At 68.9% G+C, this 54,795-nt stretch carries 54 protein-coding genes and 2 pseudogenes (1 of these 56 only partly in view); 26 read left to right on the forward strand and 30 right to left on the reverse strand.

Features of this window, described 5'->3' with window-relative positions; all coding sequences use genetic code 11:
• The first annotated feature begins 38 nt into the window (after window positions 1-38).
• Window positions 39-1,652 (forward strand): transaldolase, encoded by a 1,614-nt coding sequence (gene tal, locus ACWC09_RS31885; RefSeq protein WP_450854464.1) that lies wholly within the window; start codon window positions 39-41, stop codon window positions 1,650-1,652.
• A gap of 377 nt (window positions 1,653-2,029) precedes the next feature.
• Window positions 2,030-2,290, forward strand: a pseudogene (locus ACWC09_RS31890) (DUF2637 domain-containing protein); the annotation flags it as partial.
• A 145-nt stretch (window positions 2,291-2,435) separates the two neighbouring features.
• Here the strand turns inward: ACWC09_RS31890 and ACWC09_RS31895 are convergent.
• The 5 genes from ACWC09_RS31895 to ACWC09_RS31915 form a co-directional block, all read right to left on the reverse strand.
• Window positions 2,436-3,026, reverse strand: a complete 591-nt coding sequence (locus ACWC09_RS31895) for a TetR/AcrR family transcriptional regulator (RefSeq protein ID WP_450854386.1) — start codon at window positions 3,024-3,026, stop codon at window positions 2,436-2,438.
• A 595-nt stretch (window positions 3,027-3,621) separates the two neighbouring features.
• Window positions 3,622-4,023 carry a hypothetical protein gene (locus ACWC09_RS31900; RefSeq protein ID WP_450854387.1) on the reverse strand — a complete coding sequence of 134 codons (402 nt, stop codon included), beginning with the start codon at window positions 4,021-4,023 and terminating at the stop codon, window positions 3,622-3,624.
• Window positions 4,024-4,192: 169 nt separating this feature from the next.
• Window positions 4,193-6,211, reverse strand: coding sequence for a propionyl-CoA synthetase (locus ACWC09_RS31905; protein WP_450854388.1), 2,019 nt, complete (start codon window positions 6,209-6,211; stop codon window positions 4,193-4,195).
• A gap of 43 nt (window positions 6,212-6,254) precedes the next feature.
• Window positions 6,255-7,166, reverse strand: coding sequence for an alpha/beta hydrolase (locus ACWC09_RS31910; RefSeq protein ID WP_450854389.1), 912 nt, complete (start codon window positions 7,164-7,166; stop codon window positions 6,255-6,257).
• Window positions 7,167-7,760: 594 nt separating this feature from the next.
• Window positions 7,761-8,600 (reverse strand): alpha/beta fold hydrolase, encoded by an 840-nt coding sequence (locus tag ACWC09_RS31915; RefSeq protein ID WP_450854390.1) that lies wholly within the window; start codon window positions 8,598-8,600, stop codon window positions 7,761-7,763.
• Window positions 8,601-8,668: 68 nt separating this feature from the next.
• On the opposite strand from ACWC09_RS31915, the gene ACWC09_RS31920 reads away from it, so the two are divergent.
• Complete coding sequence (locus ACWC09_RS31920) at window positions 8,669-9,340, forward strand: TetR/AcrR family transcriptional regulator (RefSeq protein WP_450854391.1); 672 nt, start codon at window positions 8,669-8,671, stop codon at window positions 9,338-9,340.
• A gap of 147 nt (window positions 9,341-9,487) precedes the next feature.
• On the opposite strand, the gene ACWC09_RS31925 is transcribed toward ACWC09_RS31920, so the two are convergent.
• Complete coding sequence (locus tag ACWC09_RS31925; protein WP_450854392.1) at window positions 9,488-10,111, reverse strand: TetR/AcrR family transcriptional regulator; 624 nt, start codon at window positions 10,109-10,111, stop codon at window positions 9,488-9,490.
• A 149-nt stretch (window positions 10,112-10,260) separates the two neighbouring features.
• Here ACWC09_RS31925 and ACWC09_RS31930 point away from each other — a divergent pair, with 149 nt between their 5' ends.
• The 5 genes from ACWC09_RS31930 to ACWC09_RS31950 all read left to right on the forward strand — a co-directional run bounded on the left by ACWC09_RS31930 (window position 10,261) and on the right by ACWC09_RS31950 (window position 14,511).
• Window positions 10,261-11,256, forward strand: coding sequence for an NADP-dependent oxidoreductase (locus ACWC09_RS31930; RefSeq protein ID WP_450854393.1), 996 nt, complete (start codon window positions 10,261-10,263; stop codon window positions 11,254-11,256).
• A gap of 66 nt (window positions 11,257-11,322) precedes the next feature.
• Entirely contained in the window at window positions 11,323-12,189 is an 867-nt protein-coding gene (locus tag ACWC09_RS31935; RefSeq protein WP_450854394.1) for an alpha/beta fold hydrolase, read from the forward strand.
• 34 nt (window positions 12,190-12,223) lie between these two features.
• On the forward strand, window positions 12,224-13,030 hold the full coding sequence (locus ACWC09_RS31940) for a strictosidine synthase (protein WP_450854395.1): 807 nt from the start codon (window positions 12,224-12,226) through the stop codon (window positions 13,028-13,030).
• Between the two features lie 112 nt (window positions 13,031-13,142).
• Window positions 13,143-13,973, forward strand: a complete 831-nt coding sequence (locus ACWC09_RS31945) for an enoyl-CoA hydratase/isomerase family protein (protein WP_450854396.1) — start codon at window positions 13,143-13,145, stop codon at window positions 13,971-13,973.
• A 172-nt stretch (window positions 13,974-14,145) separates the two neighbouring features.
• Window positions 14,146-14,511 (forward strand): hypothetical protein, encoded by a 366-nt coding sequence (locus ACWC09_RS31950; protein WP_450854397.1) that lies wholly within the window; start codon window positions 14,146-14,148, stop codon window positions 14,509-14,511.
• Here ACWC09_RS31950 and ACWC09_RS31955 read toward each other — a convergent pair.
• Window positions 14,481-15,194 (reverse strand): SDR family oxidoreductase, encoded by a 714-nt coding sequence (locus ACWC09_RS31955; protein WP_450854398.1) that lies wholly within the window; start codon window positions 15,192-15,194, stop codon window positions 14,481-14,483. The genes ACWC09_RS31950 and ACWC09_RS31955 overlap by 31 nt on opposite strands.
• A 168-nt stretch (window positions 15,195-15,362) precedes the next feature.
• Here ACWC09_RS31955 and ACWC09_RS31960 point away from each other — a divergent pair, with 168 nt between their 5' ends.
• Window positions 15,363-15,965: a TetR/AcrR family transcriptional regulator gene (locus ACWC09_RS31960; protein WP_450854399.1), complete on the forward strand. Its 603-nt coding sequence runs from the start codon at window positions 15,363-15,365 to the stop codon at window positions 15,963-15,965.
• 197 nt (window positions 15,966-16,162) lie between these two features.
• Here the strand turns inward: ACWC09_RS31960 and ACWC09_RS31965 are convergent, their stop codons facing one another.
• The 6 genes and pseudogenes from ACWC09_RS31965 to ACWC09_RS31990 form a co-directional block, all read right to left on the reverse strand.
• Window positions 16,163-16,291: a hypothetical protein gene (locus ACWC09_RS31965; protein WP_450854400.1), complete on the reverse strand. Its 129-nt coding sequence runs from the start codon at window positions 16,289-16,291 to the stop codon at window positions 16,163-16,165.
• 188 nt (window positions 16,292-16,479) lie between these two features.
• Window positions 16,480-16,830: a DoxX family protein gene (locus tag ACWC09_RS31970; RefSeq protein ID WP_450854401.1), complete on the reverse strand. Its 351-nt coding sequence runs from the start codon at window positions 16,828-16,830 to the stop codon at window positions 16,480-16,482.
• 292 nt (window positions 16,831-17,122) lie between these two features.
• On the reverse strand, window positions 17,123-17,326 hold the full coding sequence (locus tag ACWC09_RS31975; protein WP_450854402.1) for a hypothetical protein: 204 nt from the start codon (window positions 17,324-17,326) through the stop codon (window positions 17,123-17,125).
• Window positions 17,327-17,572: 246 nt separating this feature from the next.
• A pseudogene (locus ACWC09_RS31980) lies at window positions 17,573-18,154 on the reverse strand (TetR/AcrR family transcriptional regulator); the annotation flags it as partial.
• A gap of 50 nt (window positions 18,155-18,204) precedes the next feature.
• Window positions 18,205-19,287, reverse strand: a complete 1,083-nt coding sequence (locus tag ACWC09_RS31985; protein ID WP_450854403.1) for an SMP-30/gluconolactonase/LRE family protein — start codon at window positions 19,285-19,287, stop codon at window positions 18,205-18,207.
• Between the two features lie 156 nt (window positions 19,288-19,443).
• Complete coding sequence (locus ACWC09_RS31990; RefSeq protein ID WP_450854404.1) at window positions 19,444-20,259, reverse strand: oxidoreductase; 816 nt, start codon at window positions 20,257-20,259, stop codon at window positions 19,444-19,446.
• Window positions 20,260-20,588: 329 nt separating this feature from the next.
• Here ACWC09_RS31990 and ACWC09_RS31995 point away from each other — a divergent pair, with 329 nt between their 5' ends.
• Entirely contained in the window at window positions 20,589-21,098 is a 510-nt protein-coding gene (locus tag ACWC09_RS31995) for a winged helix-turn-helix transcriptional regulator (RefSeq protein WP_450854405.1), read from the forward strand.
• 16 nt (window positions 21,099-21,114) lie between these two features.
• Here the strand turns inward: ACWC09_RS31995 and ACWC09_RS32000 are convergent, their stop codons facing one another.
• On the reverse strand, window positions 21,115-21,753 hold the full coding sequence (locus ACWC09_RS32000) for a CGNR zinc finger domain-containing protein (RefSeq protein ID WP_450854406.1): 639 nt from the start codon (window positions 21,751-21,753) through the stop codon (window positions 21,115-21,117).
• A 252-nt stretch (window positions 21,754-22,005) separates the two neighbouring features.
• Between ACWC09_RS32000 and ACWC09_RS32005 the strand changes: the two genes are divergently transcribed.
• Entirely contained in the window at window positions 22,006-22,182 is a 177-nt protein-coding gene (locus ACWC09_RS32005; RefSeq protein WP_450854407.1) for a hypothetical protein, read from the forward strand.
• Window positions 22,183-22,240: 58 nt separating this feature from the next.
• Here ACWC09_RS32005 and ACWC09_RS32010 read toward each other — a convergent pair whose 3' ends face one another.
• The 3 genes from ACWC09_RS32010 to ACWC09_RS32020 are packed head-to-tail and all read right to left on the reverse strand — an operon-like array spanning window position 22,241 to window position 25,660.
• Window positions 22,241-23,719, reverse strand: coding sequence for a class I adenylate-forming enzyme family protein (locus ACWC09_RS32010; protein ID WP_450854408.1), 1,479 nt, complete (start codon window positions 23,717-23,719; stop codon window positions 22,241-22,243).
• 35 nt (window positions 23,720-23,754) lie between these two features.
• The gene (locus tag ACWC09_RS32015) at window positions 23,755-24,678 is read right to left on the reverse strand and encodes an alpha/beta hydrolase (protein WP_450854409.1); all 924 of its coding nucleotides are present in this window, start codon (window positions 24,676-24,678) and stop codon (window positions 23,755-23,757) included.
• A 7-nt stretch (window positions 24,679-24,685) separates the two neighbouring features.
• Window positions 24,686-25,660, reverse strand: coding sequence for an enoyl-CoA hydratase/isomerase family protein (locus ACWC09_RS32020; RefSeq protein ID WP_450854410.1), 975 nt, complete (start codon window positions 25,658-25,660; stop codon window positions 24,686-24,688).
• Between the two features lie 263 nt (window positions 25,661-25,923).
• Here ACWC09_RS32020 and ACWC09_RS32025 point away from each other — a divergent pair, with 263 nt between their 5' ends.
• Complete coding sequence (locus tag ACWC09_RS32025; protein ID WP_450854411.1) at window positions 25,924-26,604, forward strand: TetR/AcrR family transcriptional regulator; 681 nt, start codon at window positions 25,924-25,926, stop codon at window positions 26,602-26,604.
• Between the two features lie 34 nt (window positions 26,605-26,638).
• Here the strand turns inward: ACWC09_RS32025 and ACWC09_RS32030 are convergent, their stop codons facing one another.
• On the reverse strand, window positions 26,639-27,535 hold the full coding sequence (locus tag ACWC09_RS32030; RefSeq protein ID WP_450854412.1) for a short-chain dehydrogenase/reductase: 897 nt from the start codon (window positions 27,533-27,535) through the stop codon (window positions 26,639-26,641).
• A gap of 105 nt (window positions 27,536-27,640) precedes the next feature.
• On the opposite strand from ACWC09_RS32030, the gene ACWC09_RS32035 reads away from it, so the two are divergent.
• From ACWC09_RS32035 to ACWC09_RS32045, 3 genes are all read left to right on the forward strand, one after another.
• A complete protein-coding gene (locus tag ACWC09_RS32035) occupies window positions 27,641-28,138 on the forward strand; it encodes a winged helix-turn-helix transcriptional regulator (RefSeq protein ID WP_450854413.1) in 498 nt (165 codons plus the stop codon).
• 129 nt (window positions 28,139-28,267) lie between these two features.
• Complete coding sequence (locus ACWC09_RS32040; RefSeq protein WP_450854414.1) at window positions 28,268-28,801, forward strand: SRPBCC family protein; 534 nt, start codon at window positions 28,268-28,270, stop codon at window positions 28,799-28,801.
• On the forward strand, window positions 28,801-29,862 hold the full coding sequence (locus ACWC09_RS32045; RefSeq protein ID WP_450854415.1) for an LLM class flavin-dependent oxidoreductase: 1,062 nt from the start codon (window positions 28,801-28,803) through the stop codon (window positions 29,860-29,862). Before ACWC09_RS32040 ends, ACWC09_RS32045 begins: the two co-directional genes overlap by 1 nt.
• 61 nt (window positions 29,863-29,923) lie before the next feature.
• On the opposite strand, the gene ACWC09_RS32050 is transcribed toward ACWC09_RS32045, so the two are convergent.
• On the reverse strand, window positions 29,924-30,556 hold the full coding sequence (locus ACWC09_RS32050; protein ID WP_450854416.1) for a TetR/AcrR family transcriptional regulator: 633 nt from the start codon (window positions 30,554-30,556) through the stop codon (window positions 29,924-29,926).
• 212 nt (window positions 30,557-30,768) lie between these two features.
• Between ACWC09_RS32050 and ACWC09_RS32055 the strand changes: the two genes are divergently transcribed.
• Window positions 30,769-31,443 (forward strand): hypothetical protein, encoded by a 675-nt coding sequence (locus ACWC09_RS32055; protein ID WP_450854417.1) that lies wholly within the window; start codon window positions 30,769-30,771, stop codon window positions 31,441-31,443.
• A gap of 200 nt (window positions 31,444-31,643) precedes the next feature.
• Complete coding sequence (lpdA, locus tag ACWC09_RS32060; RefSeq protein ID WP_450854418.1) at window positions 31,644-33,056, forward strand: dihydrolipoyl dehydrogenase; 1,413 nt, start codon at window positions 31,644-31,646, stop codon at window positions 33,054-33,056.
• Window positions 33,057-33,288: 232 nt separating this feature from the next.
• Here the strand turns inward: lpdA and ACWC09_RS32065 are convergent, their stop codons facing one another.
• From ACWC09_RS32065 to ACWC09_RS32075, 3 genes are all read right to left on the reverse strand, one after another.
• Entirely contained in the window at window positions 33,289-35,664 is a 2,376-nt protein-coding gene (locus ACWC09_RS32065) for an MFS transporter (protein WP_450854419.1), read from the reverse strand.
• A 183-nt stretch (window positions 35,665-35,847) separates the two neighbouring features.
• The gene (locus ACWC09_RS32070) at window positions 35,848-36,330 is read right to left on the reverse strand and encodes a MarR family winged helix-turn-helix transcriptional regulator (protein WP_450854420.1); all 483 of its coding nucleotides are present in this window, start codon (window positions 36,328-36,330) and stop codon (window positions 35,848-35,850) included.
• 389 nt (window positions 36,331-36,719) lie between these two features.
• On the reverse strand, window positions 36,720-37,466 hold the full coding sequence (locus ACWC09_RS32075) for an SDR family NAD(P)-dependent oxidoreductase (protein WP_450854421.1): 747 nt from the start codon (window positions 37,464-37,466) through the stop codon (window positions 36,720-36,722).
• A gap of 341 nt (window positions 37,467-37,807) precedes the next feature.
• Between ACWC09_RS32075 and ACWC09_RS32080 the strand changes: the two genes are divergently transcribed.
• On the forward strand, window positions 37,808-39,517 hold the full coding sequence (locus ACWC09_RS32080) for an MFS transporter (RefSeq protein WP_450854422.1): 1,710 nt from the start codon (window positions 37,808-37,810) through the stop codon (window positions 39,515-39,517).
• Window positions 39,518-39,677: 160 nt separating this feature from the next.
• Window positions 39,678-40,097 (forward strand): nuclear transport factor 2 family protein, encoded by a 420-nt coding sequence (locus ACWC09_RS32085; RefSeq protein ID WP_450854423.1) that lies wholly within the window; start codon window positions 39,678-39,680, stop codon window positions 40,095-40,097.
• Window positions 40,098-40,125: 28 nt separating this feature from the next.
• Here the strand turns inward: ACWC09_RS32085 and ACWC09_RS32090 are convergent, their stop codons facing one another.
• Entirely contained in the window at window positions 40,126-40,905 is a 780-nt protein-coding gene (locus ACWC09_RS32090; protein WP_450854424.1) for an IclR family transcriptional regulator, read from the reverse strand.
• Between the two features lie 149 nt (window positions 40,906-41,054).
• Here ACWC09_RS32090 and ACWC09_RS32095 point away from each other — a divergent pair, with 149 nt between their 5' ends.
• The 5 genes from ACWC09_RS32095 (at window position 41,055) to ACWC09_RS32115 (ending at window position 46,467) form a co-directional block, all read left to right on the forward strand.
• Window positions 41,055-42,254 carry an FAD-dependent monooxygenase gene (locus tag ACWC09_RS32095; protein ID WP_450854425.1) on the forward strand — a complete coding sequence of 400 codons (1,200 nt, stop codon included), beginning with the start codon at window positions 41,055-41,057 and terminating at the stop codon, window positions 42,252-42,254.
• Window positions 42,255-42,461: 207 nt separating this feature from the next.
• On the forward strand, window positions 42,462-44,159 hold the full coding sequence (locus ACWC09_RS32100; RefSeq protein ID WP_450854426.1) for a thiamine pyrophosphate-binding protein: 1,698 nt from the start codon (window positions 42,462-42,464) through the stop codon (window positions 44,157-44,159).
• Window positions 44,160-44,406: 247 nt separating this feature from the next.
• A complete protein-coding gene (locus tag ACWC09_RS32105) occupies window positions 44,407-45,225 on the forward strand; it encodes an SDR family NAD(P)-dependent oxidoreductase (RefSeq protein WP_450854427.1) in 819 nt (272 codons plus the stop codon).
• A gap of 59 nt (window positions 45,226-45,284) precedes the next feature.
• Window positions 45,285-45,833, forward strand: a complete 549-nt coding sequence (locus ACWC09_RS32110; protein WP_450854428.1) for a VOC family protein — start codon at window positions 45,285-45,287, stop codon at window positions 45,831-45,833.
• A gap of 454 nt (window positions 45,834-46,287) precedes the next feature.
• Window positions 46,288-46,467: a hypothetical protein gene (locus ACWC09_RS32115; RefSeq protein WP_450854429.1), complete on the forward strand. Its 180-nt coding sequence runs from the start codon at window positions 46,288-46,290 to the stop codon at window positions 46,465-46,467.
• A 5-nt stretch (window positions 46,468-46,472) separates the two neighbouring features.
• Here ACWC09_RS32115 and ACWC09_RS32120 read toward each other — a convergent pair whose 3' ends face one another.
• The 7 genes from ACWC09_RS32120 to ACWC09_RS32150 all read right to left on the reverse strand — a co-directional run bounded on the left by ACWC09_RS32120 (window position 46,473) and on the right by ACWC09_RS32150 (window position 53,615).
• Window positions 46,473-47,405 (reverse strand): dioxygenase family protein, encoded by a 933-nt coding sequence (locus ACWC09_RS32120; RefSeq protein ID WP_450854430.1) that lies wholly within the window; start codon window positions 47,403-47,405, stop codon window positions 46,473-46,475.
• A gap of 11 nt (window positions 47,406-47,416) precedes the next feature.
• Window positions 47,417-48,484: a maleylacetate reductase gene (locus tag ACWC09_RS32125; protein WP_450854431.1), complete on the reverse strand. Its 1,068-nt coding sequence runs from the start codon at window positions 48,482-48,484 to the stop codon at window positions 47,417-47,419.
• The gene (locus ACWC09_RS32130; RefSeq protein ID WP_450854432.1) at window positions 48,484-49,080 is read right to left on the reverse strand and encodes a nuclear transport factor 2 family protein; all 597 of its coding nucleotides are present in this window, start codon (window positions 49,078-49,080) and stop codon (window positions 48,484-48,486) included. The genes ACWC09_RS32125 and ACWC09_RS32130 overlap by 1 nt, the downstream gene beginning before the upstream one ends.
• 236 nt (window positions 49,081-49,316) lie before the next feature.
• Entirely contained in the window at window positions 49,317-50,807 is a 1,491-nt protein-coding gene (locus tag ACWC09_RS32135) for an aldehyde dehydrogenase (protein ID WP_450854433.1), read from the reverse strand.
• A 142-nt stretch (window positions 50,808-50,949) separates the two neighbouring features.
• The gene (locus ACWC09_RS32140; RefSeq protein WP_450854434.1) at window positions 50,950-51,357 is read right to left on the reverse strand and encodes a nuclear transport factor 2 family protein; all 408 of its coding nucleotides are present in this window, start codon (window positions 51,355-51,357) and stop codon (window positions 50,950-50,952) included.
• Complete coding sequence (locus tag ACWC09_RS32145; protein ID WP_450854435.1) at window positions 51,354-52,316, reverse strand: PDR/VanB family oxidoreductase; 963 nt, start codon at window positions 52,314-52,316, stop codon at window positions 51,354-51,356. The genes ACWC09_RS32140 and ACWC09_RS32145 overlap by 4 nt, the downstream gene beginning before the upstream one ends.
• Before the next feature lie 9 nt (window positions 52,317-52,325).
• The gene (locus ACWC09_RS32150) at window positions 52,326-53,615 is read right to left on the reverse strand and encodes a Rieske 2Fe-2S domain-containing protein (protein ID WP_450854436.1); all 1,290 of its coding nucleotides are present in this window, start codon (window positions 53,613-53,615) and stop codon (window positions 52,326-52,328) included.
• A 105-nt stretch (window positions 53,616-53,720) separates the two neighbouring features.
• On the opposite strand from ACWC09_RS32150, the gene ACWC09_RS32155 reads away from it, so the two are divergent.
• Both ACWC09_RS32155 and ACWC09_RS32160 read left to right on the forward strand, forming a co-directional pair.
• Window positions 53,721-54,476 (forward strand): TetR/AcrR family transcriptional regulator, encoded by a 756-nt coding sequence (locus tag ACWC09_RS32155; RefSeq protein WP_450854437.1) that lies wholly within the window; start codon window positions 53,721-53,723, stop codon window positions 54,474-54,476.
• A gap of 127 nt (window positions 54,477-54,603) precedes the next feature.
• Window positions 54,604-54,795 carry the start of a GlcG/HbpS family heme-binding protein gene (locus ACWC09_RS32160; protein WP_055635237.1) on the forward strand. The gene runs 231 nt beyond the window's last position, so only the first 192 of its 423 coding nucleotides appear in the window; the start codon lies at window positions 54,604-54,606; its stop codon lies beyond the right edge, outside the window.

The raw sequence follows: 54,795 nt of genomic DNA on the forward strand, positions 1-54,795 counted from the left end.
AGGGCGCCCCGCACGGCCTCGCGCTGACCCGTCAGGGCGTGCCGACGTACGAGCCCAACGAGGATGCCGCCAAGGGTGGTTACGTCCTGTTCGAGTCCTCCACCGAGACGCCGGAGGCGATCCTGATCGCGACCGGTTCCGAGGTGCATGTCTGCGTCGAGGCGCGCGAGCGGCTGGAAGCGGAGGGGGTCGGTACACGTGTGGTGTCGATGCCGTGCGCGGAGTGGTTCGAGGAGCAGTCCGCGCCGTACCGCGAGAGTGTCCTTCCCCCCTCGGTGAAGGCCAGGGTCGCGGTCGAGGCCGGAGTGGGCCTGACCTGGCACCGGTACGTCGGCGACGCCGGGCGCATCGTCTCCCTGGAGCACTTCGGCGCCTCCGCCGACGCCCAGGTCCTCTTCCGCGAGTTCGGCTTCACAGCCGAGAACGTCGCAGCCGCGGCACGTGACTCCCTCGCCGCCCTGGATGGCAGCCATGACGCAGGCACCAGTGGAGAAGTGACTTCCGTGACCGACGACGTACTCAAGCGCCTCTCCGAAGAAGGCGTCGCGATCTGGCTGGACGACCTGTCGCGCAAGCGGATCACCTCCGGCAATCTCGCCGAACTCATCGAGCGCAGGCACGTGGTCGGCGTGACCACCAACCCCACCATCTTCGAGCAGGCGGTCGGCAGGGGTGAGGACTACGCGGACCAGATCCGCGAACTGTGGCTGCGCGGTGTGACGGTCTCCGAGGCGGTCCGCATGATCACCACCGCGGATGTCCGGGGCGCGGCGGACGTCCTGCGCCCGGTGTTCGACGCCACCGGCGGCCGTGACGGCTGGGTCTCCATCGAGGTCGACCCGCGTCTCAGACACGGTACGGCCGCGACCGTGGCCGAAGCCAAGCAGCTGGCCTGGCTGGTCGACCGTCCCAACACGCTCATCAAGATCCCGGCCACCAAGGCGGGTCTCCCGGCGATCACCGAGGTCATCGGCCTCGGTATCAGCGTCAACGTCACGCTGATCTTCTCGCTGGAGCGCTACCGCGAGGTCACGGACGCCTACCTCGCCGGCCTGGAGAAGGCCGGGGAGCGCGGCCTGGACCTTTCCGGGATTCACTCCGTCGCCTCCTTCTTCGTGTCGCGCGTCGACACCGAGATCGACAAGCGCCTCGACGCGATCGGCACCCCCGAGGCCAAGGAAGCCCGCGGCAAGGCCGCCCTGGCCAACGCCCGTCTCGCCTATGAGGCTTATGAGGAGGTGTTCGGCTCCGCCGACGGATCGACACGCTCCTCCGGCCGCTGGGCCGCCCTCTACCGGGCCGGGGCGAACAAACAGCGCCCGCTATGGGCCTCGACAGGTGTCAAGGACCCCTCCTATCCAGACACCCTCTACATCACCGAGCTGGTTGCACCGGGCACCGTCAACACCATGCCGGAGGCCACCCTCGACGCCGCTGCCGACCACGGCGAGATCACCGGCAACACCATCGCCGGAACCTACGAGCAGGCCCGCTCCGACCTCGATGCCCTCGCCGGGCTGGGGATTTCCTTCCGCAATGTCACTCAAGCCCTGGAGACCGAAGGGATCCAGAAGTTTCAGCAGTCCTGGGACAGCCTCCTGAATGCCGTACGGCACGCGCGGCCGAACAAGGCGCCCACAGTGGCCGACTGAGGCGGCCGGGTGGCCTCGAGAGGTGACCGAAATAAGCAGCGGGTAACCGCGAGAAGTGTGCATCGCACTGGACGATTCGATACGTCCGCGCAGGGCAGAGCAATTTTTTTACCAGACAGGGCTGTACCCGGCGTTCAGCCTGGCTCGTCTGTCGTTAGGGCTCTGACCTGGTCTTATAGGCCGGGCGGAGCCCTTTCCTGCGTGTGGGACCTTCCTCCTTCTACCTGGGAGTTCCCGAGGAAGTGTGCACGCGTTGTGCACTGGGGCGGGGTGCCGGATGGCGGGCTTGATGAGTGCTGATATCGAGCCTCAGGAGAGGGTTGCCGGGAGCCGGGGCTTCGACCTGGACGTGTATCCGGCCTCTGTGTGCTCTCGTCGTGCCCGGAGTCGCGGCCCATGCCTCGTACATTCATCAGCGGGAGTTCGCGCTGCAGGGCGGTGCCGATACGGTCAGTGCTTCGTTGTGGCCGCCGTCCGTTGACGGGCTCCTGCTCCTGGCCACGGCCGGCCTGCTGAAGGCCACGGCACTCCACACACGCCGGGCACGGGGCGCGGTGTGGGCGGCTTTCTTGTTGGGGATCGCGGTCTCGCCGGCGGCGAACATCGCGGCGGCACCGGCTCTGGAATGGCAGCCGGTCCTTGTCGCCGGACGGCCTCCCGCCGCGTTGCTGCTGTCGGTGGAACTCCTGGTGCATCGCCCCGTTGACCGGCTGGATATGACGGCAGGGCTATTGGGAGAGGGAGACAGCCAGGGTCGAAACCCGGGTCCAGGAATACCGTTCGTCAGGCGCACTGCCCGGCGTCCAGCAGGGCGAGAGCGTTGTCTATCCCCTGATCGAGGAGTTCATGGGCGAGTTGACTGTCGGTCAAGGCGCGCGAGAGCTGCAGTGTCCCGGCCATCAGGCCGAGGAGGCTGAGCGCCTTCACGCGCGCTGAGGACGGGGCGTCGGGCGCCATGCGGGCGGCAATGCCGTCGATGAGGACCAGCACGCCGTCGGTGTACGCCTGCCTGGTGGTGTCGGTGCAGCGCCCGATCTCGTCGAGCAGAGCGGCGTTGGGGCAGCCGTCGCCAAGGCTGTCGCGGTGCTGGGGCGACAGGTATCCCCGCACAATCTGCTCGAGTCCGGCACGGCCGGGCGCGGCCAGCGCGACGACGTTCTCGGCCTGCGCCTTCAGCTGATCGGCGATTGCCGTGGTGACGAGGTCATCCTTGGATTCGAAATGAGCATAGAAGGCCCCATTGGTCAGCCCTGCGTCCTTCATGAGAGTCGAAACCCCCGAGCCGTCGATACCGTCTTGCTTGAACCGGCGGCCCGCCGTCTCGATGATCCGCCGCCTCGTCTCCGACTTGTGCTCTTTTCCGTAGCGGACCACAGCACGCCCTCCATCGCCGACCGGAAGGGCCGGTTGACCTTCACAGACGTCGTCATTCTATGGTATTGCGAATGTAATTCGAAGAGTCGGCAGCGGCGGCGGCCGGCCACCTCGTCGCCAGTGCCCTCTGCGGCAAGGGTGACGGGCGAGCGTCGGGCCTTCACCGTGCGGGCAGGCGTGGGCCCACCGCCTGAACTCGCCATCGTCGGCGAGGCTCATGGTGTCGCCCATCGCCAAGAGCCTCGCCGACTACCCCACAGCGCACCGGCCTCCATCCTCCAGGACGCCACCGACCTGCCTCTCTTGGCCGAGAACGGACGTGTACGCGTCTGCCGAGCGGTCCATGCGCCCTGCGCCCCTGGGTCGCTCTCTCGCTAACAATCGCCGCTGATGCCCCACGTCCCGCCGTGGCAATCGCACCAAGGTCGCCTTACCGGGCCGCGCAAAGGAATCGCGTCTGTTGGTTCCTTCTGGAGGGCGGAGGAAAGGAGGTCGACGGCGACGAGGCGGTCGGCACCGACGTCCGCCGGTTCCTGCGCGGTACGGGTGGTGTCCAGGGCGGTCCCGATCCGGGGCCCGGCCTCGTTGATCACGATCAGTCTCCGCTGCAGTCGGCGGTCGTGTTCCCTCTGGTAGGCCCGACAGCCCGTTCCGCCGTACGATCGGCTAACTCGGAGGCCATCGTGCTCAGGGTGAGAGCCGTCGCGTTGCTGAGCTCCTGGGACCAGGCGACACGGGCCGTTTCCTTGTAGAGCTGATCAAGCAGACCTGTGTGGACGAGCCTGTAGTCGCGAATTGGCTTCGCTGATGGCTCAGCGAGTCGGCAGGCGAACTCGATGGCGGCGGGTCGCGTCCTGACCTCGGTCATATCAAGGCCACGCTCAAGGCGTTCAAGAACGGCGGCGACGTCTTCCGACAACGCCACTGGCGCCACGGAGGCGGTGTCTTCGTACTTCCACACCTCGGGAAGCCCGCTGCGCAGGTTCTGCAGCACCACGTCGCCCAATTGATCCGCTCGGGGTGCGAGGCCCCGAGCGGGATCGCTGAGGAAGACATGGGAGTCGGTTCACATCATCTCAGGGCATCCCCACCCTGGCCGACAGGCCGTGCCGCGCGGAGTCCGGCGGCCGCGCTCGGCCACCGTCCGCCAGGGCGCTGTCAGCCCTTCACAGGGTGTGACCGGGGCGGCGGAGGACCGGGCGGAGTCTCTCGATGACGCCGGGGTCGTCCACCGTGGAGGGGATGGGTTCGTCGCGGCCGTCGGCGATGCCGCGCATGGTCTTGCGGAGGATCTTTCCCGAGCGGGTCTTGGGCAGGGCGGCCACGACCGTGACCTCCTTGAGGGAGGCGACGGCGCCGATGCGCTCGCGTACGAGCTGGACGAGTTCGGCCTCGACCTCGCCCGATTCGCGGTCGCTGCCGGCTTTCAGGACGACGAAGCCGCGCGGGATCTGTCCCTTGAGTTCGTCGGCGACGCCGATGACGGCGCATTCGGCGACGTCGGGGTGGGCGGCCAGGGCCTCTTCCATGCTGCCGGTGGACAGCCGGTGTCCGGCGACGTTGATGACGTCGTCGGTGCGGCCCATGACGAAGACGTAGCCGTCGTCGTCAATGTGGCCGCTGTCGCCGGTGAGGTAGTAGCCGTCGTAGGCGGAGAGGTAGGAGGCGACGTAGCGGTCGTCGTCCTTCCAGAGAGTGGGGAGCGCGCCGGGCGGCAGGGGAAGCCTTACGACGATCGCGCCGTCGACGCTCGCGGGCACCGGCTTGCCCGAGGCGTCGAGGACGCGGACGTCCCAGCCCGGCAGCGGGCGCGTCGGGGAGCCGGGCTTGAGGGGAGCGGCCTCGATGCCCACGGGGTTGGCGACGATGGGCCAGCCGGTCTCGGTCTGCCACCAGTGGTCGATCACCGGGACGCCCAGCAGGTCGCTCGCCCAGTGATACGTCTCGGGGTCGAGGCGCTCACCGGCCAGGAAGAGATAGCGCAGGTGGGAGAGGTCGTAGCCGGTGGTGAGCGTCCCCTTCGGGTCCTCCTTCCTGATCGCTCGGAAGGCGGTGGGCGCCGTGAACATGGTCTTGACCCGGTACTCGGCGGCCACCCGCCAGAACTGGCCCGCGTCCGGGGTGCCCACCGGCTTGCCCTCGTACAGCACCGTCGTCGCGCCGACCAGCAATGGCGCGTAGACGATGTACGAGTGCCCGACGACCCAGCCGACGTCGGAGCCGGTGAACATCGTCTCGCCCGGGCCCACGTCGTACACGGCGCCCATGGACCAGTGCAGGGCGACCGCGTAGCCGCCGCTGTCGCGGACGACTCCCTTGGGCTTTCCGGTCGTACCGGACGTGTAGAGGATGTACAGGGGATCGGTGGCGGCGACGGAAACGCAGTCGGCCGGCGGCGCGGCGGCGACCAGATCGCCCCAGTCGAGATCGTCGGGCCCCAACTCGGCGCGTTCCTGCGGGCGTTGCAGGATCACACACTTCTCCGGCTTGTGGACCGCGAGTTCGATGGCCTGGTCGAGCAGGGGCTTGTATGCGATGACCCGCTTGCCCTCGATGCCGCAGGAGGCGGACACGACCACCTTGGGGGCGGCGTCGTCGATGCGAAGGGCGAGTTCGCGCGGGGCGAACCCGCCGAAGACGACCGAGTGGACCGCGCCGATGCGTGCGCAGGCCAGCATCGCGACAGCGGCCTCGGGGACCATCGGCATGTAGATGACCACGCGGTCGCCGTGTCCCACGCCGAGCTGTGCGAGGGCTCCGGCGAAGGCCGCCACCTCGTTCCTCAGCTGTTCGTAGGTGTAGGTGCGGCGGGTGTCGGCCACGGGGGAGTCGTAGACGAGCGCGGGTTGTTCGCCCCGGCCGGCTTCGATGTGCCGGTCGAGCGCATTGAAACAGACGTTGAGCCGCCCGTCGGGAAACCAGCGGTAGAAGGGGGCGCCCGAGGAGTCCAGGGCGCGTTGCGGAGCGACATCCCAGTCGATGCCCTCCGCCGCCTTCAGCCAGAAGCTCTCCGGGTCCTCGGTACTCGAGCGGAAGACGTCCTCGTACGTTCCCATCGCGCACTCCTTTGTGGCATCGAGGGACGGTGGTGGGGCTGCTTGCGGAACGGTGTCTGACACAAGTACCGCACACCGGCCGGCATGGTCGAGCAGGATGCCGGAGACCGGCGGACCGGTCGCCGGCATGGCGGTGGTGCGGCGCCCGGCCGTCGACAGGTACGGCTTCTGCTCACGTGCCGAGGTGCTTGCGCAGCCACTGACCCATCTGCTGGATCGCCTGGTCCACCTCGGGTACGCGCCCGGCGCCCAGGACGAACGAGTGCTGCCCTTCGGGCATCGGGTGGACCTCGGAGGTGACCTTGAAGTCCGCGAGGCGGCGGCCGAGTTCGGCGCCGTCGTCGGCGAGGGTCTCGTACTCGCCGTAGTGGACGGTCGTGGGCGGCAGGCCGGTCAGATCGGCGTTCGCGATGCTGATCGCGGGGTCGGTGAAGTCCACGGCGGGATCCTGCAGCCAGGCTCCTCGGAAGAGCTCGAGGGTGTTCCTGCTGAGCATCTTGTCGTTGTCCTCGTTCTCGTCCACCGACGCGTTCTGGATGGTGAGGTCGGTCCACGGTGAGACGCTGACGATCGCGCCCGGGGTGGCCTCCCCCTTCGCGAGCAGGCGCAGCGGGAGCATGACCGCGAGCGTCCCGCCGATCGAGTGGCCCGTGCTGCCGATGTTCCGCGGCTCGTAGCCCTGCGAGAGCAGCCAGCGGTAGGCCGTCTCGGCGTCGTCGAGCTGCGCGGGGTAGGGGTGTTCGGGCGCCAGGCGGAAGTCCACGACGAGGGAGCGGGCTCCGGCGGCCTTGGCGATGTGGCCGGCGGCCTTGCGGTCCGAGTGCATGGAGGCGGTGACGGATCCGCCGAAGTGGAAGTGGAGCAGTGCCCTGTCGGGGTCGGCGCCCTCGGGGATGGCCCACAGGGCGGGGACGCCGCCCGCGTCCACCTCGGCATACGTGACGCCTTCCGGCTCGGTCGACGCCTTGTGGTTCGAGTCGACGATGTCGCGGATGACGGCCAGGTCGAGACCGGGTGTCGACGACTTCGCGCTCACGCTCGCGAGGAACTCCGCGAACTCGTGTGCCTCTGGGCTTACTCCCATGGTGGTGCTCCTTCTCGGGCGGGCGCCGTGCCGGGTTCCCCCGCGGCGGCCGGTCGATGTGCTGGTCATGACGCTACTTGCTGAGTATAAGAAAGTGAACTCAGGAGTGCCTGGAATCACCTCATGGATGCGCGGAGGCCCATGACGGGGCATCGGGCATCGATCCTGCGGGGCGCCTGCAGGCGGGTCGCGACCTGTGGAGCGGACCGCCCGGGGGCCCGTGGGGCGAGTGCGTGCGACGCGCCTGTGGGCGGCGTCCGCGCCGGCGGTCCGGGGATTCTGCCGCCGCGTCCAGGCTTGGCTTCGGTGCGGTCGCGTGGCGGTGGGTGCGGGCGCGACAGCCGGGCGCCACTGCGCCCTGCCTGCATCGCGCGGGCTTGCCTGCCTCGGCCGGCCGTACCGGTAGGCCTGTCGGATTGCCGAGCGACTGGTCAAGCCGACGGGATCGGCGGCGATCCGGCCGCCGGACTGTCCTGTGTCTGCGACCGTGGAGGCGTACAGGACTTCGCGGACGAGAAGGCGCGCTTGTCGCAGTCCTGGGGCCCGTTGGTCTGGGCCGTCATTGCATACCAGGCATCAGCGACTGCACGGGTGCTACTCGTCGAGGAACTGAAGGGCGTGCTTCAGGAACCGCTCGGGATACTGGAACTGCGCTCCATGCCCGGCGTCGGGGTAGATCAACAGTTGAGCGTTGGGGATGTTCTGGGCGAGGTGCCAGGAATTGATCGAGGCGATCATCACGTCGTTCACGCCGTTGAGGACCAGGGTCGGCTGGGTGATCGCGTTCAGGTGGGCATAGGGATTCTCGCCCGGCAGCGGCTCCGCATAGGCGATGGTCGCTTCGAACTGCGCCTGCGCGACTTCGGGCGAGCTCGGTGCGTCCTGGTCGGCCCGCTGGTGACGTCGCTCCCAGAAAGCCCGGCCCGCTTCAACCGCGGCCTCCGAGCGGCCGAAGAACAGGAAGAGGAAGTCCTCCAGGGTGGGGACCGGATTCAGCGCGTATTGAGGCACCCGGGGGTCACTCGTCGGGTCCCCGCCGCGGAGGCCGGTGCCGAGCAGGAGGAGCCTGCGCACCAGCTGGGGGTGGCGCAGCGTGACCTCCTGTGCCTGGTAACCGCCGATCGAGAAGCCGAGCAGATCGACCTGCCACAGTCCCAACGCCCGGATGACGGCGGCGATGTCGTCGGCCATGTCCTCCATCCGGTTGCGCGGCGTGCCGGATGACGAGGCGATGCCGCGCCCGTTGAACAGGATGACCTCACGGCCTTCGGCCAGGCCGTCGGTGAGCAGCGGATCCCAGTTGTCCATTCCCCCACGGAAGTGCTGGAGCAGGAAGATCGGGACGCCGGAGGGCTTGCCCCAGCGTCGGTAGGCGAAGCGGTCGCCGTCGACCTCGATGTACTGAGTCGGGGCGGTCACATGCCTGTCACTCATGGTCTGAGCCTTTCTGGAGGGGGTAAGCAATGAGATGACGGTCGTAATTTAAAAAGTCAAGACCTTTGATGTCGATCGACATCTATGTACGCTTGACGGTCGAGCGTCAATTGAGGAAAGGGCGGCCGATCGTGCGGGTCACCAAGGCGCAGGCAGAGCGCAACCGTGCCCACATCGTCGCGACAGCCGCCAGGCTGTTCCGTGAGCGCGGCTACGACGGTGTCGGTGTGGCGGAACTGATGGCAGCCGCCGGGTTCACGCATGGCGGGTTCTACAAGCACTTCCGCTCCAAGGCCGACCTGATGGCCGAAGCGTCCGCAAGCGGGCTCTCGCACACCGCGGCACGGGCGGAAGGCCTGGACCCCGCCGAGTTCATCGAGCGCTACGTCTCGCGGGAGCATCGCGACGGGCGCGGTGACGGCTGTACCGTCGCGGCTCTCAGCGGCGATGCGGCCCGTCAGTCGGTGGACATCAAGACAGAGTTCGCGGCAGGGATCGAGAAGCTGCTCACGGTCCTCCAGGCCCACAGCGGTACGCGGGGGGATACTGACCAGGGTGCGGCCCGAGCCCTGGTGATCGACACGCTCGCCCATTCGGTCGGCGCGGTCGTGTTGTCGCGGGCATGCCCCGACGGTTCTCCGCTGGCGGACGAAATCCTCGATGTCTGCCGCGCGGGGATTCTCGCGTCACTGACACACGGCAACGGCGACCGGTCGGAGGCGGGGGGCCCGGGAGCCTGACCGCAGCCGAGTGGTCTTGCCGGGTTGTGCGGCGCGGATCGCGGTGACGTACCCGCTGTTCCGGCGCCGAGGGCGACGACGCCCTTGTGCGTGCTCATGAGGTGTCCCCTGTCTGGGGGGTTGTTGGTTGGCGCGTGGAGCGAGCGGTCATGCGGCGCGGTGGTGGGGCGCCAGGGTGGCGTGGATCTGGTCGCGGATGTCGGCGAGCACGGCTTCGTCGCTGCGGTGCAGGTAAGCGGTCGCGGTGGTGCTGAGGTGGATGATCGCGGTGATCACCCGCGCCAGCGTCGCCGCGTGGGCGGCGCCGATGTGCTCGTCGCGGGTGAGCAGGCCGGTGACGCCGTCCTCGAGACGGCCGGCAAGGGCCAGGCCCGCTTGCCGGAAGGGCTCGGCCGGGTCGCCGAAGACGAGTTCGTGCAGGTATGTGCGGCCGTTCTCGATGTGCTCCCTCATGCACTCCACCACGGGACGGATGAGAGCGATGACCGGCTCCAGCGCGCCCTGTCCGACGGCGGCGTTCGCGGCGGCGAGGCCGTCCTCGATGGCGGCGGCGAACTTCTCGTTCTGCACCATGATCAGCAACTCGGCCTTCGTGGACGCGTACAGGTAGAGCGTCCCGATCGCGACATCGGCCCGGCGGGCGACCTGCTGCGTCGTGACCCCGCTGACGCCGTGTTCGACGAACAGCTCGCGGGCTGCGGTCATGATGCGCTCGCGCTTGTCCTGTTTGGCCCTCTCGCGGCGCCCGATCGGCATGTGACCGCTTCCCATGGGGATCTCCCTTGACAATATTTCTGAGTGAACTCATAGTTGAGTGTACTCGGATTAGTCGGGTGGGGCGAGGCCCTGGATGCCGCACCGAGTTTGCCGATCCAATCTCAAAATTGGATAAAAAGGACAAGAGCTAGGAGTGGCGCCCCATGAGAGCGTTCGTCGTCGCCAAGTACAAGGAGCCGCTGCAGGAGGCGGACGTCCCCGAGCCCACCGTGGGGGAGCACGACGTGCTGGTCCGGGTGGAGGCCGCCGGGCTGAACCCGCTGGATGAGAAGATCCGCGCCGGTGAGTTCAAGCAGATCCTGCCCTACAAGCTGCCGCTGATCCTGGGCAACGACGTCGCGGGCACCGTCATCGGTGTCGGGACGGCGGTTCGCGGCTTCAAGCCCGGAGACGAGGTCTACGCCCGGCCCGCCCAGGACCGCATCGGCACGTTCGCCGAGCGCATCGCCGTCGCGGAGGACGACGTGGCACTCAAGCCCGCCTCGATCAGCATGGATGAGGCCGGCTCGCTGCCGCTGGTGGCGCTCACGGCGTGGCAGGCGCTGGTGGAGCGCGGGAGGGTGCGGCCCGGGCAGAAGGTTCTCATCCACGCCGGCGCCGGCGGGGTCGGTTCGATCGCGATCCAGCTCGCCGCGCACCTCGGTGCGCGCGTCGCCACGACCGCCAGCGCTTCCAACGCGCACTTCGTGCGCGCGCTCGGCGCGGACACGGTGATCGATTACCGCACCCAGGACTTCGAGCAGCTCCTGACCGGCTACGACCTGGTGCTGGACAGCCTCGGTGGGGAGACGCTCGAGAAGTCCCTGCGGGTGCTCAAGCCCGGCGGCAAAGCCATCGGGATCGCCGGTCCCCCGGACCCCGCGTTCGCCCGCGAGGCAGGTCTGAACCCGCTGCTACGCCTGGCGGTCGCAGCCCTGAGCGGCAAGATCCGCAGGCAGGCCAAGAAGCTCGGCGTGACGTACGAGTTCCTGCTCATGCGCGCCAGCGGCGACCAGCTCCGCCAGATCACCACCCTCATCGACCAGGGCGTGGTGCGCCCGGTCGTCGGGAAGGTGGTCGGCTTCGACCAGATCCCCCAAGCGCTGCAGTCCCTGTCCCAGGGCGGCATCCGCGGCAAGGCCGTCATCGGCAACAGCTGACCCGCCGCAACCGCGACGGGCGACACAAAACACACAGCGACACAAAACGCACAAGGAGAATCCGTCATGAGCAGCCCCGGCACCCCGAACGAAGCCGTCATCACCTCCTACGCGAAGGCCCCGGCCCGCACCGTCAGCGCCGGCGGCGTCACCTACGCCTACCGCGAGCTGGGACCGAAGGGCGGCATCCCCGTCGTCTTCTTCGTCCACCTCGCCGCGACCCTGGACAACTGGGACCCCCGCATCATCGATCCCATCGCGAAGGGCCGTCACGTCATCGCCTTCGACAACCGCGGTGTCGGGGCGTCCACCGGCCAGGTGCCGGACAGTGTCGAGGCGATGGCCGACGACGCCTACACCTTCATCAAGGCGCTCGGGTACGACAAGATCGACGTCTTCTCCTTCTCCCTCGGCGGCATGGTCGCCCAGGCCCTGGTGGTGAAGCACCCCGAACTCGTCCGCAAGCTCGTCCTCACCGGCACCGGGCCCAAGGGCGGCAAGGACATGGACAAGGTCGCCGGAACCACCTACTGGGACATCCTGCGCGCCACCTTGACCCGCTCGGACCCGAAGGAGTTCCTGTTCTTCAACCGCAACGCCACCGGCAAGGCCGCCGGGCGCGCGTTCGTCAACCGGCTCAAGGAGCGCACCGTCGACCGCGACGCGGAGATCAAGGTCAAGGCGTTCCAGACACAGTTGAAGGCGATCAAGAAGTGGGGGCGCTCCGCCCCCGACGACCTGTCGTCGATCACGCAGCCCACCCTGATCGCCAACGGCGACAACGACCGCATGGTGCCGTCGGTCCTGTCGGAGGACCTGCACCGGCGCATCAAGGGCAGTGAGCTGATCATCTACCCCGACTCCGGGCACGGCGGCATCTTCCAGTACCACGACCGGTTCGCCCCCGTGGCGGTCAAGTTCCTCGCGCCATGACAACGCGTCAGACCAGGAAGAGAAGGGCAACACCATGAGCACGTCACCGGCCGCCGCACCCCTGGAAGTGAAGAAGCACCTCACCTCCTCGATCCTGCTGTGGGTGCGGACCGACCAGCCCCGCCAGACCGGCATGGACCACTGGAAGGGCCCGCACTCAGGGATCATCTCCGCCACCCCGGGCCTGGAGGAGTACCGGCAGATCCACCTCGCCGAGCACAACCCGGGCCGGTGGCCGGCCACCGACGGGGTCCAGACCGCGATCCCCGCAGACCGGAAGATCGACGGCGTCGCGGAAGTCACCTTCCCATCGGCGCTTGCACCCCTGAAAGGGCGCAAGCAGACGAAGCTGGCCTACGCCGACGAGATCAACGTGTTCCGCCGCACCCTGCTCTACGCCGGCCCGCCGAACTCCTCCCGCTGGTACGACGTCGCAGGCCCCGGACAGACGGTCGGTGCCCGCGCTCTCGTCTACCTGCGCCGCAGAGACGGCGTCGGCGCCGGCGCCTTCCGGAAGTTCGTCAACGAGCAGCTCGCTCCCGCGCTCGCCGGCACCGGAGTGCTGAAGGAACTGCGCACGCAGACGTTCCTGCCCTGGAGCGAAAGGCTCTGGGACACCCCGGACGTCGCCCACGACAACCCCCACGACCAGCGCTTCCACGCCTCGGTCAGCCTCGGGTTCACCGACACCGCGGCACGGGACGCCTTCTTCACCGGCAACGCGATCGAGGACCTGTCCGACCGGCTGGCACCGCAGGTCTCCGCGATCCACGCCTACGACGTCACCACCGCCCTCACCTACGTCAAGAACGGCGACATCCTCCCGCACTACGAGGAGTGAGCGGCGCGGGCTCCGCTCGGCAATGCATCCGCGCCACGCTTCCCGGCCCTCCTCGCGCCCCGCCGCCGTCTGACACCCATCGCCCATCACGTATTCGTATCCGGAGCCAGCCATGAGCGAGCCCAGCACCATCCACTACGAGCGCACCTCACCGCAGATCGCGAAGATCACCTTCGCTAACCCGCCCGTCAACCTCATCGTCGGCGAGACCGTCCTGCGCCTCATCGAAATCGTCGAGGAACTGGCCACCGACCCGGACATCCAGGTCGTGCTGTTCGACAGCGCCACCCCCGACTTCTTCTACAACCACTTCGACCTGGCCGCCGCCGCCGACTTCCCCGCCCCCGAGGACCCGGACGCGGTGCCGGCATGGACGAATCTGGTCCTGGAACTCTCCAGGGCGCCGTACATCACCATCGCGGTCATCCGGGGACGCACCCGCGGCGGCGGGAACGAGCTCGCCCTCGCCCTCGATCTGCGCTACGCCAGTCGTGAGAAGGCGATCTTCGGACAGCCCGAGGTCGGCGGCGGACTGCTGCCCGGTGGGGGCGGTACCGAACGCCTCCCTCGCGCCATCGGACGCGACCGCGCCCTGGAAGCCATCCTCACCAGCGACGACTACGACGCCGACACCGCCGAGCGTTGGGGCTGGGTCACCCGCGCCCTCCCCGACAGCGAACTCGACGCCTTCGTCGGTACCGTCGCCGCCCGGCTCGCCTCCTTCGACCGCACCTCACTCGCCTCGGCCAAAGCCCAGATCAACCGGGCATCCCTGCCCCCGGACGCGGACCTGGTCGCCGCGTACCACGAGTTCACCCACTCCCTCACCCTCCCCGGTTTCCTCACCCGCGCCGCCGGCATGCAGGCCGTCGCCGAACAGGCCGGCATTGACTTCGAATACCGTCTCGGGCACCACATCGGCGTCGCCAACCAGCGACGCTGACACCCGGCAGTAAGCGAGCACGTACGCAGCGGATGCCGCGGCCGTGCTCGTTCTGTCGCGAGTCCCACCTTGTTCGTCTTCGTACGCGTGCCCGGCGGGGGGGAACCATGGCGCGAAGCCCGGTCACCACCGAGGACCACCGACGGATCGGCGCCGCCGCGGACGCGGTGCGGTGTTCGACGTCGTCCGTACCCTGGTCGACCGGCGCCCCGGCATCGCCGGCGCATTCGAGCGCGTCGGCGCCCGCGTCGGGGCACGGGCCGACTGGCCAGGGCTCACCACCCAGTGGCGCGGCCCGTGCGCCGAGAGGGTTGCGGGTGGTGTCGGGGAAGTACCCTGGCGGTCGCTGGGCGAACTGCACCGGATGATGCTCGATGAAGCGCTCGCCGGGCATGGCCTGTCCGAGTCCGCGACGGTGCGCGCCTCCGCGATGCCGGCAAACCGTTCGAACCCCATGGATCACGCGCTCCCGACGTCAGGAGATCACATCGGGACCGAAGGACAAGTTCAGGCGTTCGTGCCGCGCAGGTCCGGGTAGAGCGCCTCGACCGGGCCGCTCAGAGCCGCCTTGACCCCCTGGGTCAACTCGTCGGCCAGGACCTCGTACTCGCCGGCCTCGACCGCGTCGTAGACCGTCGTCACCAGCTGCGTCGGCAGCATCTTGGGTCCGTCGGCGTGCGCGGCCATCCGGGTGTCGACGTAGCCCATGTGTACACCCGTCACGTGGACGCCCTTGGGTGCGAGCTCGATGCGCAGCGAGTTGGTGGCCGACCACAGTGCGGCCTTGGACGCGCTGTAGACGCCGCCGAAGGCGTACCAGCTGGCAACGGAGTGCACGTCGACGAGGATCGACCCTTGCTTGGCGGCGAGGATCGGTGCGAAGGCGCGGGCAAGGAGGACCGGTCCGAAGAAGTTTGTCTCCATGTTCGCCCGGATGTCCGCCTCGGAGACGTCCAGCAGACTCGCGCTCGGCGGTGTGGCGCCCGCGTTGTTGACGAGCACGGTGACGTCCGCCGCGGCGGAGACGGCCCCGTCGATCGACGCGCGGTCGGTGACGTCAAGCGCCAGGGGGACGATGCGCTCGTCGTCCCAGACGCGGGGGGAACGGGCGGTGGCGTAGACCTTGGCGGCGCCGCGAGCCAGGGCCTCGTGGACGAAGTGGGTGCCGATACCGCCATTGGCGCCGGTGACGAGGACGACTGCTTCGTCGAGGGAGGGCATGGGTGTTCCTTCGTTCTGAGGGGATGTGAAGTGCGTGGCTCTGCACGGATGCAGCAATGACTCCTCACCCTGTCGTGGGAGAATGAGCACAGCCGTATTCGAGCCCACGCGGTAGCGAGCGTAATCATAACTGACTGCAGTCAGAATCTATTCCCGGAGGACACCGCCATGTCTGTCGCCCCCCGGCCGGTCGGACGGCGCGAGCGGAACAAGCAGGAGAAATTCGACCGCATCGTCGCTGCCGCCACCGAGCTGTTCGCCGAACACGGCATCGATGAGGTCACGACCCAGCAGATCGCCGACAAGGCCGACATCGGCACCGGGACCCTGTTCCTTTACGCCAAGACCAAGGGCGAACTCCTCCTGCTCGTGCAGAACGCCAAGTACGCCGAAGCGCTCGAGCAGGGCCGGGCGGACGCCGAGACCGTCCCGGGCGTGCTGGACGCGGTGATGGCGATCGTCCGGCCGATCGTGGAGTGCAACCGCACCCAGATCGACAACGGACGTACCTACCTGCGAGAGATGGTCTTCGGCGACCCCGAGGAGCCCCGGCACGGCGCGGCACTCGCCATCGTCGCGCAGGCCGAGGAGGCCATCGCGGCCGCGCTGCGCCGAGACGAGCGGGTCACGGAGGGCGACGCCGCGACGCTGGCACACATCGTGTCCGCCGTGATGTTCCTCAGCACGGCGGCGAGCGTGAACATCGGCTTGAGCGTCGAGCAGATCGTGCAGGACATCCGGAGGCAGGTCGACGTCCTGCTGCCTCGCTGAAGCGCGGTCGGCCTCCGGCCCAGGCGAGCGCGAGCATCAGGGTGGTCTTCGGCTGCGGCATGGCTCTGATCCCGACCGCCGCGACCGGGCGGCGGCTGCGGTTCGAGCGGCGGGAGTCCACCGCACCTGAATCTCGTCGGCGTTCACTCCGGAAGCAGTTCGTCGGCCCGTTCGGCGACCTCTTGCCGAAGAGCGGCTCACAGGGCGCGTACGGCGGCGTGTGTCACCGCCTCGCGGCGGACGGCCAGGGTGATGGGGAGCCGGATGTCGATCTCGTCGGGGAGCAGTCGGCGCAGTTGCGTCCGCTGGGTCAGGAAGGCCGGCAAGGACCGCGCGCCGTGGTCGCCCGCAAGTCCGAGGCTGTCCGGGGCGGCCGGCGTGGGCCGTCCCGGACATGGCCGGCGCCAGCCGCACCGGGGGCGACTCGCCTCCGGCCCGGGCGCTGGAGGCAAGTGTCTGGCAGTGGCTGCGCGGTGTGATCACGGGCCGGTCCGATCGCGATCGTGGAGCACGGTCAGAGCGTCGCGAACCCCAGCACGAGCGGCGCCACGGCAACGAGCATGATGACGGTCGGGGTGCCGACTCCCTTCATGTCGCCTGCACGGAGGTGCGTGATCACGGCGCCCAGGAAATACAGGACGACCCCGATCGCCGCCGCGATGCCCAACGGCCGGTAGGCGATGCCGGCGAGCAGCCCCAGAGCGCCCGCGATCTTGACCAGGCCGAGCGGCAGGAACCAGCTGTCGGGCACCCCGACCGCCTTGAGCTGCTCTGTGACCTTCGGGTCGCGGGTGATGTCGGAACGGGCACTGGAGACCAGCAGCAGGGACAGCGCGACGGCGAGGACGACATAGGCGATGAACATGGAGAACTCCGGAGAGAGAGGGGGACAGTCGATCGGTCGAGGAATTCAGGGCGGCAGGCGATGAGCCGCGGTCATGTGAGTGCCTCGTGTCCCGGGCATCGCTGTGGGCGTGGGCGAGGTGACCAGGTGATGCCGGGTGGGAGCGGCCCAGTCGTTCCCACCGGTTCGGGATCGGGCGTTGTGGCGGTGGCGGTGTCACCGGTAAGCCGAAAGGCCCCGCACCGGGACCTCGGCGCAGCGCTGCCGACGGAAGGGCGGAGTCGGCCAGGCCTCGCTTCTGCGCCGGTGGCACTCAGGACGGGCGTAGCGGGAGGGAGTTGAAGGCGTGGTCCGTCCAGATGCGGAGGGTGGTTTCGGCCGGGTAGGGGGTACCGCCGGGATCGGTGTCGATGCGCTGGGTGAGACGCTGCTCGGTGTCGCACTCGGGCCGGCCGGGGTTGCCGGTGGTGGCGAAGGCCGCCCACGCGGAGCGCACCCACGGCGACAGGGCCACCACGTCCGCGGGTGGCTGCTCACCCGATCGGGAGAGCGCTGAGGGCTGCGCTCAGGCTGCCGAAGACCAGTCCGAAGTCCAGCCCGGACAGGCGCCGAATGCGCCGCTCATCGCTGGGGCCGGTCAGGTCAGTCGGTAGAGGTAGGACCGGCGGTCCGGCTGGGCGGCGCGTTCGGCCAGGTGCAGGCTGGGCACGCGCCTCCCCGGGTGGGATGGGTCACGAATGCGGAGGCCAAGCGAGCGGTCGTGCTGCTCGGCATCCAGCAGTGCCAGGGCGTTGTGGATGCCCTCTTCGAGGAGTTGGTCGGCGAGTTGCCGGTCGGTCAGGGCACGGGAGAGTTGCAAGGTCCCGGCCATCATGCCGAGGAGGCTGAGTGACTTCAGACGCGCCGACGGTGGGTCATGGGGTGCCAGGCGGGCGGCGAAGCCGTCGATGAGGGTCAGTGCGCCGTCGGTGTACGCCTGCCTGGTGGGATCCGTGGAGCGTGCTATCTCGTCGAGCAGGGCGGCGTTGGGGCAGCCGTCCTCGACGCTGTCGCGCTGTTCGGTAGAGAAGTACCAGCGAATCATCTGTTCGAGTCCGGCGCGGCCGGGTGCCGCCTGCGTGACGATGTTCTCGTGCTGTGCGCGCATCTGGTCAGCGACCGCGGTGGCGATGAGTTCGTCCTTGGAGGCGAAGTAGGCGTAGAAGGTGCCGTTGGTCAGGCCGGCGCCCTTCATGAGCGTGGCCACTCCGGAGCCGTCGAAACCGTTGCGCTTGAGCCGGCGGCCGGCCGTCGTGATGATCCGCTGCCTTGTCTCCTGCTTGTGTTCTTTCGCGTACCGCACGATGTGTTCCTCCGTCGCAGCCCGGGCTTGCGCCCCGGCTGCCGCTGGTCGGGTCAGTGGGCCGCGCCTGCAAGGAGCGCGGGGAGGTTGATCCTGGCGGTCTGCAGTTTCGGGTCGTGGGGCTCGGGGACCCCGCCGTCGGTGATGTACAGCCGGTCGCCGCGAACCGCGGTGGCGGAGGGCGAGGCGAGACCGTCCGCACTGGTCAGGACGGGCTTGTAGGTGCCGTTCGGGTAGACCACCACGACCCTGTCCGGACCGTTCTGCGAGGAGGAGCCGTTCTGCGCGGCGAACACCACATCGGACCAGGGGGTCAGGAAGCTGAGGTCGTCGATGTTGGGCAGGCCGCCGGTGACCTGGCGGATGGGACCGGCCGTGCCGGTGCCGGTGATCGGTACCCGCAGCAGGGTGCCCTTGTTGAAGTTGCTGACCCACAGCGCGCCGTTGTGGAACCTGAGCCCGTTGGCGCCGATCGGCAGCGCTTCGGTCGGCACCGGCGCGAGAGCGTCGTCGGTCAGCCACGGGGTCACCGATCCGCCCGAGACCGGAACGGACCAGATGATGCCCTTCAGGCTGTCGGCGATGTAGAGGGTGCGTCCGGCCGAGTCGACGGCCAGCCCATTCGGGCCCGAGTCGGCGGGCAGAGCGGCGACACGCTGAGAGGAACCGTCCGCCAGCAGCTTGTACACGCCGTTCCTGGCCGCGTTGCCCGGGGCCCACAGCGCGTAGTAGACGGTGCCGTCACTGCCACGGGCGTTGCCGCTGATCGCCTCACCCACCTGCCCGGTGGCGAGCACCGTGCGCTGCCCGGACGCGGAGATACGCATCAGCTCCGGCCCATGGGTGCGCTGGCACACCGCGCAGCTGCCGAGCATGGAGAGGGTCACCGAGCCGTCGGGGTTGGCGGTGATGTTCTCGGGGATCTCGCCCCCGGCGTAGTCGAACGTCGCCACGGTCGTCACGTCGGTGACAACGGATCCGCGATACGAGGGTCCCGTCCCCGCGGACGCGGACGGCGCCGAGACCAGGACGGCCGCGGTCGCGGTGACCGCCAGCGCGATGCCGACGTTCTTCTTCAGAAAACGCCGTGTGCTCGATGCACTGCGCTGGGCCGTGTGCTGGCGTTGCCGCTGCATGACTCTCCTCGGTAATCAACGAGTGACTGATCGATGGACTTTCGAGGACATCGGTGATGGCAGTGATGTCGGGTACATCGGAGGCGTTCGGGCGCAATCGGCGCCCCTGAAGCCGGACCTGGATGCCATCGGAGCCTTTGACGCCGGGCCGGGGTGTCAGGTGGGCAGGTGGTTGTTCTTGCGGATCTGCTTGTCGAACGTTCCGGCGGGGACGAGGCGGCGAGCCGTGGTGACGCGTGCGGCCAGCGGTCCGGCGGTGTAACGCAGCTTCGGCTTCTTGTCGGTGGCCGCGGTGACGATCACCTTGGCGACGACGGCGGGGTCGTCGCCGTCCTTCATCGCATCCGCGATCATCTTGTCGAAGTCGCGCCGCCGCTCTGCGTACAGATGCAGCGGGGTGTCGGGCTGTGCGGCGTTGGTGTCGAAGCTGGTCTTGGTGTAGGCGGGCTGGACGAGGAGGACCCGCACACCGTGCTCGCGGACCTCGTGGTCCAGCGACTCGGAGTAGCCCTCGATCGCGTGCTTCGCGGCGACATAGAGGGCCATGAAGGGCTGGGGGGCGACCCCGAGGACGGACGAGATGTTGATGATGCGTCCGCCGCCCTGGGCGCGCATGTGCGGCAGGACGGCCTTCGTCATGCGGATGACGCCGAGGACGTTGATGTTCAGGACGTTCTGGGCCTGGGTGACGGAGTTCTCCTCGACGGCGCCCGCCGAGCCGATGCCCGCGTTGTTGACCAGGACGTCGATGCGTCCGTACCGGTCGATCACCTCTCCGACCGCGGCGGTGGCCGAGTCGTCACTGCCGACGTCGAGATCGAGGTACTTCACACCGGTGGGCGGGGTGAGTCCGGAGGTCCTGCGGCCGGTTCCGATCACCTCGAAACCCGCCGTGACGAAGGCGCGGGCCGTCTCCTTGCCGATCCCCGATGAGGCCCCTGTCACGAGCGCCACCGGCCGAGTTGTCGCCATGACAGACTCCCTTGAGTTTGAATTACGTTCGTATATCTTACGGTCGTACGACCATATGTCGGTCGTCGGTCTATGGCAAGGGGTCACGTCTGGCGATCTGGGAGAGGGTCCGGAAACGTGGGGAGTCGGTATTCACGGGCTCTCCTAACGTGCGCTGAGCGCCGACTTCATCAGGCGGTTGGCCGGTGTCTGGCCGTTCGGGAGAGACTCGAGGCGGGCGCCCGACCCAGGTGGGCCCTGGCTTCTTCGCCGGTGAGGGGCGAGTGCTCCGGCGGGCCTCGATGGCTGAGTATATAAATGTAAACTCAAACGCGGTTAGAATCGCTCCCATGGATGCGTGGACCGAAGTTCTCCAGGGCGCAGGCATGGACCCCCGACTCGACCGGGACACGTCCAACTGCTCGATCGCGCGAACTCTTGAGATCGTGGGCGAGAAGTGGACGATCCTGATCCTGCGTGAGGTGTGGTACGGCTCGTCCCGGTTCGGGGACTTCGAACGGGTCCTGGGCTGTCCTCGTAACCTGCTGGCGACGCGGCTTCGGATGCTGGTGGAGGAAGGGATCCTCGCGACCGAGACGTACAAGGAGCCCGGTTCGCGAAGTCGGCCGAAGTATGTGATCACCCCGAAGGGCATGGATCTGGTGCCCGCCGTGATGGGGCTGCTGCAGTGGGGTGACCGTTACCGCGCCGACCCGGAAGGGCCGGCGGTACTGGCTCGGCACCGCGAGTGCGGCGCGCACGTCGACGTCGGGATTCGCTGCGAACGAGGCCACCCTGTACAAGTGAAGGACATCGAGAGCATCCCCGGCCCGGCCTTTCGCATGAGGTCGTCCGAATGAGCTGAGGACTCCTCCGTCAGCTTTCCGTATGCCGGCCGCTCTGTCGTGTACGCGACTGATGGAGGCGGACCTTGGTGCGGTTTCCGCAGCGGGACATGGAGCACCAGCGGCGGTTGCGGGCCGGGGAGCGGTCCAGGAAGCGCAGTGCGCAGCGGTCCGCTTCGCAGACGCGTACGCGCCGGATCTCAGCGGACAAAAGCAACTCGACGGCGTCCTGGGCGATGAGCGCCGGCGCGAGCGTGGGGTCGGCGGCGAGCGTCGTCGTGCCGGCGGCCTCCAAGCCGTCGTCGGTGACGGCGAGTTGCAGGGCGGCTCTGGGGGCCGCCGCTGCCGATCGGTTGAGCAGCGTCACGTCGCCGGATGCGGGCAGTCGGCCGTCGGCGACCGCCAGTACGGCCCGGTCGACGCTCTCGCGCAGCCGTCGGGCGGACATGAGAACGGCTGCCGTGGCGGGATCCGTGGTCCCCGGTGCGAGCAAAAGAGCCTCGCGGAGCCAGCCCATCAGGTCTTCCGGCTCCCGGAGTGTCTCCTCCGGCGTGGTTCTCCACCGGCTTCGGAGGGTGTTGGCGAAGTCCAGGCAGACCCGTCCGGCCCCGGTGACAAGGGCGGTGCTGGTGGAGAGGTCCATGGAGAGTTTCCCGGTGGAGTGAGCCATTAAAGTATGAACGTAATTCTAAATGGGTGGAGTCGATGCGGGCAAGCGCTCTGCACTGAGAGCACTGAGACGGGCGCACCCCTGTCCCCTGGCCGCCGACCGTGCCCACGGCAAGGCGAAGGTGGGCTCAGAGGCTGGAGATCAACTTTCCGGCGTTCTGCGGTGAGGCCGGGGATGCCGAGTACACCGCGGTAGGCGCTGAGCGGCGCGGGATTCGGGTCCACCTTCTGAGCCCGCCGTGTCGAGGACCGCGTGGTCGCGCCGGCCGAGGACGTGCACCACGTGGTCGCCGGGAGCGTGCCCCTCTCCATGGGAGGCAGCGGGTCGGCGAGCGCGAACGTGAAGAAGACGGCGACCATGACCGCGGCGGCGGCGAAGACGACGCGACCGGAATGGGTGAGCGCGCCGACACCGTTCGAGCATCCGTGAACCTCAACCCAACCGGGTTGGAATCCCGCGCTTTCAAGAGGAGGGGACGTCAAGTTGATCAGGGCCGGGCCGGGGTCGAGAGGGCAGCGTGGCCGGCACGCAATGAGGTTTTGTCGATCTTACCGACGGCATTCTTCGGGATCGCTTCCACCACGAAGAACGCCGCCGGACGCTTGTATCCGGTGAGGCTGCGGGCGCAGAGGGCTTTCAGCGCCGCAGGATCGACGGTCGACCCCTGCCGAGGCTGGACGTAGGCGACCACCACCTCTCCCCACTTCTCATCGGGTACGCCGATCACCGCGGCTTCGAGCACCGACGGGTCGCCTGTGAGCACGTCCTCGATCTCCTTGGGGTAGATGTTCTCCCCACCTCGGATGATCATGTCCTTCGAGCGCCCGACCAGGGTCAGATAGCCGTCGGCGTCGAGATGGCCCACGTCGCCCGTGTGCAACCAGCCGTCGACGATGACCTCGGCCGTTTCGTCCGGACGGCCCAGATAGCCCCGCATGACATTGGCCCCCCTTACGACGACCTCACCGTCGCTGCCCGGCGCCACCTCGCTGCCGTCGGTGTCGACGATCCGGATCTCCTGGCCGGGGAAGGGAAGCCCCACGGTCCCGGCGCGTCGCGGACCTGCGACGGGGTTGATGGTGGAGCCGCAGGTTCCTTCGGACAGGCCGTACCCCTCGACGAGGGGGAACCCGTAGCGGGCCTCGAACCGGATCAGCAGCTCGGCGGAGGCTGGGGCGGCGCCGCAGACGCCGAAGCGCAGCGACGATGTGTCGGGCCGGACGTGGTCCGGAAGTGCCGCGAGCATGCTGTAGATCGTCGGCACCGCGCTGAAGAAGCTGGGGCGCTCCTGCTCGACGAGATCGAAGAAGGTACGGGGATCGAACCGGCCCGCGATGACGACGCTCGCGCCCACGAGCAACGGCAGAAGGACGCTGACCACGATGCCGTTGACGTGGAAGAGCGGCAGGACCAGCAGGCACCGGTCTGCCGGGCCGACCTCCAACGCCTGGCGTCCCATCTCCACCATGGCGTCGATGTTGGCGTGGTCGAGCATCACGCCCTTGGGCACCCCGGTCGTACCGCTGGTGTAGATGAGCAGGGCCAGCGTGGCCGGGTTCAGCAGCGGTGGCTGATCCGGCTCCACCGCTCCTTCGAACAGTTCGCCGACGGCGAGTACGGCAACACCGTGCGGCACCACTGCCGCACCGTGTTCGACCACCAGCAGGCGCGCACCAGAGTCCCGGAGCTGTCGCACCACTTCGACGTCGGTCATGCTCGGGTTGACCGGTGTGATGGTGGCGCCGAGCCGCCAGGCGGCGAACAGCAGGACCACGAACTCGACGCGGTTCGTCAGCTTGAGGGCGACGACGCCACCGGGACCGATTCCGTGGTCCTGGAGCTGACGCGCTGCTATTCGGACCCGGCTCAGCAGCTGCGTGTTGGTGAGGGACTGGTGCCCGTCGGAGACCGCGGCCCCATGGGGGTCGAGCTCGGCGCGGCGGTCGGGCAGAGAAGCGAAATTCATGGCAGGCGTACCTGTCTCGGTGTGATGCGATCCGGTCAGGGAGTCGACGCGGCGGGTGCCGGGTGCAGTTGGCGGGCGAGGAACTCGATCTGGTCGCGTACCAGTGCCTCGAAGGTCTTGCCGGTGTAGAAGTCGAAGTGGCCGGCGTCGTACCTCTTGATCTCTCCCCGGGGCGCGGTGCGCGCGTAGCGGAGGGTCTGGGCGGGAGGCGTGACGGAGTCGGTGTTGCTGACGCAGAAGAGGATCGGGATGGTGACCTTCTTCGCCGCACGCCCCGGCCGGTAGGCGGCGATGGTCGGGATCACCCGTGCCGCCACCTCGTTGCGGAACGTCTTCCCCGCCGGCTGCAGCGCCTGGTACCCGGGCAGGGCGTCCGGAGCGTTCATGAGGGCCGGCGAACCGGGGGCGGCGGCGATGGGGACCATCGCGGGCGCCCTGCCGCGGACCCTGGTCGCCAGATCCCGGGCGAGCACGGGGACCATCCTGAGTGGGGCGACCGGGCCCAGCGCGAGCGCGGAGGCGAGACCGTCGGTGAACGGGCACTGGGCCACGGCCGCGCGCAGTTCGGGATGGCGTGAGGCGACGGTGATGGCGTGGCCGCCGCCGAAGGAGCTGCCCCAGACCGCGACACGGGAGCGGTCGACGTCAGGGCGGGCCTTGACGTAGGCGAGGGCGGCGTCCCAGTCGGCGAGCTGACGCTTGATCGACAGGAGCTGGCGCGGGTGGCCGCCGCTGTCGCCGAAGTGCCGGTAGGTGAAGGCCACGGCGGCGATGCCGGCCTGGGCGAAACGCTCGGCGAAGGCGTCCAGGCGCATTTCACGGGTGGCGCCCAGGCCGTGCCCGAGGACGACGACGGGAGGGGAGGTGACGCCTGTGGGGAGGTAGAGCCACCCGGCGCATCTGCTGTCGCCGGAAGGAAACGTGATGTCGTGACGGGTGAAGGAGTGTGCGGTGGTCATCGTCGGCTCACCGCCGCGTCGTCTTCGTCGAGCGGCGCCCGGGAACGCTGCCCGAGGCGAGCGCCCGCGCGTAAGTGTCCGGCCGGTAGAGCGGGAGCTCGCCGGTGGCGTCCGTCGTCTCCATGTAGTCGAGCATCAGGTCCTGCCCCTCCTTCGACATGACCCTGGTGAAGAACTCGGCGCGTTCGACGTGCAGGCCGTCCTCCAGCGACATCGAGCCGCCGAAGTACACCGACCTCTTGGCGGCCGCGATCGAACCCTTCGACCGCTTGCCGAAGCGCTCCGCGAGTTCGATCGCCTGCGCGAGCACCTTGTGCTGCGGAAGGACCTGGTCGACCGCCCCATTCGCGAGAGCCTCCGCGGGCGTGAACGGCTTGCCTTCGAGGATCGCCGCCAGGGACCGGTGGGTGCCGATCAGGCGGGTCAGCCGCTGGGTGCCGCCTCCACCGGGGATGATGCCGAGGAGGATTTCCGGCTGGCCGATGAAGTAGTCCCCGTCGGCCATGACCCGCAGATCGCACGCCCAGGCGAACTCGGCGCCGAGGCCGAGAGCCGAACCGTTGAGGGCGGCGACGAAGAGGACACCGCTGGCGTTCATCCGGAGGAAGGTCGTGTGCAGACGCTCCAGCTGGAGGGCGCCCCGCATCGGGGTCCTGCGCATCACGGGCCCGAGGACACGTGACCGGTCCACGTGCTTCGCCGCGCGTACGACGGCGGCGGCACCGCGTCGGCCGACCGTAGGGCTCGCGGCGCCCTCTTCCTGCAGCCACCGGACCGCGGCATGGCTGACGAACCGCTCGGGATGCGCCCCCGTGAAGACGACGGCACGGACGCCCGGATCGCGGTCGGCCCGGGCTACCAGCCTGTCCAGCTGACGGGCGATATCGAGGCCGAACTCCTGGTGCGGGCCGCCGTCGACCCGGACGACCAGGACGGCCCCGCGATCTTCGATCTCCAGACGGCCCTTGTCTTTGTACGGCATGATTTCTGCTCCCGTGCTGAGTTCATGGGGGTGGGAAGTGGGTGGGGACAGCCGCGGGATGGGTGTCGCGGCGATGGGGTCGGGTTCGCGTCGGCGGGCTGGGCCCGCACCGGCGGCAGGAAACTGGACCAGCGCGTGATGACGCGTCAAAGGACGGACGCGTGTATCAGAGACGGCACGTCACGTGCGATGTGTACTATTGCCGCGAAGAATTACATAACCAAGTTATCTTGGGTGTGTCAACGGCGGAGGACGTGCGAGACATGGCAGGGCGGGCGAGGCTTGAAGACGCACCCGAACGACTTGTGCGGGCGGCCATCGGTCTGCTGGCCGAGCAGGGGCCGTCGGCTGTGAAAGCGCGCACGGTGGCTGCCGCGAGCGGACTGTCGACCATGGTGGTCTACAGCCACTTCGGCGGGATCCCCGAGCTGATGAGCGCTGTCGCCGACCACGGCTTCAAGGAACTCGGCAGGGCGTTCGCCCAGGTGCCGGTGACGGAGGACCCGATCGCGGATCTCTTCGCCATGGCCTTGACCTGTCGTCGGCTGGCCCGCGAGAACCCTCACCTCTACGACCTGATGTTCGGGCTGTCCACCCGGGCGACGTACCGGCCTCTGTCGGATGCGGACCTTCGCCTGAGCGGGCATTCCCCGGCCTTTCGAGAAGCCCACGCGCATGTCACCGCGGCGTGCGAACGGCTCGTGCACTCCGGCAGGGTCGAGCGGCAGGAACCCGAAGTCATCGCCGCCCAGTTGTGGAGTTTCGTGCACGGTTACATCACCCTTGAACTGGCCGAGCATTTCGTCGAGTTCGACGACGCCGTGATGCAGGTGCTCCTGCCGATGGGCGTGAACTTCTCTGTCGGGTTGGGTGACAAGCGAGAACGTGCCGAGGCCTCGCACGAGGCCGGCGCGCGCCTGTACTCCATCATCGAAGGCGAGTGAGAGGCAGGGCAGTTGGGCGCAGTCCCGTGGGCGGCTAGGACGTCCTGGTCCCCGCACCACGGGCATCGGTACCCGGCGTGAGCTGGTCGTGCCTTCCCAGCGCCGAGACCTCCCGTTCGAGAGACGGAACCGCCCGAGCCGCGAAGCGCCTCGCCCAGGGCCAGGCCAGCGGTGAATTCAGCGCTCCCTTCGCCCAGTTGGCCACGGCGACCGCGCGCGGCACGTACACGCGGCTGCGGCGGCGCACGAGCCCGTCGACGATCGCGGCGGCCGCCCGGTCGGCGCTCGTGGTGACGTTGCCCGGATAGGGCAGCCGCCCGCGCAGCCCCTGGAAGGAGGGGAGGTCCGCCTCGGCGCCCCGGACCAAATCCGTGTCGATCCAGGAGGGGTGCACCAGGCCGACCGTGACCCCGAGATGCGCAACCTCCTGGCGGTAGGTCAGGGCGAGCAGCTCGGCCGCCGCCTTGCTGGCGCCGTACGAGGCCATCGCGGCCAGCGGCATGAAGGACAGCGCGGAGGCCACGACCAGCACGTGACCCCGGCTGCGCTCCAGATGGGGCGTCGTGTACTTGAGGGTGCGGAAGACGCCGTTCAGGTTGATGTCCATGACCCGCTCGAACGAGGCCTCGTCCGTCTGGCGCACCGTCCCGTACGCCACCACGCCGGCGTTGGCGACGACGAGGTCGATGCCGCCCATCTCCTCCGCCGCCGCATCGATCGCCGACCGTAGGGCGGCACCGTCGCGCACATCGGCCTCACGCCAGGAAGCGGCGGGGCCCAGGTTCGCGGCGAGGTCGCGCAACCGATCGGGTTCCAGTCCGATCACGGTCACACGAGCCCCTCGGGCAGCGGCCAGGCGGGCCACCTTCTCCCCGATGCCGCGTGCCGCTCCGGTGACAACCAGCTTTCTGCCCTGCAAGTCACGTTTCATGGCGGCAACATAACTTCGTTATTGATGGAGCACAAGAGGCCGCGCACCGGCCGCTGCTCGGCTACCTGCTGGGTCTCATCACTGGACGAACCTATGCTGGCTGTCATGAGACGGACATCCTTTGCGCAGTGGCCCTGCTCGATCGCGCGGACCATGGACCTGCTCGGGGACTGGTGGACGCCGCTGGTGCTGCGTGAGGCGTTCTACGGGATCCGGCGGTTCGACGCGTTCCAGGAGTCGCTGGGGATCGCACGCAATACGCTGGCGGACCGGCTGCGTCGGCTGGTGGAGGAGGGGCTGCTGGAGAAGCGGCCCTACCAGACGGAGCCGGTCCGGTACGACTACGTGCTCACCGACAAGGGGCGCGACTTCTTTGGCGTGCTGCTGGTGATGAACCGGTGGGGGGACCGCTGGCTGGCCGGTGAGGCGGGCCCGCCGGTGGCCATGCGCCACGAGGTGTGCGGGCAGGAGACCCATGCCGAGGTGGTGTGCGCCGCCTGCGGCGAGCCCATGACCGCGGAGAACACCCGTCCCAGGATGGGCTCCGGTTATCCGCCGCATCTGGCCGAGCGACCGGATGTGCGGGAGCGTTTCGCGGACTGACTCGGCAGCTCTGTGAGGGCTGTGCCCATTCCTTGACGTCTTCACCCTTGACAGGTGCGTCTATCTAAGCAACTTTACAGGTCAGGCACTCGAAAGAGGGTTCTCGGAAGGCGAGGAGGCCGCAGGATCATGGAGTGGACGGGCGCGCGCTATGCGGACAAGCCGACGGTTGAGGTCCACACCTGGATCGCCGCCGCGCCGGCGCAAGTGTGGGCGCTGGTGTCCGACATCGAGCTGATGCCGCGCATGAGCCCCGAGCTGCAGTCGGTGGAATGGCTGGACGGCAGGAGCGGCCCTGCTCTGGGAGCCCGGTTCATCGGCCGGAGCAAGCATGAGGCGCTGGGGGAGTGGGCCACCACCTCCCACATCGTCGAGTACGAGCCGTCGAGGGTGCTCGCCTGGGCGGTCGAGGATCCGCAGCACCCGACGGCGATCTGGCGGTTCACCTTGGAGCCGCAGGACGGCGGCACTCGGCTGCGGGAATGGATGCAGATGGGGCCTGCCCGCTCGGGCCTCTCCTTCGCCATCGACCGCATGCCGGAGAAGGAGCAGAAGATCGTCTTCGTGCGCATGCGGGAGTTCGAGGTCAACATGACCGTCACCCTCGAAGAGATCAAGAAGCTGGCCGAGAGCGCCCGGACCTCGGGAGAGGCGGGTCTGTGATGCGTACGTCCACCACGATCGAAGCCTCCGGGGGTGACTGGCGGGAGATCGTCGACTACGTCACCGAGGCGGAGAAGCTCGGTCTGGACATCTGCTGGGTGGCGGAGGCGTGGGGCTCCGAGGCACCGTCACCGTTGGGTTATCTCGCCGCGAAGACGGGGCGCATGCTGCTCGGCTCGGGAGTCATCCAGCTCGGCACCCGCACGCCGACGGCCATCGCCCGCGCCGCGATCACGCTGTCGCAGATATCCCAGGGACGCTTCCTCCTCGGGCTGGGCGCCTCCGGACCGCAGGTGATCGAAGGGCTGCACGGCGTGCCGTTCGACCGACCGTTGTCACGGATGCGCGAGACCGTCGAGATCGTGCGCCATGCCGCGTCGGGGGAGAAAGTCTCCCACTCCGGGCGTGAATTCCAGATCCCGCTGCCGGGCGGGGTCGGCAAGCCCATGCGCTTGTCCATGCGCGCCGAGTACGACATCCCCGTCTACCTGGCCACCCTCTCGCCGAAGATGCTGCACCTGACCGGCGAGATCGCCGACGGCTGGCTGGGTACCAGTTTCGTACCCGAAGGCGCCAAGGAGGCGTACTTCGACCACCTGGTCCGGGGCCTGGCCGTCGCCGGCCGCAAGCGCGCGGACCTCGACATCTGCCAGGGCGCCGAGGTCGCCTTCGCGGACGACGAGGACGCGCTGCGCGCCATGGTGGCCGGACGCAAGAAGGAACTGGCCTTCAGCCTCGGCGGTATGGGCTCCGCGACCACGAACTTCTACAACAACGCCTACAGTCGCCAGGGTTGGGCCGAGGTGGCGGCCGAGGTCCGGACCCGCTGGCAGGCCGGGGAACGGGACGGCGCGGCCGGCCTGATTACCGACGAGATGGTGCTGGCGACCACGCTGATCGGAACCGAGGACATGGTGCGCGAGCGGCTGCGCGTGTGGCGCGACGCCGGTGTCGACACCGTTCGTTTCTATCCCGCCGGCGAGACCCTGGACGCCCGGCTCGCCACCCTGGGCCGGGCCATCGACCTGGTCCGCGACATCGAGGACGAGGCGGCGCGGTAGCGACAGGCCATGGCGGCCGAGGCGGGCCGCCATGGCCTGTCGCCGTCCAGCAGGCCCCGGTTCAGGTCGACCGGGCGCTGATGCCGTCGGCCGCCAGGCCCGACATCAGCAGGGTGATCGCCCGGAACGTCCTGGTCAGGGCGTCCTCCCGGTCCGCTGCGGCGGCGATGATCTGGTTGCCCTCGCACAGGCCGGCCAACAGCAGTCGGGCGACTGTGGCGACGGGAACGTCCGATTGCAGTTCACCGCGTTCGGCCAGAACGGTCAGCAGCCGTTCGATCGGAGGCTGGGCGACGGTGTCGTTGATGTGCCGGTACTGCCCTCCCAGGACCGAGGGCGCCTGGGCCATGAGCTCTCGGTGCAGGGGGTCGTCGATGGTCCGCCGCAGGAAGGCGTGCGTGAGGTGGGCCACCGCGGCCATGGCGGGCTGGTCCGGTGTCGCACGGATCGCCTCGGACGTCGCGTCTCCCAGTACGCCGACCTGCTGAATCAACTCCGTGTAGAGCTCGGCGAACATCGCCTTCTTGTCCGGGAAGTGGTGGTAGAAGGTGCCCTTGCTCACCCCCGCCGCCCCGGTGATGGCCTCGACCGAGGTGTCCGCGAACCCCTTGTCGACGAGCAGTTTGCGCGCGGCCGTCACCAGGTCCGTCCGGGTCTGCTCCGCATACATCTGTCGTCGGTTTGGCCTTCGCATGCGACCATCGTATATTCAATGACCTGAGGTCAGTGAATGACCCACGGTCAGTCGATGGTCGTCGTAAGAATGCCCTCCGGAAGACAGGCGGAGCCGTGGAAAAGCGCAGGATCGTGTTGCCGGGTGCGACGGGGTACACCGGGCAGCGTGTGCTCCGGGAACTGCTCGCACGAGGTGAGCAGCCGACCTTGGTCGGGCGGAGCCGAACCAGGATGCTGACCCTGGCCGACCGCCTCGAGGTGGAGCTGCCGGCGACCGAGGTCGACGTCACCTCGGCGGCCGAGGACGGGTTCGCCCACCGCAGCCCGCGACCCTGGGCTGCTCCCCGTGTGGTCGACGAGCGCGCCGCCAAGCGAGTGCGTACCTTCCACTACGGCGGCATGAAACGTACGGCCATGACCGTCCCGGGCACGGAGCATCTCGGACTGCCGGAGGTCTTCCCGCAGTTGGAGACCGTCGAGGTGGGCCCGGGGTGGCTCGGACGGTGGACGCGCCCGGTGCAGATCGCCGCCACACTCCAGGCGTCCTTGCTGCGCTCGGCGAAAGTACGGGCCGCTCTGGCGCGGTGGTCCGAGCGGCTCCCGGGATCGCACCGCGAACCGGACCCCGATGGCCGTTCCCTGGTGATCGCCGTCGCCCGCGACGGCCACGGTCGGCCCTTGGCCACGACGGCCCTCACCGGACCCGATCCGTACGAGATGACGGGATCCCTCCTGGCATGGGGCGCCGCCCACGCGGCACAGCCGGATGCCGTTCTCAAGCCCGGTGCGCACGGCCCCGCTCGCCGCCTTCGGCCTCGACACCCTCAGGCTCGGTGCCGCCGAGGCCGGAGTGCACGAGGTCGACGGGGCATCGGCCCGCCGTCGATGACGGCTGAGCGGGCATAGATCACGGCGCCGGGGCGCTGAAGCGAAGGTCCGGGGAACCGCTGCCGAGGTGGTGCACCACATGGGCGCCCCTCGTCCTCCACGGGCTCCCCTGCGGCGGGCGGCGGATGCCGCCGCTGTCGAGTTGATGAACAGGATGTTCGCGGGAGCGAGTCGGCCCCTCGCGGGAGCCGGCCGCCCCAGTAGAAAGGAAACCGTCCATGGACGAGCAGGGTGAGCGCTTCGACGTCGTCGTACTCGGCGCGGGCCCCGGCGGATACGTAGCCGCCATCCGGGCCGCCCAACTGGGCAAGCGCGTCGCGGTCGTTGAGGAGAAGTACTGGGGTGGCGTCTGTCTGAACGTGGGCTGCATCCCCACCAAGGCCCTGCTGCGCAATGCCGAGCTCGCGCACATCTTCACCCGCGAGGCGAAGACCTTCGGCATCAAGGTCGACGGGCAGGTCTCCTTCGACTACGGGGAAGCCTTCCGCCGCAGCCGTAAGGTCGCGGACGGCCGGGTCAAGGGCGTCCACTACCTGATGAAGAAGAACAAGATCACGGAAATCAGCGGTCGCGGCACGTTCCTCGACCCGCACACGCTCCACGTGGCCGACTACGACGGCAACGCCCGCACCATCGGCTTCGACCACTGCATCATCGCCGCCGGGGCGAGCCCCAAACTGCTGCCCGGCACCCGCCGTACGTCGCGCGTGGTGACGTTCGAGGAGCAGATCCTCGCCGAGGACCTGCCGCAGTCGATCGTGATCGCCGGCGCCGGGGCCATCGGCGTCGAGTTCGCCTACGTGCTGCACAACTACGGCGTGAAGGTCACCGTCGTGGAGTTCCTGGACCGGATCGCACCGCTGGAGGACGCCGAGGTCTCCGCCGAACTGGCCAAGCAGTACAGGAGGTTGGGCATCGACGTCCTCACCTCCACTCGCGTCGAGTCCATCGACGAGTCCGGCCCGCAGGTCCGTGTCACGGTCACCGGCAAGGACGGCGCCCAGCAGGTCCTGGAGGCCGACAAGGTCCTGCAGGCGATCGGCTTCGCGCCGAACGTCACCGGTTACGGCCTGGAGAAGACCGGCGTGCGCGTCACCGAACGCGGCGCGATCGACGTCGACGGCCGTTGCCGCACCTCGGTCCCGCACATCTACGCCATCGGGGACGTCACCGCGAAGCTGATGCTCGCGCACGCCGCCGAGGCGATGGGCGTCATCGCGGCCGAGACCCTCGCTGACGCGGAGACCATGGAGCTGGACTACGTCATGATCCCTCGGTCCACCTTCTGCCAACCGCAGATCGCCAGCTTCGGCTACACCGAGGCGCAGGCGAGGGAGAAGGGCTTCGACGTCCGGGTGGCCAAGTTCCCGTTCACCGCGAACGCCAAGGCCCACGGCCTGGGCGACGCGACCGGCTTCGTGAAGCTGATCAGCGACGCCAAGTACGGCGAGCTCCTCGGAGCCCATCTCATCGGCCCCGACGTCACCGAACTCCTCCCCGAACTGACCCTGGCACAGCAATGGGACCTCACGGTCCACGAGGTCGCCCGCAACGTCCACGCCCACCCCACCCTGGGTGAGGCGGTCAAGGAAGCCGTCCACGGCCTCGCAGGCCACATGATCAACATGTAGCAGGGCGCTCGGCGTAGCGGCGACAGGACCGTACCGTCTCCCACGGTGTCCCAGACGCTTAGGTAGCGGTCCTTGCCGGGGTCGAGTCAGAGCCGGACGGGCTTGCGTGGTGAACCCGGGACCGGTGGCGGCAGGCCGCCGCTACCGGTCCGGGGGGTTCACCGGGTCCAGGGATCTTCACCGCCGGGTCGGACACGCCTATAACGGAAGGGCGTGTCCGACCCGGCGAGTGTCACTCGCCGGGGTGGGAGAGCTCGATGTCGGGGCGTTCCACACACGAGCCGTGAACGGACAGATGGGTGGCCTTCGGCGGGTAGCCGGCCGCCGTGACCGTGTACTCGCCGCCGTCCAGGTCGGTGAAGGCATAGCCGCCGTCCTCACCGGTGGTCGCGGTGGCCACCACGTTGCCGGCCGTGTCGATGAGCGTGACCCGCGCGTCGTTCAGCGGCCGGCCCGCTGCTTGGACCGTGCCCAGCACGTGCAGGCCGGGGGAGAGTTCGAGGTCGGTCCTGGTGACACCCTGCGCGGCGATCTCGACGGGCAGCGCGATCGGCCGGTACCCGGCCGCGGTCACCGCGAGGGTCAGCCGGCCGGGCACGAGCTCGGTGATGCTGAAGGTGCCGTCCGTGTCGGTCAGTCCGGCGGCTAGCACGTCGCCGCGAACGTCCGCCGCGACCACCATGGCGCCGCCGACCGGCTTCCTGTGATCGGCCGACCTGACCGTGCCGACCAGGCCGCTGGTGCCGGAGAGCAGGATGTCGTACGAGACCGGCTCGCCGCCGACCACGACCGTGGATGCCTGCGGCTGGTAGCCCTTGGCGGAGGCGATGAGCACGTAGTTTCCCGCGCCCGGCGCGTCCACTGCGTACGCACCGTCAGAGTGGGCCACCATGCGGCCCACCTGCCGCCCTCCCAGCGAGATCAGGGTGATGACCGCCCGCGGCACAGGTGCCGACTCGGCTCCGATGACGTGTCCGCTGACCGGGACACCTGCGGGGGACCGGATGGAGGCCGCAGCCGGTACGGCGGCCGGGCTCGGCACCTTCGCGTCGTGCTCGGTGTGCTCCTGGGTCCCGTCCTCCCGGCCTCGGAGGCCGAACGCCGCGAGGGCGGCGCCCACCAGGGCGAGGATGCCGGTGACCAGGACGGCGGTGTGGACGCCGTTCATGAATGCGGTGTGGCTGCCCTCCACGACGGCCGCCCTGAGCTGGGCGGGCATGCCGTCGGAGACCGGGGCGACGCCCATCGCGACCGCGTCCTTCGCCTCCTCGAAGCGGGCGGCCGCCGAGTGGGGCACGCCGGCGTCGGTCAGTGAGTCCGTGAGCGTGGAGCCGACGCGGCTGCTGATGAGGGAGACGAGCACCGAAGTGCCGAGCGCGCCGCCGACCTGGAGCGAGGTGGCCTGCAGGCCACCCGCGATGCCGCCGTCCTTGACGGGGGCGTTGCCGACGATCGCGTCGGAGGACGCGGCCATCACGATGCCGACGCCAAGACCGAGCGCGACGAACGGCGGCCACATGGTGGCGTACGAGGAGTCGGCGCTCCACGAGAGCATCGTGAACGCGGCGCCGGCCTGCAGCACCATCCCCAGCGGCATGGTCAGGCGCGGGCCGAACTTCTCGGTGAGCTTCGCGCCGAGCGGCGAGGCCACCATGGAGGCGAGGCTGAGCGGCAGGGTGCGCACACCGGACTCGACGGGCGTGAAGCCGTGCACGTTCTGCAGGTACAGCATCACGAAGAAGATCGCGCCGAGCAGGACGAAGAAGTTCAGCGCGGTGACGAACACACCTATGGTCAGGGCCGGGTTGCGGAACAGCCGCATGGGCAGGAGGGGGTGCGCGACGCGGGTCTCGTACCAGCCGAAGAGGACCAGGACGACGACGCCGCCGACGATCGTCCCGAGCGTGCCGGCCGAAGTCCAGCCCCACGTCTCACCCTTGACGACGCCGAAGACGACGGCGATCAGGCCGAGCGCGAGCAGGACGACGCCGGGCACGTCGAACTTCTCGCTCGACGCCGCCTCGTTCCTGGACTGTGGCAGCACCACGAGACCGAAGACCAGGGCGATCAGGCCGATGGGGGCGTTGATGTAGAAGACGGACTCCCAGTTGACATGCTGGACGAGCAGTCCGCCGACGATCGGGCCGAGCGCGGTGGCGACGGACGAGATCATCGCCCAGATGCCGACCGCCATGCCGAACTTCTTCGGCGGGAACACCGCACGCAGCAACGCCAGGGTGTTGGGCATGAGCATCGCGCCGAAGAGGCCCTGCGCGGCGCGGAAGGCGATGACGCCCTCGATCGAGCCGGCGAGGCCGATCGCGACGGACGCGACGGTGAATCCGACGACACCGGCGAGGTAGACCGTGCGGCGCCCCAAGCGGTCGCCGAGCTTGCCGCCCAGGATGAGGGCAGCGGCGAGGGCGAGCAGGTAGGAGTTGGTTACCCACTGCAGTTCGGCGGTGGTGGCGTTCAGGTCGCGGGCGATCTCGGCGTTGGCGATCGAGACGACGGAGCCGTCGAGGCCGACCATGAACAGGCCGAGCCCGACCGCGATCAGTGTCAGCCAGGGGTTGGCGCGTAGACCGCGGGGGTGGGGGTCGGACACGGGAGTGGACGCTGCAGAAACAGCGGTGACAGACATGTGTGAGCTGTCCTCGGGACGTGTGGCGCGCGGTTGGGGCGCGTGGACATGTGGGGGCGAGCCGTGTGGGCTGTGCAGGGGGCGGCACACCAAGCCCTGCCGCAGCAGCGGCAAGGGCAGCAGGGGTACGGGAGCCGGGCCGAACGGTCAGGCGGCGGAGTGGTCGCGCAGGCGCCGGGTGAGAGCCTCAAGGGCGCCGAGCGCCGAGCCGAGGGCGTCGCGGTCGCCGTCCGTGAGAGTCCGCAGCGCGGCCGCGAGCTGTCGGGCCGCGACGTCCTCGGCCTGGCGGATGCGTTGACGTGCTTCGGCGGTGACACGTAGGTGCGCGACGCGCTTGTCGGTGTCGTCCTGGTGCCGTTCCAGCAGGCCCGCGTCGGTGAGGCGGGTGACCAGGGCGCTGACGTTGTTCGGCATCATCCGCAGCGCGTCGGCGGCCTTGTGGACGGTCGCGCCGTCGTGCTCGGCGACGTACTGGAGCAGGGCCAACTGCCGCTCGGGGAGCTTGGGGTAGGGCAGTCGCCGGTCGATGCTCTGTTTGACGTACCGGTTCAGCGCGGGCAGGCACGCCACGAGGCCTGCGGCCACCTGGTCGACGCCCTGGCTCGGACGAGCCTCACTGGTTCCGGTCACGACCCCAAGGTACCTATGAAAAGAAACCTATGTCAAAATACTAATTCTCCAAATTCCCTGACGGTCGGCCTGCCTCCTGGCGCCCACCCGATCATCCATGCGTCCCCGTACCGTGCGTGAGCCGGTGCTTCCTTGGGGGAGGGTCGGTGCAGCGGCACGTTTCCCCAGGTCAGGGATCAACAGTCCGGTCGGCGTCCTGTCGGTGCTCCGGAGCCTCGTCGGTCGGTGCCTTCAGCAGCCGGGCCAGTCGCGGAAGAACCCACGATGGAGTGATCTCATCGCTCTACCGTGCGGATCCGGTGAGGGAGGGGGCGCAGGTCGACGGCCATCTCGTCGCCGGACCTGACCAGGAGGCCGCTGAGAGGGGGCGCCCACTCCGAAGAGCCCGCTCAGCGGCGCGTGCTTCCGCCGTCCGCGACGACGATCTGCCCCGTGATGAACGCGGCGTCGTCGGAGGCGAGAAACGCCACGACGCCCGAGACGTCGGCCGGCATCTGCACACGCTTGATGTTCTGCATCCGCACGGTCTGCTCGAAGAAGAGCTCGCTCGTCTTCTCCGCGGCCGTGGCCGTCCGGACCAGACTCGCCGCGACGCCGTTGACGGTGATGTGGTGAGCGGCGAGGTTGGCGGCCAGGACCGAGGTGAATCCGTTCAGCGCGCCCTTGGCGGAGACATAGGAGACGAAGGGAGGCGGCGGAGTCCAGTAGCTCGCGGACGTGATGTTGATGATCCGTCCCGACCCGGACTCCTTCAGGTCGGGCAGGAACGCCCTGGAGGCCAGGAAGGGGCCGTCCACGTTGACGGCGAAGGTGCGACGCCATTCGTCGAAGGTCACGTGGTCGATATCGGCCGGGAGAACGACGGCCGCGTTGTTCACCAGGATGTCGGCGGCGCCGAGCTCACGTCGGACCCGGGCGGCGAACCCGTGGATCGCGTCCTCGTCCGAGACGTCGACCTTGTCGCTGAAGAATCGCCGGCCCGTTTCCGCGACGAGGTCCCGCGTCTCGTCGGCCGGATCGATGTCCGCGACCGCGATGTCCGCTCCCTCCGCCGCGAGTCTTCGGGCGATCTCCTGCCCGATGCCCGTACTGCCTCCGGTCACGACGGCGGTTCTGCCCGTCAGCCTCCCAGCCATGAGTCACTGCCCCTTCCGGTGCTTCCGGGCGGCCGTGGCAAGGCCGTCCTCCAGGGATGGTGCGCTTCGAGACGGCGGATCAGCGGCGGCTTGTTCGTCCAATGAACATGGCTGTTGAGCGTGACGGGGGTCATTCCTACCTTGACGCTGCTCGGCGGGTCGGCCACCGCGCCGAGCGTCCTGAATCAGGTCCGGTGGAAGGGCGGCGCGGAGGCACTCCGCAAGGCTCAGGGGCGGCACGGCAGCGGTGTTGCCGGGATGACCGCGACAACAGCACCCACAGCAGGTTCCGGCAGCGGACGCCGGTTCCGACAGCAGCGCTTTGCGCCAAGGAGTCGTCCATGGTTCAGATCGATTCACCCAAGGCAGCGGAGGGAGAGGGTGGCAGATACACCCTGGCCCCGGGCACCCTGGCCGCGGTGGTTCTCGCCGTGTGCCTCGCGCAGATAGCCCTTTCCGTCCCCTCGCTCATCAACGGGCTGATCCAGCAGGATCTCGCGCCGTCCTCGGCCCAACTGACGTGGATCACCGAGGCCTTCATGCTTCCCGTCGCCGCCCTGGGACTGGGCTTCGGCGTGTTCGGCGACCTCTTCGGCCGTAAGCGCCTGCTCGTCGGGGGCGCCGCGCTCATTGCCGTGGGGTCGGCTCTCGCGATCCTGGTGCCGGGTACGGGACACTCGTCCGACACCCGGGTGACGTTGCTGATCCTCGCCCAAGTCCTCGGTGGTATCGGGGCCGCGGCCATCTTCCCGACGAGCCTGGCCATGGTTGCGGCCGGTACGCACACCACCGCCACCCGCGCGCGTGGCGTGGCGATCTGGGCCACCGCGCTCTCGGTCGGCGGCTTCCTCGGCCCGCTGCTGGCAGGCCTCGCCGCCAAGATCGACCTCGGCTGGGCCGGGAACGCGAACTGGCGATGGGCCTTCGTCGGCGTCCTTGTCATCGCCGTGGTGAGCGTGGTCCTGTCGCTGGCGCTCGCCCAGAACTCCGCCTCGCCCGAGGGCCGCTCCGTCGACTGGCCGGGGCAGATCACTGCCGCGCTCGGCCTGTTCGCTCTGATGTACGCCGTGATCCAGGGCTCCGAGAGCGGCTGGGGGAGCCCTCAGATCGCCATCGCGTTCATCGCCGCGGCCGTCTTCCTCGTGCTGTTCGTCTTCGCCGAGAGCCGTGCGGCCGCGCCGCTGCTTCTCCTGAGCGTGTTCCGGAACCGGGCGTTCGCCATGAACTCGGTGGTCACCCTGATCGGTATGTTCGCGTTCCTCGTGATCATGTACAGCACCAGTATCCGCCTCACCATCATCCAGGGATTCAGCCCACTGCAGAGCTCCGTCGCCTACCTCTTCTTCGGCGGGATCGGCTTCGTCTTGCTGCCCCTCACCTCCAAGCTGCTCGAGCGCTACAACCCCCGGTGGGTTCTCTGCACGGCTCTGACCCTCATCGGTGCCAGCGGGCTGTGGTTCGCCGTCATCCCGACGACCAGTCGGTCCATCGGCGCCATCGTCGGGCCGCTGATCCTCGCCGGTGTCGGCTCGGCACTCGCCTTCGCCTCCATCACCGCGGTAGCGGTCAACACGTTGCCCAACCACCTCGCAGGTATGGCGAGCGGTGTCACGAGCACGTTCCGGGACCTCGGGTTCGCCCTCGGCCCCGCGATCGCCGGTGCTGTCGCACTGGGCCGGGCCTCCGACGAGATCGCCCGCAAGCTGGCCGGCGATCCCGGACTGAGCAAGGCCTACGAGGCATTCCAGGCATCCGCGGCCCATGCTCCCGCGGATCAGAGACCACAGCTCGAGGCAGCGGTGCACGCCGTGCAATCGGGCCCGCTCGGCGCCAACTCGGTGCCGGCCGGCATCACACTGCCGGATGGCAAGGTGGTGCCTTTCAACCCGCTCAAGGACGTCGCTTTCGACGCCCTCAGCAGCAGTTACTCCATCGCGTACGTGCTCGCCGGCGTGGCGGCTCTGGTGGCGGCGGCGCTCATCCTCGTCGGCGTGCGCGGCGGCGTGGACCAGGCTCATCTCGACGACGACCCGCACACCCTCGCCGACTGACCGCATGACGAACGCGCCGGGACCGGGACACGGGTAGCCGGTCGCCAGGCCAACCGACCGCCCGCCGCGACTCCACCTCCTCCTCAGGAGCAGCAGTCGCGGCGGGCCGCGGCGTACACGACACAACGATCGACAGATGCACTCGGACAGGAGCCGAACAATGACCACCGCATACTCGGAGCCGACCGGCACGAACGACGACCGCATGCCGGCCACGGTCGCTCAGGCGGAGGCGGCGTGGCTCGTCGCGCTCACAAAGGGCGACGAGGAGCAGCGTCACCTCATGCTCCCTGACTGTGTGATCGTCCATGGCCCGGTCGGGAACGTCCATGACCGCGAGCGCTTCCTCGGCTACAACGCGTCCATGGGACCCACCGTCGAGGCTGAGACCAGCGAAGTGATGTGCCGTGAGCGAGAGGGACGGGCCATCGTGACGTGCTTTCAGAAGATGCGCATCCGGCGCCTGCCCGACCTGCCGCCGTTCCTGGTGCAGGCCGTGGCCACCCGGGTGTGGTTCTCGACCGACGAGGGATGGCGCCTGGGCCACATGCAGCTCTCCCGGCGGCAACCGTCGGTATGACGTGCCGGATTCCTCGCCCCGCGAAGGGTCACGCGGTGCGAATGGGAATGCCCGGTCTCCAGCCGAGACTCCTGGACAGTCCCAGTCCGCTCGTGACCAGGGAGGGCACTGCCGCCTGCAGTTTGATCGAGCCGGCGGCCACCACGACGGACAGAGCCGCGACGACTTTGCCGCTGCCGTCGACGATGCGCGTCGCGACCGACTCGGCCCCTTCGCTCAGCTCTTCCTTGACGACCACCGTTCCGGTCGAGCGGCAGGACGCCAGTTCGCGACGGAGTTCGGTCGGGTCCACGATCGTCTTGGGAGTGAAGCGCTGGAGCCTTCCCGCCAGCACCTCATCGATGAAGGCCGGACTGCCGTGGCTCAGCAGCACCTTGCCCACACCTGAGCAGTGCAAGGGCAGAAGGCCGCCGATCTGCGACGTCAGACCGACGGCGTTGACCGCCGAAAGCCGCTCGATGATCACGGCCTGGTCGCCCTGGAGGACGGCCAGCTGCACATGCTGGCGAAGCGCCGTGTACAGGTCCTCCACGAACGGCTGCGCGGCGCTGCGGAGCGTCTCGGCGCGCGGTGCGAGGGTCCCGAGGCGCCACAGCGGCAGGCCGATCGCGAAGCGGTTGTCGCTGGTGCGCTCCAGCGCGCCGGCCGCCACGAGTTCGAGTGTTAGGCGCCTGGCGGTGGCGTGCGGCATGCCGGTGCGCCGGACCAGGTCGGCGAGGGTCAGCTCGGTGTTGTTGGGGTCGAAGGCGAACAGCAGATCCCAGAGTCGGGAGCTGACGGTGCGCCCTGGCTCGTTCGCACGAGGCATGGGCCTCTCCTTCATCATGTGCGGCGCCGGTCACTCTACCTTTCATGTTCGTTGGATGGATGACCCTGTTCTAACAATGCGCGGTTTGCTGAAGTCTCGTACCGCAGCCAGTCACCTACCTCGCTTAAGGTCCACGGGAGTGAAAGAGCATGATGAGTACGGAAGCCGGCCCGAAGATCGCGATCCTGGGCGGCGGCATCGGAGGCCTCGCTGCCGCGGCCTTCCTTCGCGAGAAGGGCTTCGACAGTGACGTCTACGAGCAGGCGGCCGCCCTGACCGAGGTCGGTGCCGGCCTGGTGATCGCCCCCAACGCCGCCCGCCTGCTCCGGCGTCTCGGCGTGCTGGACCGGTTCCACAAGCGCGCGGTGCGGATGGAGATCGGCTGGGAGTTCCGGCGCTGGGAGAACGGCACCGTCCTCTCCGCGGAGAACCTCAAGGAGGGGTGCATACGCCTGTACGGCGAGCACACCTACGCCGCCCACCGCGCCGACCTGCTGGACGCCTTGAGGTCGGCTGTCCCCGAGCACTCGGTCCACCTCGGCAAACGCTGCGTCTCGGTCGAGTTCGAAGGCGACCAGGCGGTGCTGCGGTTCGAGGACGGTGACACGATCCGCCCGGACATCCTCATCGGCGCCGACGGAGTCCACTCACGCGTGCGCGGCGCCGTCGTCGGTCCGACTCAGGCCAGGGAGTCGGGCATCTGCGCCTTCCGCGCCCTCGTACCGGCGGCGAAGGCGCCCGACTTCGCCAGGCGGCACGCCCAGACCCTCTGGATCGGCCCTGACCGCCACCTCGTGCACTACCCGGTCTCCGGCGAGGAGTACGTCAACCTCGTCGCCTTCGCACCGGCCGGGGTGAGCAGTGTCGAGTCGTGGACGGCCACCGCGACGCTCGAGGAACTGCTCGACGAGTTCGCCGGCTGGGATCCGCGTCTGGTGGAGCTGATCAGGGCCGCAGACACGCCGGGGCGCTGGGCGTTGCTCGACCGCGAGCCTCTCGACCACTGGAACCGCGGGAACGCGACCCTCCTGGGTGACGCGGCCCACCCGATGTTCCCGTTCTTCGCCCAGGGCGCCGCCCAGGCGATCGAGGACGGTGCCGTCCTGGCCCTCTGCCTTGCCGAGGACCCGGACAACCCGATCGCGGCGCTGGGGCGCTACGAAGAGCTCCGTCGACACCGCACGGCACGCCTGCAGGAGGTGTCGCACGGAAGGTCCCACATCAACCACCTTCCGGACGGCCCCGAGCAGCAGGCACGCGACCTCGCCTACTCGCAGGCCGACCCACTCAGGGCCAACGGCTGGATCTACGAGTACGACCCCGAGGTCGCTGTCTCGGCCTCGGCGTGAACCAGCCACGAGGCTCCGCCCCCGCCAGTCTGGTCGACGAGGTCGCGATGCTCCTAAGTCGATCAAGGCCTTGACCATCCAACGAACACGGCCATTGTCGTCCCCCAGGCCACGCCGGAGACTCCGGTGCGGACGGCCTGAGACACGGCCCTGTCCCCAGTGATTTCTCTTGAAACCCTGAGTACGTCCAGAAGGGCGGATCATCGAATGGCACCCGCAACCGGTAGTGGGCTCGTCGTGCGAACGCTGCAGCGAGCCGGAGTCAACGTCGCGTTCGGCCTGCCCGGAGCGCATATCGACGGCATCCTCCAGGACGCCCTGGATGCCAAGCTCCGGATCGTCGATGTGCGCCACGAGATGAACGCCGGCCACGCGGCCGAGGGCTATGCGCGCGTCACCGGAAACCTGGGAGTGGCCGTCGTCACGGCCGGCGGCGGCTTCACCAACGTCCTGACCTCTGTCGCCAACGCCCATCTGGACCGGACCCCGGTCCTCTACGTCGTGGGCTCCGGGCCCCTTGAGACGGACCAGGTCAACGACCAGCAGGCCGGGTTCGACCAGGTGGCGATGGCAACCCCGGTGACCAAGTTCGCGCACCGCGTCACCCGTACCGAGCTGATCCCCCGCCTGGTCGCGCAGGCGATCCGGATCGCTCAGTCGGAGCCCAAGGGGCCGGTGCTCCTCGACATTCCCTGGGACGTCCTCCGCCGGCAGATCGACGTCGATGAGGCCGAGGACTACCGCGTCGAGATCGACGGCAGCGGCATCGCCTCCGCCGACGGCGTAGATCGGATCGTCGAGGCGCTCAGCACAGCCGAGCGGCCGATCGCGCTGGTCGGCAAGTCCTTCGTCACCGCCGACGCACGGGCCCAGTTGCACGAGTTCGCCGCCCGTACCGGAGTGCCTCTCTTCTCCGACTGGGAGGGTCTCGGTGCGATCGTCGGCTCCGAGCGGCACGTCGGTCTCCTCCAGAGCCTGGCCACCGTCCCCGAGGACGAGCGGCCCGACCTGGTCCTGCTGCTGGGGCTGCGCTTCGGAATGGCCACCCAGTTCGGCACGGGCCGACTGCTCCCGAAGAGCGCGCGGATCTTCCAGATCGACCCCGACGGCCGTGAACTCGGCCGTCTGCAGGAGGTCGAACTCGGCATCCAGGCCGACGCGGTCGGCACGGTCGGCGTGCTGAACGAGCGCCTGGGCGACAGCCCCGTGCCCCTGGGACGCGACAACTGGCTGAAGACTCTGCGGGACATCTCGGCCACCCGGCGGTCCGCGCTCGCCGCCGAAACCGAGGAGCACGGGGACGACGCGATCCACCCGTACCTCGCGGTCCGCACGATCGCCGAGAGCGTCCCCGAGAACGCCACCGTGGTCGTCGACGGCGCCCTGACCGAGCTGTGGCTCTCCGAGACGATCGCCCTCGCCCCGCTGGCCCACTACCTCGGGCACGGCTACCTCAGCTCGATGGGGAGCAACTTCGGCGTGGCCGTAGGAGCGCAGTACGCGACCCCCGACAGGGCGACCATCCTCGTCACCGGCGACGGCGCCGTCGGCTACAGCCTCGCCGAGTTCGACACCCTCGTCCGCGCGGGACTCCCGGTCATCGTGATCGTCCTCAACAACCAGGCCTGGGGCGCCACCCTGCACACCCAGCAGTTCTTCTTCGGACAGGACCGCGTCACCAACAACCGCCTGCAGAACGGCTCCTACAGCGGCGTGGCACGAGCTCTGGGTGCGGACGGTGTCGACGTCACGGAACTCGACCAGCTCCGCCCGGCGATCGAGGCCGCCCTCGCGGCCCGCCGGCCGACGTGCATCGACGTGCGCGTGAGCCTTGCGCCCATCCCGCCGGAGGAGCGCGTCCTCAACGGCGGAGCTCCGTTCGGCGGCATCGAGATCGACGCATGAACCGCCACTCCTGACCCCCACGAAGGAGTCTCAAAGATGAAGTCAAGCCGCTTGCGCGACCGGTGGTGCGGGGGTGACGACACGGTTTTGTCGCGCAGGAGTGCCCACAGAACGCTGACGCGCCGACGGGCCAGCGCGATGACTGGCGCTCCGGAGAGCCGGGCGGCCACTCCTTCGAAGCCACTGATGGCAGAGAACCGTCAGCCACACCCGGCCCTCCCGGGCCCCCAACAACTTACGGAGAACCATGAACGACACGACTGACGTCGGAACCCACGACCGGATCGTCGAGGGCCGGCGTCAGCGTTTCCTCGGGAAGACCTGCCTCGTCACCGGCGGCAGCAGAGGACTGGGACTGGCGGCTGCACAGGCGTTCGCGCGCGAGGGCGCACGCGTGGTCATCATCGCGCGCGACCCCGACCAGCTGAAGATCGCGAGCGGTCTGATCGGCGAGGGCACGATCGCCGTGGCAGCCGACCTCTCCTCGCCGGCCGGCATCAAGGCCGCGGTCACGGAGGCAGCCGCACAAGTCGACCACGTCGATGCCGCGTTCCTCAATGCCGGGCAGGCGGGTATCAAGCGCCTCGACGACATGGACGAAGCCACCTGGGACATGGTGTTCAACACCAACGTCAAGGGCTCGTTCTTCCTCATGCAGGGTCTCAGGCCCTTGCTCGCGCCCGGCGGGGCCGTCGTCTTCTGCGGCTCGGCAGCCGGTCGAAGGGCCAGCGCGGGAACTGCCGCCTACGGGACCAGCAAGGCCGCACTCGAGCACCTGACACGCATCCTCGCCGCCGAAGTCATCGGCGAGGGAATCCGGGTCAACATCGTCATCCCGGGCGGCATGAACACCGACATCGCCGCACGCACGACGGGCCTTCCACCGGGCGGAGCCGACGCCTTCCGGGAGCGGGTCAGGCTCAGCACTCCCATGCTCCGAGAAGGAGAACCGGACGAGCTCGCCGACGCCGTGCTCTTCCTGGCTTCGACCGAAGCCAGCTACATCACGGGCGCGGCCCTCCCCGTGGACGGCGGCGCCACCGGCTTCACCCGCCCGCCGGCATAGAGGCGACGGGCGCCGTCGATCACCAGTCGCGCCCCAGGACCCGAGCGAGGACAACCACCATGGAGTTTCCCTTCGGCCAGCCGACCGACGCCATCATCCAGGTCGCGTACACGGTCCCCGACCTCGCTGCCGGGATGCGCTGGTGGACCGACGAACTCGGCGTCGGGCCCTGGTTCGTGAACGAGAGGATCGGCGGCGAGGGCTCCACCTACCGTGGTGAGCCGGGCAAGGCCGAGTTCGCACTCGCCCTCGCCTTCTCGGGGCACACGATGGTCGAACTCATCCAGACCCTCGACGACGAGCCGTCCATCTACAAAGACGCCCACGAATGCCACGGCTATGGCTTCCACCACGTCGCCAAGGCCGTGCACAACGTCAGGGAAGAGGTCGAACGTCGTGAGGCGAGCGGAGCGGCGGTGCGCTTTCACGATGTGACCCCAGGAGGTGACGTCTACTTCCTGGACGCCGGTGAAGATGGCCCGGGGATGATCGAACTCGTCCAGGACAGCGAGATCACGCGAGAGATCTTCACCGGCGTCTGGCGGGCATCAGTCGACTGGGACGGGTCGCGGCCTCTGCGCGACTTCGCGGAGTTGCTGCCGGCCTGACTCGACGCGGCCCGCCTTCTTGTCGAAGGCCGGACGAACGCTGCGGACGACCGGTCGTCCGCAGCGTTCGCCGTCGTTGCCCGTGGACCGCTACTGGCCGCGGTGCTGCCTTCGGAGCCGGCTCCGGGGACCGTCAGTTCCTGGTTCTTGGCGTAGACGGTGGCGTCCAGTTTGGCGTGCTCGCCCGGGATGGTGACCTTCCATCGCGTGGGGATCCAGGACCAGGAGGCGCGGCCCGTGGTGAGGTCGCGGAGGGGTCCCCACTGACGGACCACCCAGGACTGCCCGCGGATCTTCTCGGCGCGGCCGTTGAGGGTCAGGGTCCCGGAGGTGTCCACCGTGTGCAGGGCGTGCTCGTAGTTCGAGTACCACCGGTGGCCCCGGCGGTCTCGTACCAGAACTGGTTGGCCTGGTCGGGGGCATGGGTGAGGCCTGCGGCGGGGGGCGATGGGGAATGGACGCCCTGCTCTTCGCCGTCATCGCTGCCGTGGCAGGACTGGTGCAGGAGCCTTGCGCCCGGGGCCTGGGCCGCCCCGAGCACCTGTCACAGACGGACCGTCTCGCCAGGGCGGAGGCCCTGGCCGGCCTGGTGGTGGACGGCCTGCTGGCCCTGGGAGACGCGAAGCGTTGGTAGGCGGGTCATACGCCCTTGGGGGCGAGCACGATGTCGAAGCGCACCCGGCTCCACGTGCCGTCGATGACGCGGCCGTCGGGCGTGGGCGTGCCGGTGGGCTGCTGCTCGAACCGCTTGATCAGTGAGTCCTTCACGCCGAAGACGGTGTCCTTGCGGCCGATCGGGTCGCCCTCCGGGAAGATGTGCGTCACCAGCGTGCGCCCGCCCTCGTGGGACACCATGAAGTGCAGATGGGCGGCGCGCAGCGGTGAGCGGCCGACCGCGTCGAGCATCTTGCCGACGGGTCCGTCGTTCGGGATGGGGTACGGCGTCGGGGTGAGGCCCCAGAAGCGGTAGCCGCCGTCGGCCGCGGAGAAGAGGTGCGCCCGGCCGGCCCGCTTGTCGGCCTCGTACTGCACGTCGTAGAGCCCGTCCTCGTCGGCCTCCCAGACCTCGATCCGCGCGCCGGCGAGCGGGGTGCCGTCGGTGTCGGTGACGGTGCCCTCGACCCAGCAGGGCTCACCGGGGGCGCCGAAGGCCAGGTCGTCGCCGAGCTCGATCGCCGGGGCGTCCTCGACGAAGAACGGCCCGAATACGGTCGCCTCGGTGGCGCCCTTGTAGGCTTGGTTGTTGACGTTGATCGTCTGCATGCTCGCGCCGAGGGTGTCGGACAGCAGGATGAACTCCTGCCGGACCTCGTCGGTGATGTGGCCGGCCTTGGTGAGGAAGTCGATCGCAGTCCCCCACTCCTCCTCGGTCAGCCGGACCTCGCGGATGAAGGAGTGCAGGTGCTTGACCAGGGAGGTCATGAGCTCCTGCAGCCGCGGATCCTGGCAGGCGTCGAAGGAGGCCAGGACGTTGTCGACGAGCTTCTGCTCGACCGCCTGCTGCTCCGACGACACCTCGCGGTAGACGGTGCCGTGGGCCTGGGCCGAGCCGGGGTTGACGTAGGTAGCCATGACGGCCTCCTTCAGTTGATCGGGTCGCCGGCCCACGCCGCCTTGAGCAGCGCGGTCAGGTTCCCGTCGGTGACGGGGGTCGGGTTGTCGGCAGGGATGGCCTGCGTGATCGGCCCCAGCGCCTTGGCGATGCCGGCTTCGGGCATGCCGTAGTCGCGCAGTGCCCTCGGTGCGTCCAGCACCTGGCGCAGGGCGGCCAGGCCGGCGCTCGCCCCGTCGGTGGGGAAGACCGTGCCGAAGGCCTGGGCGATACGCGCCTCCGCCTCGGGGGCCTGCGGGGCGTTGAAGGCCAGCACGTAGGGCAGCACGACCGCGTGGGTCTGTGCGTGCGGGAGGTTGAACATGCCGCCGAGGACGTGGCAGATCTTGTGATGCATCCCGGAGCCAGCCGAGGCGAACGCCACCGCGGCGAGGTAGGCGCCGTACAGCGTCTGCTCGATGCCCTCGACGCTCGTCGAGTCGTCGGCCACTGCCGGCAGGCCGGTCGCCAGTGCGCGGATGCCCTCCTGCGCCAGCGCGCGGTCGATCGGGTCGGTACGCGGCGCCCACATCGAGTCCACGCAGTGCGCCATCGCGTTCAGGCCGCTGGCCACGGTCATCTCGCCGGGCAGCGTGGTCAGCAGACCGGCGTCGTAGACGACCGACGCGGGCAGCACCTTGCCGTCCACACCGGTGGTCTTGGTCTCACCCTCGGTCAGGCCCCACACGTTGGTCGCCTCCGAGCCGGCGTACGTGGTGGGTACCGCGACGATCGGCAGTCCGGTGGTCAGCGCCACCGCCTTGGCCAGACCCGTGGTCGAGCCGCCGCCGACGCTGACCAGGATGTCCGCGCCCGCGCCGGCCGCCGCCTGGAGGGCTCGTGCCGCGACCTCGACCGGCACGTGCATCACGACCTCCTCGTGACGCAGTACGACCGGGATCTCCTTGGCGATCGGGTCGGCCAGCTCCTTCTCGCGGTCCGACGCGATCAGCATGACCTTGGAACCGCCGAGCGCCTCGACCTCCGTCGCCACGGCGGCGGGCGACTCCCCGGCCGCGAACACCACCCGCTGGGGGAGGGTTTCGTGGGTGAACTTCATCAGGCTCCCGCCAGCCATTGCTCGCCTTCCGAGTAGAGCTGCTCGACTGCTGTGCCGGTGAGGCCGGGGAGCCCGTCCTTCACCGTGAAACCCGCCTTGGTCTGTAGATAGGCCAGATGCCGGTAGCCGGTCGGGAACCGGTCCAGCAGCTCGGGATCCAACGTCAGTGAGGCGGCGGGATCCACGACGTCGAGCCGGTCCTTCTCGTAGATCGGCTGCCGGCGTACGAGGGTCCAGCGCCCCTCGTGGCGGGAGAGGAAGTCGTAGAAGCGGCCGGTGCAGACGACGTCGACCTCGACGCCGTCGATGCCCGCGCGCTGGTTGATGGTCATCTTCGTCTGGGCGATGGCCCGGTCGCCGACGACGTCCGCGGTGTGGCCGCCCAGGAAGTGGAGGATGCTGACTCCGTTCTCGAAGCCCTCACGACTGGCCTTGATGAAGTCGGTGGCACTTCCCTGGAACCAGGTGGCGCTCATCCAGCCGTCACGCGGATGCCAGACCGTGGCGAAGCGGCCCCAGTCCCCGGCGTCGCGCCACAGCGCCCAGTTCTCGACGAGCCGGCGGATCTCGTGGCGGTCATGGTCGGCCTGAGACATTGTTGACTCCTTGGAGAGGTGAAGGTCCCTGGTGCAGGGGCTTCGTCAGAGGGGCCGGAAGAACTCCTCCAGCTCTCGGTCGAGTTGCTGAGAGGCCTCTGTCTCCCGGGCGTCCGCCGGCCATGCAGCTCCCACCGCCGGGCTGAAGGCCGCGGCTAGGCACCACAGCCAGGGGAGCACGGACCGGAGGCACGGCGCACGCCGTGTCACGTGCGCCGTACGACCTCGTCGCATCCTCAGATGGGGTAGTGGCGGGATCCCGACTGGATGGTGATCCAGCGCAACTCGGTGAACTCCTCCAGCGCGGCGCGGGATCCGAACCGGCCCCAGCCGCTGGCGCCGACACCGCCGAAGGGCATCTGGGGTTCGTCGTGCACGGTGGCGCCGTTGATGTGGCAGATGCCGGACCTGATCCGGCGGGCCACGTCGAGCGCGGCGGCCGCGTCCTTGCCGAAGACCGCGGCGGAGAGCCCGTACTCGGTGTCGTTGGCGACCGCGACGGCCTCGTCGGTCGAGTCCACCTCGATGATCGAGACCACCGGTCCGAAGGACTCCTCGCTGTAGACGCGCATGTCCGGAGTGACTCCGCGCAGCACGGTGGGCCGCACGAACAGGCCGTCGGCCGTGCCACCGGCCAGGACCTGCGCACCCTTGGCGCGGGCGTCCTCGATCAACGCGACCACGTGGTCGCGGGCGGCGATGTGGACCAGCGGACCGATCTGTGAGGCGGGATCGCTCGGCGGCCCGACGACCAGCTTGGCGGCACGCTCGGCCAGACGGGAGGAGAGCTCGTCGGCGACAGTCCTGTCCACGATGACGCGCTCGGTCGACATACAGATCTCGCCCTGGTTCATGAAGGCACCGAAGCCGGCCGCGGCGGCGGCCTCCTCCAGATCCGCGTCGGGAAGCACCACAAAGGGCGCCTTGCCACCGAGCTCGAGGACCACACGGGTCAGGTGGCGACCGCCGAGCTCGCCGATGATGCGGCCGACCCTGCTGGATCCGGTGAAGTTCACGCGCGTCACGGCCGGGTGGGCGATCAGCGCCTCGACGACGCTCGGACCGTCCTGGGGCGCGTTGCTGATGAGGTTGACCGCTCCGGCGGGCACGCCGGCATCGTGCAGCACCTGCACGATGGCGGCCTGGGTGAGCGGCGTCTGCTCGGAGGACTTCAGGACCACGGTGTTGCCCCACACCAGCGGCCACACGATGGCGCGTACACCGAGGATCAGCGGTGCGTTCCATGGTGCGATGCCGACGACGACGCCGACCGGCTGACGTACCCCGAGGGCGGTGAGGCCGGGCACGTCCGACGGGATGACCTCGCCGACGGCCGCGTACGCCTGGGCGGCCGCCTCGACGAACATGCCCTTCGCGACATGCACGTTGAAGCCGCACCAGGGGAGAGTGGCACCCATCTCGCGGCTCATCGTGGCCACGATCTCGTCGGTGCGCTCGCCGAGCAGGACGGCCGCACGCTCCAGAACCGACCGGCGTGCGGCCGGCGGGAGGCTCGACCACTCCGGAAGGGCGGCCGCCGCCGCGTCCACCGCGAGGTTGACGTCCTCGACGGAGGCCGCCGCGACCCTCGCGATCGGTTCACCGGTCAGGGCCTCGGTCGTCTCGAAATAGCGGCCGCCCCTGGCCGCGACGTGCTCGCCCGCGATGAGGAGATCGCTGGTCCGGACCGCACCGGACGTGGGTGCCTCGGTCTCAGTGGCTGACATGTGTTGCCTCACCTTTACAACAGCGGCGATCGCCGCGCGAACTCTTCGTGTTGAACTCTCTGGGGCCGACGGCCCGCGCTGAAGCCACATGTCCGTTCATCGAACAGCGGAGTGAGGGTGAGCCGGTCGGCCTTCCCGGGACTCAGACCGGCGGCATCCGCTTGGACTGGTGCAGGTGCGCCAGGCGCCAGCCCTCCGAGGTCTCCTCCCAGACGCGCGTCACCGTCTCCTGGACCGGAAACGGCGGGAGGCTCTCGTCGAAGACGATGTGCATCTCCTGGAGACACGTGGTGATCGCCGTGGTGCCACGCACCGTGATGCTGAGCTCCTCGGCCTTGGCGAAGACGTGGCGGCGGCGGGTCCAGGTGAAATGGGCGAAGGTCCTGCCGTCGTCGATCTTTCCGACGGGGCCGTGGACGGCCCGGCTGTCCTCCAGCATGAGAGAGGCGATCGCTTCTTCGCCCTCGGTGAGAGCCGCGAGCCACGCGGCCTCTGCCTGCTCGATCGCCTCGATGGTCCCGGTGGTTGCGGTGGATGTGGTTGTCGTCATAGGTCCAGCTCCAGAATCGATGAGTGTGCTCGCGAGGAGCACGTGGTGAACATGCCGTCGGCGCGCTCACGGTCGGTCAGGATGTCGTCGCGGTGGTCGGGTTCTCCGGCGAGCACGCGCACGATGCACTCGCCGCAGATTCCCTGTTGGCAGGAGTAGGGGGCGTCGACGCCGGCCGCGAGCAGGACGTCGAGGACGCTCTCGCCGTCCTTGATCTCGTACTCGTGCCCGGACTTGGCGAGCCGCACAGTGAAGGTCCCGCCGGCCGTGTGCGCGGCGGTGTCCTCCGCGGGTGCGAAGCGCTCCTTGTGGATCGCTTCGGCGGGCCATCCCGCTCCGCGTGCGGAGGAGATCACGAAGTCCATGAAGCCCCCGGGACCGCAGACGTAGATCGCCGCCTCGGGGTCGGGCGGGCCGATGTCGCCGGCGACGCTGAAGCGCTGGTCGTCCGGGCCGTCGTCGAAATGGAGTCGCACGCGGGGGTTGTTCTCCAGCTCCTCGACGAACGCCGAATCCGCCCGGCTCCGGGCGCAGTAGTGCAATTCGTACTCCGCGCCCCTGGCTTCGAGTGCGTGCGCCATCGCCAGCAGGGGAGTCACGCCGATGCCGCCCGCCACCAGCAGATGGCGACGTGCCTCGTCCGAGACCCCGAACCTGTTGCGCGGACGCGAGATCCGCAGCCTGTCGCCCTCACGGAGCCGGTGCATCCCCAGCGAGCCGCCGCGCGACGCCGCCTCGGCCAACACGGCCAGCCGGTAGCGGGTGCGGTCCTGCGGCGGCCCGCACAGGGAGTACTGGCGGACCAGCCCGGTGGCACGGTCCACGAGGACGTCGACATGGGCGCCGGCGGCGAACTCCGGGAGCTCGGCGGCGTCGCGACTGACCAGGTCGAGCACCACGATCCGGGCGGTCGCGTCGCGCCGGGCGACCACGATGGTGTCGAACCACTCGTTGCTCATGGTTCTGGCTCAGACGCCGGCGGCGGCCGCGGCGTCGTCGCCCGCCGGGCGCCTGCCGAGGGTGAAGAGGCCGGTCTCGACGCGGTGGACCTCCGACGCGTCGCGGACGATGTTGATCGGGTCGCGCCCGGCCTCGACGTCGTCGGCCATCGCGAGAAGCATGCGACGCAGCATGACGACGCCGCGGTCTCCGGTGGCCAGGGTCTCCTCGGAGTCCAGGGTGATCGCTCCCTGCGAGCCCTGGGCCTCCGCGTCACCGGGGAACCTCTGGCGCTCCTCGTCGGTCAGTTCGTGGTTCTGTTTCCCGTTCTGCGTGATGCCGATCACGAAGCGGACCATGCGTTCGGGATCGTTCGTGCGGATCGAGAAGAAGAGCCGGTGGCTGGTGTCGTCGGAGGGCACGACCCACAGCAACTGGTCTGCCCGCCCGTCGGGCGTGGGCTTCACGTAGTCCGGCAGGCCGAAGACGTTGGGCAGGTGTTGATCGACCGCGAAGCCGTACTCGGTGACCTCGCCGTCCTCGCCCTCCATCGCGAATCGCTGGGTGTACTTCAGACCGTGGTCGGTGCGTTCGTAGGTCAGGCGCTCGGCGATGGTGGCCGGGTCGAAGAAGTTCTCGGGGTAGCCGAAGGTGCCGGTGCCCAGCATCTGGTACCCGCTGTGGGTGGAGTGGAGCCAGGTGACGTGCGTCGGGTCGGCGGAGTTCTCGTAGATGTTGAGCCAGCTGAAGTCCGTCGGCATGCCGAGGACCGCGGCGTGCGGGACCGGCCAGCTGGCGAAGTACTTCTCGTCTTCCGCGGGGCTCTCCAGCGCGTCGTAGCGGGGGAGTTCGGGCTTGAGCTCGGGCGGGCCCATGTAGACGAAGACCAGGCCGTAGCGCTCCGCGACGGGGTACCACGGCTGACGGGCGGCGTCGCGCCTGCGTCCCAGGCCCGGCTCGCACGCCTGCTCGATGCAGCGGCCCTGGACGTCGAACTTCCAGCCGTGGTAGCAGCAGCGGATGCCGTCGTCCTCGACGCGCCCGTAGAAGAGGCTGGCGCCGCGGTGTGTGCAGCGCTCGATCACGGCACCGGGGTTGCCCTGCCCGTCCCGGAATACGACCAGGTCCTCGCCCAGCACGCGGGTCTTCTGCGGCTGGGCACCGGCAACGAGCGTCTCCGAGCTGGCGATGGGGTGCCAGTAGCGGCGCAGTGCCTCGCCCATGGGCGTACCGGGCCCGACTTCGCGCAGGCGGGCGTTGTACGAGGGCTTCGGGCGGCCGTAGGCCGTGCCGGTGTCGATCTCTGATGTGGTGGTCATCGCGCTGTCTCCCGTGCGGCTCGGGGGCACAGGCGGTGGCCCGTGCAGGGCTGTGGGGGGATCACCTGCGAGGGCACCGTCCTGTGAGACCCTCAAACTGATAAGTTGATTCACATTCGCATTTTGCGTGGCGAGGCGTCAAGGGGCAGTTCCGGTGCCGCCTTGATCACGGGTCGCGGAGCTGTCGGGGCGGATGTCGGCTCCGTATACGGTGGGCGGGTGACTACCGAACCGTCGCTCGATCTGCCGCAGCCACAGCAGGCGCGCAGTCGGCGGACCCAGCAGCGGATCCTGGAAGCGGGCACGGCCCTTCTCGAGGAGGGCGGCACCGAAGCGCTCACCATCGCGGCCGTCGCCTCTCGGGCGGGCGTCTCCGTGGGCAGTGTCTATCGGCGTTTCGGTGGCAAGGACCGTCTGATCGCGGGCCTGCAGCACGCCATGATCGACCAGTTCCGCGCCGACATCATTCGCCGGTTCGCTCCGCTGCGCACCGATCCGGCCACCCTGGTCGCCTCGGCGGTCGCCGGACTCACCGAGACGTTCGAGGCGCACGCGCGTCTGATGCGTGTCTTCATCACCGCGGGCACCACTGATCCCGGAGTGGCTCAAGTGGGGTCCGAGGCCAGCGTCGATGCCGGCCGGGTCTTCCGGACATTCCTGGAGCCGGTTGTGCCGATGATCGGCGCGCCGGAGCCTGAGCTGCGCCTGGATGTCGCCTTCCGTCTGGTGTACGCAGCGTGCATGAACCGCGTGCTGCACGGTGAACGCTTCGAGTCCGAGCGGCCGCTGACGTGGCGTCAACTCACCGACGAATTGATCAACGCCGTCTGTCTGTACCTGCTCGGCGCTGCGCCGCAGTGAGTCCGGCGGTAGATCTCCCGATGTGAATGTGATTCTATCTTCATGTTCACATCGGGCGGCGGCACACCGGCCCGACTCACGAAGACGGCCGGTTGACCGTTTGCCCGACGAGGGAAGGACCCGCTCCATGCGAGAGCCGCTCAGCTACGAGATCGCGCACGGCGCCGCACTTGCCGCTCTCGAAGCGGGAAGGGCCGACGGGCACAAGGTGTGTGCTGTCGTGGTCAACCGAAGTGGCGTCACGAAGGTCCTCCTCAGCGACGACGGCGTTGGCCTCCTTGGCGTGGAGACCGCGCGACGCAAGGCCTACACCTCGGCA

The sequence above is a fragment of the Streptomyces sp. NPDC001617 genome, assembly GCF_053596855.1.

Bases quoted from the DNA above. Each gene is read 5' to 3' on its own strand.
- ACWC09_RS31905 (WP_450854388.1), bottom strand. From the start codon at position 6,211: ATGCCGGCGACCGGTCCGCCGGTCTCCGGCATCCTGCTCGACCATGCC.
- ACWC09_RS31910 (WP_450854389.1), bottom strand. From the start codon at position 7,166: ATGGGAGTAAGCCCAGAGGCACACGAGTTCGCGGAGTTCCTCGCGAGC.
- ACWC09_RS31915 (WP_450854390.1), bottom strand. From the start codon at position 8,600: ATGAGTGACAGGCATGTGACCGCCCCGACTCAGTACATCGAGGTCGAC.
- ACWC09_RS31920 (WP_450854391.1), top strand. From the start codon at position 8,669: ATGTCGATCGACATCTATGTACGCTTGACGGTCGAGCGTCAATTGAGG.
- ACWC09_RS31925 (WP_450854392.1), bottom strand. From the start codon at position 10,111: ATGGGAAGCGGTCACATGCCGATCGGGCGCCGCGAGAGGGCCAAACAG.
- ACWC09_RS31930 (WP_450854393.1), top strand. From the start codon at position 10,261: ATGAGAGCGTTCGTCGTCGCCAAGTACAAGGAGCCGCTGCAGGAGGCG.
- ACWC09_RS31935 (WP_450854394.1), top strand. From the start codon at position 11,323: ATGAGCAGCCCCGGCACCCCGAACGAAGCCGTCATCACCTCCTACGCG.
- ACWC09_RS31940 (WP_450854395.1), top strand. From the start codon at position 12,224: ATGAGCACGTCACCGGCCGCCGCACCCCTGGAAGTGAAGAAGCACCTC.
- ACWC09_RS31945 (WP_450854396.1), top strand. From the start codon at position 13,143: ATGAGCGAGCCCAGCACCATCCACTACGAGCGCACCTCACCGCAGATC.
- ACWC09_RS31955 (WP_450854398.1), bottom strand. From the start codon at position 15,194: ATGCCCTCCCTCGACGAAGCAGTCGTCCTCGTCACCGGCGCCAATGGC.
- ACWC09_RS31960 (WP_450854399.1), top strand. From the start codon at position 15,363: ATGTCTGTCGCCCCCCGGCCGGTCGGACGGCGCGAGCGGAACAAGCAG.
- ACWC09_RS31970 (WP_450854401.1), bottom strand. From the start codon at position 16,830: ATGTTCATCGCCTATGTCGTCCTCGCCGTCGCGCTGTCCCTGCTGCTG.
- ACWC09_RS31985 (WP_450854403.1), bottom strand. From the start codon at position 19,287: ATGCAGCGGCAACGCCAGCACACGGCCCAGCGCAGTGCATCGAGCACA.
- ACWC09_RS31990 (WP_450854404.1), bottom strand. From the start codon at position 20,259: ATGGCGACAACTCGGCCGGTGGCGCTCGTGACAGGGGCCTCATCGGGG.
- ACWC09_RS31995 (WP_450854405.1), top strand. From the start codon at position 20,589: ATGGATGCGTGGACCGAAGTTCTCCAGGGCGCAGGCATGGACCCCCGA.
- ACWC09_RS32000 (WP_450854406.1), bottom strand. From the start codon at position 21,753: ATGGCTCACTCCACCGGGAAACTCTCCATGGACCTCTCCACCAGCACC.
- ACWC09_RS32010 (WP_450854408.1), bottom strand. From the start codon at position 23,719: ATGAATTTCGCTTCTCTGCCCGACCGCCGCGCCGAGCTCGACCCCCAT.
- ACWC09_RS32015 (WP_450854409.1), bottom strand. From the start codon at position 24,678: ATGACCACCGCACACTCCTTCACCCGTCACGACATCACGTTTCCTTCC.
- ACWC09_RS32020 (WP_450854410.1), bottom strand. From the start codon at position 25,660: ATGCCGTACAAAGACAAGGGCCGTCTGGAGATCGAAGATCGCGGGGCC.
- ACWC09_RS32025 (WP_450854411.1), top strand. From the start codon at position 25,924: ATGGCAGGGCGGGCGAGGCTTGAAGACGCACCCGAACGACTTGTGCGG.
- ACWC09_RS32030 (WP_450854412.1), bottom strand. From the start codon at position 27,535: ATGAAACGTGACTTGCAGGGCAGAAAGCTGGTTGTCACCGGAGCGGCA.
- ACWC09_RS32035 (WP_450854413.1), top strand. From the start codon at position 27,641: ATGAGACGGACATCCTTTGCGCAGTGGCCCTGCTCGATCGCGCGGACC.
- ACWC09_RS32040 (WP_450854414.1), top strand. From the start codon at position 28,268: ATGGAGTGGACGGGCGCGCGCTATGCGGACAAGCCGACGGTTGAGGTC.
- ACWC09_RS32045 (WP_450854415.1), top strand. From the start codon at position 28,801: ATGCGTACGTCCACCACGATCGAAGCCTCCGGGGGTGACTGGCGGGAG.
- ACWC09_RS32050 (WP_450854416.1), bottom strand. From the start codon at position 30,556: ATGCGAAGGCCAAACCGACGACAGATGTATGCGGAGCAGACCCGGACG.
- ACWC09_RS32055 (WP_450854417.1), top strand. From the start codon at position 30,769: ATGCTGACCCTGGCCGACCGCCTCGAGGTGGAGCTGCCGGCGACCGAG.
- lpdA (WP_450854418.1), top strand. From the start codon at position 31,644: ATGGACGAGCAGGGTGAGCGCTTCGACGTCGTCGTACTCGGCGCGGGC.
- ACWC09_RS32075 (WP_450854421.1), bottom strand. From the start codon at position 37,466: ATGGCTGGGAGGCTGACGGGCAGAACCGCCGTCGTGACCGGAGGCAGT.
- ACWC09_RS32080 (WP_450854422.1), top strand. From the start codon at position 37,808: ATGGTTCAGATCGATTCACCCAAGGCAGCGGAGGGAGAGGGTGGCAGA.
- ACWC09_RS32085 (WP_450854423.1), top strand. From the start codon at position 39,678: ATGACCACCGCATACTCGGAGCCGACCGGCACGAACGACGACCGCATG.
- ACWC09_RS32090 (WP_450854424.1), bottom strand. From the start codon at position 40,905: ATGCCTCGTGCGAACGAGCCAGGGCGCACCGTCAGCTCCCGACTCTGG.
- ACWC09_RS32095 (WP_450854425.1), top strand. From the start codon at position 41,055: ATGATGAGTACGGAAGCCGGCCCGAAGATCGCGATCCTGGGCGGCGGC.
- ACWC09_RS32100 (WP_450854426.1), top strand. From the start codon at position 42,462: ATGGCACCCGCAACCGGTAGTGGGCTCGTCGTGCGAACGCTGCAGCGA.
- ACWC09_RS32105 (WP_450854427.1), top strand. From the start codon at position 44,407: ATGAACGACACGACTGACGTCGGAACCCACGACCGGATCGTCGAGGGC.
- ACWC09_RS32110 (WP_450854428.1), top strand. From the start codon at position 45,285: ATGGAGTTTCCCTTCGGCCAGCCGACCGACGCCATCATCCAGGTCGCG.
- ACWC09_RS32115 (WP_450854429.1), top strand. From the start codon at position 46,288: ATGGACGCCCTGCTCTTCGCCGTCATCGCTGCCGTGGCAGGACTGGTG.
- ACWC09_RS32120 (WP_450854430.1), bottom strand. From the start codon at position 47,405: ATGGCTACCTACGTCAACCCCGGCTCGGCCCAGGCCCACGGCACCGTC.
- ACWC09_RS32125 (WP_450854431.1), bottom strand. From the start codon at position 48,484: ATGAAGTTCACCCACGAAACCCTCCCCCAGCGGGTGGTGTTCGCGGCC.
- ACWC09_RS32130 (WP_450854432.1), bottom strand. From the start codon at position 49,080: ATGTCTCAGGCCGACCATGACCGCCACGAGATCCGCCGGCTCGTCGAG.
- ACWC09_RS32135 (WP_450854433.1), bottom strand. From the start codon at position 50,807: ATGTCAGCCACTGAGACCGAGGCACCCACGTCCGGTGCGGTCCGGACC.
- ACWC09_RS32140 (WP_450854434.1), bottom strand. From the start codon at position 51,357: ATGACGACAACCACATCCACCGCAACCACCGGGACCATCGAGGCGATC.
- ACWC09_RS32145 (WP_450854435.1), bottom strand. From the start codon at position 52,316: ATGAGCAACGAGTGGTTCGACACCATCGTGGTCGCCCGGCGCGACGCG.
- ACWC09_RS32150 (WP_450854436.1), bottom strand. From the start codon at position 53,615: ATGACCACCACATCAGAGATCGACACCGGCACGGCCTACGGCCGCCCG.